The 55,708-nt window shown below is 65.2% G+C and carries 55 protein-coding genes (2 of these 55 cut by a window edge); 30 read left to right on the forward strand and 25 right to left on the reverse strand.

What is annotated here, in order from left to right; all coding sequences use genetic code 11:
• The 4 genes in view from FIU85_RS13820 to ccoS are tightly spaced (each overlapping or abutting the next) and all read left to right on the forward strand, a layout consistent with a single transcriptional unit that may run on beyond the window.
• Positions 1-1,124, forward strand: partial view of a cytochrome c oxidase accessory protein CcoG gene (locus FIU85_RS13820; RefSeq protein ID WP_152497307.1) — the 3' portion only. 445 nt of this gene lie to the left of the window's left edge; 1,124 of the gene's 1,569 nt are visible here — the last part of the coding sequence; its start codon lies off the left edge, out of view; its stop codon occupies positions 1,122-1,124.
• On the forward strand, positions 1,121-1,588 hold the full coding sequence (locus FIU85_RS13825; RefSeq protein ID WP_152493860.1) for a FixH family protein: 468 nt from the start codon (positions 1,121-1,123) through the stop codon (positions 1,586-1,588). Before FIU85_RS13820 ends, FIU85_RS13825 begins: the two co-directional genes overlap by 4 nt.
• Entirely contained in the window at positions 1,585-3,780 is a 2,196-nt protein-coding gene (locus FIU85_RS13830) for a heavy metal translocating P-type ATPase (RefSeq protein ID WP_254702903.1), read from the forward strand. Before FIU85_RS13825 ends, FIU85_RS13830 begins: the two co-directional genes overlap by 4 nt.
• Entirely contained in the window at positions 3,777-3,935 is a 159-nt protein-coding gene (ccoS, locus tag FIU85_RS13835; RefSeq protein WP_152493859.1) for a cbb3-type cytochrome oxidase assembly protein CcoS, read from the forward strand. Before FIU85_RS13830 ends, ccoS begins: the two co-directional genes overlap by 4 nt.
• A gap of 137 nt (positions 3,936-4,072) precedes the next feature.
• Here the strand turns inward: ccoS and FIU85_RS13840 are convergent, their stop codons facing one another.
• Positions 4,073-5,563, reverse strand: coding sequence for a D-alanyl-D-alanine carboxypeptidase family protein (locus FIU85_RS13840; RefSeq protein WP_152497308.1), 1,491 nt, complete (start codon positions 5,561-5,563; stop codon positions 4,073-4,075).
• 292 nt (positions 5,564-5,855) lie between these two features.
• Here FIU85_RS13840 and FIU85_RS13845 point away from each other — a divergent pair, with 292 nt between their 5' ends.
• Positions 5,856-6,512: a TrkA family potassium uptake protein gene (locus FIU85_RS13845; protein WP_152497309.1), complete on the forward strand. Its 657-nt coding sequence runs from the start codon at positions 5,856-5,858 to the stop codon at positions 6,510-6,512.
• A gap of 74 nt (positions 6,513-6,586) precedes the next feature.
• On the forward strand, positions 6,587-7,861 hold the full coding sequence (locus FIU85_RS13850; protein ID WP_152494584.1) for a TrkH family potassium uptake protein: 1,275 nt from the start codon (positions 6,587-6,589) through the stop codon (positions 7,859-7,861).
• Positions 7,862-7,898: 37 nt separating this feature from the next.
• Here FIU85_RS13850 and FIU85_RS13855 read toward each other — a convergent pair whose 3' ends face one another.
• The 10 genes from FIU85_RS13855 to FIU85_RS13900 form a co-directional block, all read right to left on the reverse strand.
• Entirely contained in the window at positions 7,899-10,331 is a 2,433-nt protein-coding gene (locus FIU85_RS13855) for a peroxidase family protein (RefSeq protein ID WP_152497310.1), read from the reverse strand.
• A 338-nt stretch (positions 10,332-10,669) separates the two neighbouring features.
• On the reverse strand, positions 10,670-11,662 hold the full coding sequence (locus tag FIU85_RS13860) for an ABC transporter substrate-binding protein (protein WP_368372966.1): 993 nt from the start codon (positions 11,660-11,662) through the stop codon (positions 10,670-10,672).
• A gap of 29 nt (positions 11,663-11,691) precedes the next feature.
• On the reverse strand, positions 11,692-12,537 hold the full coding sequence (locus tag FIU85_RS13865; RefSeq protein WP_152497311.1) for an ABC transporter permease: 846 nt from the start codon (positions 12,535-12,537) through the stop codon (positions 11,692-11,694).
• Positions 12,534-13,409 (reverse strand): ABC transporter permease, encoded by an 876-nt coding sequence (locus FIU85_RS13870; protein ID WP_172978886.1) that lies wholly within the window; start codon positions 13,407-13,409, stop codon positions 12,534-12,536. The genes FIU85_RS13865 and FIU85_RS13870 overlap by 4 nt, the downstream gene beginning before the upstream one ends.
• Before the next feature lie 117 nt (positions 13,410-13,526).
• A complete protein-coding gene (locus tag FIU85_RS13875; RefSeq protein WP_152497312.1) occupies positions 13,527-14,333 on the reverse strand; it encodes an ABC transporter ATP-binding protein in 807 nt (268 codons plus the stop codon).
• 154 nt (positions 14,334-14,487) lie between these two features.
• Positions 14,488-14,814, reverse strand: coding sequence for a hypothetical protein (locus FIU85_RS13880; RefSeq protein WP_152497313.1), 327 nt, complete (start codon positions 14,812-14,814; stop codon positions 14,488-14,490).
• Between the two features lie 112 nt (positions 14,815-14,926).
• Entirely contained in the window at positions 14,927-15,595 is a 669-nt protein-coding gene (locus FIU85_RS13885) for an HNH endonuclease (protein ID WP_152497314.1), read from the reverse strand.
• A 3-nt stretch (positions 15,596-15,598) separates the two neighbouring features.
• Positions 15,599-17,062 carry a dihydropyrimidinase gene (gene hydA / locus FIU85_RS13890; RefSeq protein ID WP_152497315.1) on the reverse strand — a complete coding sequence of 488 codons (1,464 nt, stop codon included), beginning with the start codon at positions 17,060-17,062 and terminating at the stop codon, positions 15,599-15,601.
• 55 nt (positions 17,063-17,117) lie between these two features.
• Positions 17,118-17,402, reverse strand: a complete 285-nt coding sequence (locus FIU85_RS13895) for a GIY-YIG nuclease family protein (RefSeq protein ID WP_152497316.1) — start codon at positions 17,400-17,402, stop codon at positions 17,118-17,120.
• Positions 17,403-17,525: 123 nt separating this feature from the next.
• A complete protein-coding gene (locus tag FIU85_RS13900; protein WP_152497317.1) occupies positions 17,526-18,776 on the reverse strand; it encodes a Zn-dependent hydrolase in 1,251 nt (416 codons plus the stop codon).
• 192 nt (positions 18,777-18,968) lie between these two features.
• Here FIU85_RS13900 and FIU85_RS13905 point away from each other — a divergent pair, with 192 nt between their 5' ends.
• The 3 genes from FIU85_RS13905 to FIU85_RS13915 all read left to right on the forward strand — a co-directional run bounded on the left by FIU85_RS13905 (position 18,969) and on the right by FIU85_RS13915 (position 20,627).
• Complete coding sequence (locus FIU85_RS13905) at positions 18,969-19,595, forward strand: TetR family transcriptional regulator C-terminal domain-containing protein (RefSeq protein WP_152497318.1); 627 nt, start codon at positions 18,969-18,971, stop codon at positions 19,593-19,595.
• A 130-nt stretch (positions 19,596-19,725) separates the two neighbouring features.
• Positions 19,726-20,193 carry a hypothetical protein gene (locus FIU85_RS13910; protein WP_152497319.1) on the forward strand — a complete coding sequence of 156 codons (468 nt, stop codon included), beginning with the start codon at positions 19,726-19,728 and terminating at the stop codon, positions 20,191-20,193.
• A 203-nt stretch (positions 20,194-20,396) separates the two neighbouring features.
• Positions 20,397-20,627, forward strand: coding sequence for an N-(5'-phosphoribosyl)anthranilate isomerase (locus FIU85_RS13915; RefSeq protein WP_152497320.1), 231 nt, complete (start codon positions 20,397-20,399; stop codon positions 20,625-20,627).
• A gap of 78 nt (positions 20,628-20,705) precedes the next feature.
• Here FIU85_RS13915 and preA read toward each other — a convergent pair whose 3' ends face one another.
• The 5 genes from preA to FIU85_RS13940 form a co-directional block, all read right to left on the reverse strand.
• Positions 20,706-22,010, reverse strand: a complete 1,305-nt coding sequence (gene preA, locus FIU85_RS13920) for an NAD-dependent dihydropyrimidine dehydrogenase subunit PreA (RefSeq protein WP_152497321.1) — start codon at positions 22,008-22,010, stop codon at positions 20,706-20,708.
• 11 nt (positions 22,011-22,021) lie between these two features.
• Positions 22,022-23,344: an NAD(P)-dependent oxidoreductase gene (locus FIU85_RS13925; RefSeq protein ID WP_152497322.1), complete on the reverse strand. Its 1,323-nt coding sequence runs from the start codon at positions 23,342-23,344 to the stop codon at positions 22,022-22,024.
• A gap of 206 nt (positions 23,345-23,550) precedes the next feature.
• Positions 23,551-24,318 (reverse strand): FCD domain-containing protein, encoded by a 768-nt coding sequence (locus tag FIU85_RS13930; protein WP_152493843.1) that lies wholly within the window; start codon positions 24,316-24,318, stop codon positions 23,551-23,553.
• A gap of 111 nt (positions 24,319-24,429) precedes the next feature.
• Entirely contained in the window at positions 24,430-24,792 is a 363-nt protein-coding gene (locus FIU85_RS13935) for a Lin0512 family protein (RefSeq protein WP_152493842.1), read from the reverse strand.
• A complete protein-coding gene (locus tag FIU85_RS13940) occupies positions 24,789-25,139 on the reverse strand; it encodes a Lin0512 family protein (RefSeq protein ID WP_152497323.1) in 351 nt (116 codons plus the stop codon). The genes FIU85_RS13935 and FIU85_RS13940 overlap by 4 nt, the downstream gene beginning before the upstream one ends.
• A gap of 135 nt (positions 25,140-25,274) precedes the next feature.
• On the opposite strand from FIU85_RS13940, the gene FIU85_RS22060 reads away from it, so the two are divergent.
• Entirely contained in the window at positions 25,275-25,415 is a 141-nt protein-coding gene (locus FIU85_RS22060) for a hypothetical protein (RefSeq protein ID WP_172978887.1), read from the forward strand.
• 167 nt (positions 25,416-25,582) lie between these two features.
• On the opposite strand, the gene FIU85_RS13945 is transcribed toward FIU85_RS22060, so the two are convergent.
• Positions 25,583-26,182: a PRC-barrel domain-containing protein gene (locus tag FIU85_RS13945; RefSeq protein ID WP_254701728.1), complete on the reverse strand. Its 600-nt coding sequence runs from the start codon at positions 26,180-26,182 to the stop codon at positions 25,583-25,585.
• A 185-nt stretch (positions 26,183-26,367) separates the two neighbouring features.
• On the opposite strand from FIU85_RS13945, the gene FIU85_RS13950 reads away from it, so the two are divergent.
• Positions 26,368-26,751, forward strand: coding sequence for a hypothetical protein (locus FIU85_RS13950; protein WP_152497324.1), 384 nt, complete (start codon positions 26,368-26,370; stop codon positions 26,749-26,751).
• Here FIU85_RS13950 and FIU85_RS13955 read toward each other — a convergent pair.
• Positions 26,739-27,212 (reverse strand): GNAT family N-acetyltransferase, encoded by a 474-nt coding sequence (locus FIU85_RS13955; protein ID WP_152497325.1) that lies wholly within the window; start codon positions 27,210-27,212, stop codon positions 26,739-26,741. The genes FIU85_RS13950 and FIU85_RS13955 overlap by 13 nt on opposite strands.
• Before the next feature lie 9 nt (positions 27,213-27,221).
• On the reverse strand, positions 27,222-27,725 hold the full coding sequence (locus FIU85_RS13960; RefSeq protein ID WP_152497326.1) for a hypothetical protein: 504 nt from the start codon (positions 27,723-27,725) through the stop codon (positions 27,222-27,224).
• 259 nt (positions 27,726-27,984) lie between these two features.
• Here FIU85_RS13960 and smc point away from each other — a divergent pair, with 259 nt between their 5' ends.
• The gene (gene smc, locus FIU85_RS13965) at positions 27,985-31,440 is read left to right on the forward strand and encodes a chromosome segregation protein SMC (RefSeq protein WP_152497327.1); all 3,456 of its coding nucleotides are present in this window, start codon (positions 27,985-27,987) and stop codon (positions 31,438-31,440) included.
• A gap of 322 nt (positions 31,441-31,762) precedes the next feature.
• On the opposite strand, the gene FIU85_RS13970 is transcribed toward smc, so the two are convergent.
• Positions 31,763-32,878 carry a class I SAM-dependent RNA methyltransferase gene (locus tag FIU85_RS13970; protein WP_152497328.1) on the reverse strand — a complete coding sequence of 372 codons (1,116 nt, stop codon included), beginning with the start codon at positions 32,876-32,878 and terminating at the stop codon, positions 31,763-31,765.
• Positions 32,875-34,044 (reverse strand): lytic murein transglycosylase, encoded by a 1,170-nt coding sequence (locus FIU85_RS13975; RefSeq protein WP_152497329.1) that lies wholly within the window; start codon positions 34,042-34,044, stop codon positions 32,875-32,877. The genes FIU85_RS13970 and FIU85_RS13975 overlap by 4 nt, the downstream gene beginning before the upstream one ends.
• 283 nt (positions 34,045-34,327) lie before the next feature.
• Here FIU85_RS13975 and FIU85_RS13980 point away from each other — a divergent pair, with 283 nt between their 5' ends.
• A complete protein-coding gene (locus FIU85_RS13980; protein ID WP_152497330.1) occupies positions 34,328-34,705 on the forward strand; it encodes a response regulator in 378 nt (125 codons plus the stop codon).
• Here FIU85_RS13980 and FIU85_RS13985 read toward each other — a convergent pair.
• Positions 34,687-35,931: a bifunctional alpha/beta hydrolase/OsmC family protein gene (locus FIU85_RS13985; protein WP_152497331.1), complete on the reverse strand. Its 1,245-nt coding sequence runs from the start codon at positions 35,929-35,931 to the stop codon at positions 34,687-34,689. The two genes, FIU85_RS13980 and FIU85_RS13985, sit on opposite strands and share 19 nt — an antisense overlap.
• 196 nt (positions 35,932-36,127) lie before the next feature.
• Here FIU85_RS13985 and FIU85_RS13990 point away from each other — a divergent pair, with 196 nt between their 5' ends.
• Both FIU85_RS13990 and FIU85_RS13995 read left to right on the forward strand, forming a co-directional pair.
• Positions 36,128-36,691: a hypothetical protein gene (locus tag FIU85_RS13990; RefSeq protein ID WP_152497332.1), complete on the forward strand. Its 564-nt coding sequence runs from the start codon at positions 36,128-36,130 to the stop codon at positions 36,689-36,691.
• A gap of 2 nt (positions 36,692-36,693) precedes the next feature.
• Complete coding sequence (locus tag FIU85_RS13995; protein WP_152497333.1) at positions 36,694-37,773, forward strand: FlgO family outer membrane protein; 1,080 nt, start codon at positions 36,694-36,696, stop codon at positions 37,771-37,773.
• Positions 37,774-37,779: 6 nt separating this feature from the next.
• On the opposite strand, the gene dddP is transcribed toward FIU85_RS13995, so the two are convergent.
• The gene (dddP, locus tag FIU85_RS14000; protein ID WP_152497334.1) at positions 37,780-39,123 is read right to left on the reverse strand and encodes a dimethylsulfonioproprionate lyase DddP; all 1,344 of its coding nucleotides are present in this window, start codon (positions 39,121-39,123) and stop codon (positions 37,780-37,782) included.
• A 184-nt stretch (positions 39,124-39,307) separates the two neighbouring features.
• On the opposite strand from dddP, the gene FIU85_RS14005 reads away from it, so the two are divergent.
• Positions 39,308-40,522 carry a glycerophosphodiester phosphodiesterase family protein gene (locus tag FIU85_RS14005; protein WP_152497335.1) on the forward strand — a complete coding sequence of 405 codons (1,215 nt, stop codon included), beginning with the start codon at positions 39,308-39,310 and terminating at the stop codon, positions 40,520-40,522.
• 76 nt (positions 40,523-40,598) lie between these two features.
• Here FIU85_RS14005 and hemE read toward each other — a convergent pair whose 3' ends face one another.
• Positions 40,599-41,633, reverse strand: a complete 1,035-nt coding sequence (hemE, locus tag FIU85_RS14010; RefSeq protein ID WP_152497336.1) for a uroporphyrinogen decarboxylase — start codon at positions 41,631-41,633, stop codon at positions 40,599-40,601.
• 93 nt (positions 41,634-41,726) lie between these two features.
• Between hemE and hemC the strand changes: the two genes are divergently transcribed.
• The 3 genes from hemC to FIU85_RS14025 all read left to right on the forward strand — a co-directional run bounded on the left by hemC (position 41,727) and on the right by FIU85_RS14025 (position 44,105).
• A complete protein-coding gene (gene hemC, locus FIU85_RS14015) occupies positions 41,727-42,674 on the forward strand; it encodes a hydroxymethylbilane synthase (protein WP_152493827.1) in 948 nt (315 codons plus the stop codon).
• Positions 42,675-42,729: 55 nt separating this feature from the next.
• Positions 42,730-43,449: a hypothetical protein gene (locus FIU85_RS14020; RefSeq protein WP_152497337.1), complete on the forward strand. Its 720-nt coding sequence runs from the start codon at positions 42,730-42,732 to the stop codon at positions 43,447-43,449.
• A 104-nt stretch (positions 43,450-43,553) separates the two neighbouring features.
• On the forward strand, positions 43,554-44,105 hold the full coding sequence (locus FIU85_RS14025) for a hypothetical protein (RefSeq protein WP_152497338.1): 552 nt from the start codon (positions 43,554-43,556) through the stop codon (positions 44,103-44,105).
• A 587-nt stretch (positions 44,106-44,692) separates the two neighbouring features.
• Here the strand turns inward: FIU85_RS14025 and FIU85_RS14030 are convergent.
• Positions 44,693-45,376, reverse strand: a complete 684-nt coding sequence (locus FIU85_RS14030; RefSeq protein ID WP_254702904.1) for a FadR/GntR family transcriptional regulator — start codon at positions 45,374-45,376, stop codon at positions 44,693-44,695.
• Between the two features lie 226 nt (positions 45,377-45,602).
• Here FIU85_RS14030 and FIU85_RS14035 point away from each other — a divergent pair, with 226 nt between their 5' ends.
• The 11 genes from FIU85_RS14035 to FIU85_RS14085 all read left to right on the forward strand — a co-directional run.
• Positions 45,603-47,072, forward strand: a complete 1,470-nt coding sequence (locus FIU85_RS14035) for a glutamine synthetase family protein (protein ID WP_172978945.1) — start codon at positions 45,603-45,605, stop codon at positions 47,070-47,072.
• Positions 47,073-47,152: 80 nt separating this feature from the next.
• Positions 47,153-48,088, forward strand: a complete 936-nt coding sequence (locus FIU85_RS14040) for a glutamine amidotransferase (protein WP_057791037.1) — start codon at positions 47,153-47,155, stop codon at positions 48,086-48,088.
• Positions 48,076-48,945 (forward strand): GXGXG motif-containing protein, encoded by an 870-nt coding sequence (locus FIU85_RS14045; protein WP_172977534.1) that lies wholly within the window; start codon positions 48,076-48,078, stop codon positions 48,943-48,945. The genes FIU85_RS14040 and FIU85_RS14045 overlap by 13 nt, the downstream gene beginning before the upstream one ends.
• Positions 48,946-49,018: 73 nt before the next feature.
• Positions 49,019-50,383, forward strand: coding sequence for an FMN-binding glutamate synthase family protein (locus FIU85_RS14050; protein WP_152497340.1), 1,365 nt, complete (start codon positions 49,019-49,021; stop codon positions 50,381-50,383).
• 78 nt (positions 50,384-50,461) lie between these two features.
• Positions 50,462-50,875: a hypothetical protein gene (locus tag FIU85_RS14055; protein WP_103764724.1), complete on the forward strand. Its 414-nt coding sequence runs from the start codon at positions 50,462-50,464 to the stop codon at positions 50,873-50,875.
• 22 nt (positions 50,876-50,897) lie between these two features.
• Positions 50,898-51,749, forward strand: a complete 852-nt coding sequence (locus tag FIU85_RS14060; RefSeq protein WP_152497341.1) for a carbon-nitrogen hydrolase family protein — start codon at positions 50,898-50,900, stop codon at positions 51,747-51,749.
• Complete coding sequence (locus FIU85_RS14065) at positions 51,746-52,345, forward strand: hypothetical protein (protein WP_152497342.1); 600 nt, start codon at positions 51,746-51,748, stop codon at positions 52,343-52,345. The genes FIU85_RS14060 and FIU85_RS14065 overlap by 4 nt, the downstream gene beginning before the upstream one ends.
• Before the next feature lie 243 nt (positions 52,346-52,588).
• Positions 52,589-53,293: a GntR family transcriptional regulator gene (locus FIU85_RS14070; protein WP_254702905.1), complete on the forward strand. Its 705-nt coding sequence runs from the start codon at positions 52,589-52,591 to the stop codon at positions 53,291-53,293.
• Positions 53,283-54,191: a dihydrodipicolinate synthase family protein gene (locus FIU85_RS14075; RefSeq protein ID WP_152497344.1), complete on the forward strand. Its 909-nt coding sequence runs from the start codon at positions 53,283-53,285 to the stop codon at positions 54,189-54,191. The genes FIU85_RS14070 and FIU85_RS14075 overlap by 11 nt, the downstream gene beginning before the upstream one ends.
• On the forward strand, positions 54,188-55,681 hold the full coding sequence (locus tag FIU85_RS14080) for an aldehyde dehydrogenase (RefSeq protein ID WP_152497345.1): 1,494 nt from the start codon (positions 54,188-54,190) through the stop codon (positions 55,679-55,681). The genes FIU85_RS14075 and FIU85_RS14080 overlap by 4 nt, the downstream gene beginning before the upstream one ends.
• Positions 55,678-55,708, forward strand: partial view of an NAD(P)-binding domain-containing protein gene (locus FIU85_RS14085; RefSeq protein ID WP_152497346.1) — the start only. It continues 734 nt past the right edge of the window; only the first 31 of its 765 coding nucleotides appear in the window; it begins with the start codon at positions 55,678-55,680; the stop codon falls past the right edge of the window. The genes FIU85_RS14080 and FIU85_RS14085 overlap by 4 nt, the downstream gene beginning before the upstream one ends.

Raw genomic sequence — 55,708 nt, forward strand, 5'->3', positions numbered from 1 at the left:
CGCGCAAGCTGCGCCTGCGGCTGACCAAGTGGGCGCTGTGGCTGCTGATCGCGGTGGCCACGGGGGGTGCCTGGGTGTTCTATTTCACCGATGCGCCGACGCTGTTGCGTGATCTCTTCACGCTGAACGCGCATCCCATCGCCTATACGACCATTGCGATCCTGACCGGCACGACGTTCTTTTTCGGCGGGTTCGCGCGGGAGCAGATCTGCATCTATGCCTGCCCGTGGCCGCGTATCCAGGCGGCGATGATGGACGAGGATACGCTGACCATCGGCTATCGCTATTGGCGGGGCGAGCCGCGTGGTAAGGGGAACGTGCGGCGGCGGCAGACGGAAGATGCGGTCAAGGCCGAGGCGGCATCGCACGCCGCCGGGGCAACCGCCGGGGGCAGTTACGCCCGGACGCCGGTGCCCAATGGCGAGAGCGACATGGTGCCCGATGCCACGGCGGCGGCGAAGGGGCCGGGGGACTGCATCGACTGCATGGCCTGCGTGAATGTCTGCCCCATGGGGATCGACATCCGCGACGGGCAGCAGATGGAATGCATCACCTGTGGCCTGTGCATCGACGCCTGCGACGACATCATGGCCAAGATCGGCAAGCCGCGCGGCCTGATCGACTACATGGCGCTGACCGACGAGGTGCGCGAGCGCGAGGGCAAGCCGCCGAAGCCGATCATGAAGCATATCCTGCGGCCCCGGACGATCATGTATACATCATTGTGGTCGCTGGTGGGCGCGGGGCTGCTCTTTGCGCTGTTCATCCGGGCGGATATCGACCTGACGGTGGCGCCGGTGCGCAACCCGACCTTCGTCACCCTGTCGGACGGGTCGATCCGCAACACCTACGAGGTGCGGCTGCGCAACAAGCATGGCGAGGCGCGCCCGATGCGGATTTCGGTCAAGGGGGACCCGTCGGTGCGCGTGCAGCTTGAAGGCACCCCCTATGAAACGGTAGATGTGCCGGCGAACGAGACCTATTTGCAGCGCGTCTACCTGATCGCGCCGCAGGGGTCGGAGGCCGCACGGAGTGACGCCACGGATGTACGTCTGTGGGTCGAGGACATCTCGAACGGGGACCGGGCCCACAAGGACACGGTGTTCAACGGGAGGGGCGAATGAAGACTGATTTCACGATCAAGGGATGGCACGTCTTCGCCGGGTTCGCCGGGGCGTTTTCGATCATCATCGCGGTGAACCTGGTGCTGGCGTTCTCGGCGGTGAAGACCTTTCCGGGGCTGGAGACGAAGAACTCCTATGTCGCCAGCCAGAGCTTCGACGACCGGCGCGACGCGCAGGAAGCGCTGGGCTGGAGCGTGGCGGCGACGCACAAGGCGGGTCTGCTGGAGTTGAAGATCACCGATGCGGACGGCCAGCCGGTGGAAGTGGCCGCGCTCGACGCCACGGTGGGGCGGGCGACCCATGTGAAGGATGACGTGACGCCCGCGTTCCGGTTCGACGGCGAGGCTTATTTCGCCACCGTGCCGCTGGGCGCGGGCAACTGGAACATCCGCATGGAGGCCCGGGCCGAGGACGGCACGGTGTTCCAGCAGCGCGTGGTGCTGATCAAGGAGGACGGCGCGTGACCGTGGCGATGCGGCATCAGGCGGCGATGGGCTGCCCGGCCTGTGCGGCGGCCCCCGGTGTGGACGATGTGGAGGTCGCGCCGGAGGCGGGGCAGATCGCGCTGTCGCTGCCGACGATCCATTGCGCCGCGTGTATTTCCAAGATCGAGGACGGGTTGAATGGGCATCCCGGCGTGCGCTCGGCGCGGGTGAACCTGACGCTGAAGCGGGCGAGCATCGACGCGGACGCAGACGTGACGCCCGCCGAGATGGTGGGGCTGGTCGAGGGGCTGGGATACGAGGCGCATGAGCTGGATCCCGGCACGCTGAACGCCACGACGACGGACCGGGCGGGGCGCGAGCTGTTGATGCGACTGGCGGTGGCGGGCTTTGCCGCGATGAACGTGATGTTGCTGTCGGTCGCAGTCTGGTCCGGGGCGGATGATGCGACGCGGGACATGTTTCACTGGATTTCGGCGGCGATTGCCCTGCCCGCCGTGGCGTTCTGTGGCGTGCCTTTCTACCGCAACGCCTGGGCGGCGCTGCGGCAGGGGCGGCTGAACATGGACGTGCCGATCACGCTGGCGGTGGGGCTGGCGGTGGTGACGTCGCTGTGGGAAACGGCCCTGTCGGGGCATCACGCCTATTTCGACGCGGCGATTGCGCTGGTGTTCTTCCTGTTGGCGGGGCGCTACCTGGATCACCGGACACGGGCCGTGGCGCGGTCGGCGGCCGAGGAACTGACGGCGCTGGAAGTGCCGCGCGCGTGGCGGGTCGAGGACGGTGGGGAGGTCGAACGCCCCATCGCGGAACTGGCGGTGGGCGACGTGCTGGTGGTGCGCGCGGGCGGGCGCGTGCCGGTGGATGGCGAGATCGTCGAGGGCACCTCGGAGCTGGACCGTTCGTTGTTGACCGGCGAAACGGTGCCGGTCTTTGCCGGGCCGGGGCAGGCGGTGTCGGCGGGCGAAGTGAACCTGACCGGGCCGCTGCGCATCCGCGCCAGCGCGGTGGGGGCCGAGACGTCCTTGCACCGGATGGCGGACCTGGTGGCCATCGCGGAGTCGGGGCGGTCGCGCTATACGTCGTTGGCGGATCGGGCGGCGAAGCTCTATGCGCCCGGCGTGCATATCCTGTCCGCCTTGGCCTTTGCGGGCTGGTTTCTTTACACGTTCGATATGCGCACCGCTTTGAACATCGCGGCGGCGGTGCTGATCATCACCTGCCCTTGTGCGCTGGGTCTGGCTGTTCCCGCGGTGACCACGGCGGCGTCGGGGCGGCTGTTCCGCAAGGGGATGCTGATCAAGCACGAGACCGCGCTGGAGCGGCTGGCGGAGGTCGACACGGTGGTGTTCGACAAGACCGGGACATTGACGGCGGGGGTGCCGGTGCTGACCAATGCGGAGGGTCTGGACGATGCCGCGCGGGGCGTTGCGCTGGCGCTGGCGCGGGGCTCGGCGCATCCGCTGGCGCGGGCGATTGCCAAGGCATTGGGCGAGGCGGAGGCGAAGGCGGCGGACGTGACAGGGATTGCCGAGGTGCCGGGCTATGGCGTGTCGGGGCGCGTGGGCGACCTGGAGGTGCGGCTGGGCCGCGCGGCCTGGGTCGGGGCGGAACCCTGCGACCGGACGGCGACCTACCTGAAGATCGGAGAGGCGGCGCCCGTGACGCTGACCTTCGAGGATGCGTTGCGGCCCGGCGCGGAGGAGGCCGTGGCGGAGCTGTTGCGCGCGGGCAAGGCGGTCTGGCTGGTGTCGGGCGACACCGAACCGGCGGTGAGGGCGCTGGCGGACCGGCTGGGGATCGCGGCGTGGCACGCGGGTGTGCTGCCCGAGGAGAAGGCGCGGATCGTGGCGGGGCTGTCCGATCAGGGCGCGCGTGTCCTGATGGTGGGCGACGGGCTGAACGACACGGCGGCGCTGGCGGCGGCGCATGTGTCGATCTCGCCCGCCTCGGCGCTGGATGCGGCCCGGGTGGCGAGTGACGTGGTTCTGCTGGGCACGGACCTGGCCCCGCTGGCCGAGGCGCTGGTGGTGGCGGGCAAGGCGCGGCGGCGGATCACCGAGAATTTCCGGCTGGCGACGCTCTACAACATCATCGCCGTGCCGCTGGCGGTGGCCGGTCTGGCGACGCCGCTGATCGCCGCATTGGCGATGTCGGCGAGTTCGATTACCGTGTCGCTGAACGCGCTGCGGCTGTCGGGGAGGCGCGCATGACGATCCTGGCCTATCTGATCCCGATCTCGCTGATCCTGGGCGGGCTGGGGCTGGCGTTCTTCGTCTGGACGGTGCGCAGCAACCAGTATGACGACCCGGAGGGGAATGCCGAGCGCATCCTGCGGGACACTTACGACGACAAGCCGAAGAGGTAGCGGGCCGGGTGGCCGGGTGGCGGCCGTCGGATTTCGAGTATTTTCAGCAAGAAAAAGCCGGGGGCGGGCCCGGAATGGAAAACGCCTGCGCGGTGGGGGCGCAGGCGTTTGTTTTTGCCGGATCGTGGCGGCGCGCGTTACGCGCCGGGATCGATCATGAAGCAGGTGATCTGCTTGGCCTGAAGCCGGCGGCAGGCGAGGTCCGCGCTTTCGCGGGTCATTCCCATGAAATTGGCGTCGAACCCGGTGGAGCGTTTGACCACCTTGCGCAGCGAGCCGTCGAGGGTCTCCATCTCGTTCAGGGCGGTTTTCAGCAGGACCTTCTGGGCCTTGTACTGGCTGGGATAGCGGCCCACGTTGATGCCCCAGTGGCGGCCGCCCGAGGTGGAAATGCGGGTGACAACCTTTTGCACCGGGTCGCCGGCGGGCTCCTGCGCCTTTGCCGTGGTGTCCGCAGACGGATCGACGCTCGCCAGGACCAGGTCCTCGGGGCGGGCCTTGGGGGTCGCCGTGGGCAGGGTGCTGCCCTGGGCGGCGGGCGGCGTGGCCTCTTCGGTGATGGTCTCGGCGGCGGCCAGAAGGGCCTTTTCGATGTCTTCCTTGTTGCCCACGTTCGGAGTGGCCTCGGCCACGATCGCCTCGCCGGGGCGGCGCTGCGGACGCAGGGATTTCTTGACCGCGGCGGCGGAGGCCAGGCGCACGGTCTTGCCGACGCCGCCGGGCACGGAATGGCCGTCGTCGGCCGGGCCGGGGCCGATCTTGCCCATGTAGACGGGCTTGGACGGGCGGTTCACGGCGACGCGGGTGGGGGCCTCGCGAAAGCCCAGATCCAGGAGTTCGGCCACCTTGGCGTTGCGCGAGGCGGTGGAGCGGCCGCCGAAGACGGTGGCGATGATGCGCTCGCCGCCGCGCTCGGCGCTGGCGGTCAGGTTGAAGCCGGCGGCGCGGGTGTAGCCGGTCTTGATGCCGTCGGCGCCGCGGTAATCGTTCAGCAGGCGGCGGTTGGTGTGATAGACCTTCTTGATGCCCGCATCGGCGGTGACCCGCGAGAAGAGGTTGTAGTACTCGGGGTAGTCATAGAACAGGTGCCGGCCCAGCAGGCTCATGTCGCGGGCGGTCGAGAGGTGGCCCTCTTCGGTCAGGCCGTGGGCGTTCTTGAAGGTGGTGCGGGTCATGCCGAGCGCCTTGGCGGTGCGGTTCATGCGCCGGGCGAAAGCGGCTTCGGAGCCTTCGATCGCCTCGCCGAGCGCCGTGGCGGCGTCGTTGGCCGATTTGACCGCCGCGGCGCGGATGAGATAGCGCAGCTTGATCGTCGAGCCCGACCGCAGGCCGAGTTTCGACGGCGGCTCGGACGCCGCGTGTTTGGAGATGCGCACGGGCGTGTCGAGCGTGATTTCGCCGTTCTCGACCGCCTCGAAGACCACGTAGAGGGTCATCATCTTGGTCAGGGATGCCGGGTGAAGGCGGGTGTCGGCGTTGCGCGCGTGAAGCACCTCGCCGGATCGTGCGTCCATCACCAGTGCTGCGTAAGGGGCCGCGACCGCGCTCAGCGGTACGATAACCATCATCCAGATAGTGGCCATAGCCACCAGACCCCAGCGGATGGGCTGCCTGCTTCGCGTTCTCATGGAACTGCTCTTTCTCTGCCTCGTTCACCGCCGGTTTTCCGGCTGGCTATTCATTATGGGAAAAAATGTAGCACAGGGGGGCATTTCGATAAAGTGTTTATTTTCAAAGATTTTGACGTCATCCTTCAAGGAATCGGGGCACATGTTGTGGTGGGTTGTGCCAAGACCGCTAAACCGGCAATTGTGGCGGGATTATGTCGGTCGGGACGGCAGGCGGCGGGCCGGGTTCCACGACGTCCGTGGAACTGGCGCATGACCCCGCGCGTTTGCGTGCGAAGAGGAAGGGGACCTCATGTCAAGTCGCAGTTTCGCCGTGATCGGCCTTGGGAATTTCGGCAGCACGGTGGCGACCGAGCTGGAACGGTTCGGCAACCACGTGATCGGCGTGGACATCGACGAAACCCGCGTCAGCCGCCACGCGGACAAGCTGGGCGAGGCCATTATCCTGGACGCACGCGACGACGAAGCCCTGAAGGAAGCGGGCATCGGCGAGGTCGACATGGCGCTGGTGGCGGTGGGCGACAACCTGGAATCGAGCATCCTCGCGGCGGTGAACCTGCGGCAGGTGGGCGCGGGCGCGGTCTGGGCCAAGGCCACCAGCCGGACCCATCACCGCATCCTGTCGCGGATCGGCGTGGACCGGGTGATTCACCCCGAGGTCGAGATCGGCCAGCGCATCGCGCAGGTCATGCACAATCCGCTGGTGCGCGACTATGTCGGCCTGGGCAACGGTTTCTTCGTGGTGAACCTGAAGGTGCCGGAAAAGCTGGAGGATACCACGTTGTCGAAGCTGAACCACGTGGACAAGTTCGACTTGCGCTGCCTGGGCGTGATGCGGGGGACCAAGTTCCTCGGGCAGGACGGGGACGATTGCACGCTGAAGGCCGGTGACCTGCTGTTGATGCTGGGTGAACGCAACAACCTGCGCGACTTTTCCGCGAGTCTCTGAGCGTGGCGCGAAGATCGTCGATCAAGCTGGGCTCGACACGTCTGAGCCTGTCGCCGCCGGCGGTTCTGGCGGTGATGTATTTCCTGACCGTGGCGCTGGGCGCGCTCCTGTTGTGGCTGCCGGTGTCGCATCACGACAAGGTGGGTCTGGGCGAGGCGATCTTTACCGCGACCTCGGCGGTGACGGTGACGGGCCTGGTGGTGGTCGATACCGGGTCGGATTTCACGCTGTTCGGGCAGATCATCATCGCCTGCCTGATGCAGTTCGGGGGCCTGGGCCTGATGGTGTTCGCGGTGCTGATCCTGACGGCCTTCGGCATTCCCATCGGGATGCCGCACAAGGTGATGCTGCGCGAGGACCTGAACCAGGCGACGATCAGCAACCTGGGCCGGCTGGTGCGGATCATCCTTTACGTGGCGCTGGGCTGCGAGGCGGTGGGCGCGGTGCTGCTGGCCTTGGTCTTCGTGCCGGAGCTCGGCTGGGGGCAAGGGCTGTGGTACGCGGTGTTTCACAGCATCTCGGCCTTCAACAACGCGGGTTTCGCACTGGAGCCGGACAGCCTGTCGAAGTGGGTGGGCAACCCGGTGGTCAACCTGACGGTCACCACGATGTTCATCCTCGGCGGGCTGGGGTTCATCGTGGTGGGCGATGTCTATCAGCATCGCAAGTGGCGCAAGCTGTCGCTGCATTCCAAGCTGATGATCGCGGGGACGCTGTGGCTGATCGTGATCGGGGTGGTCTGTTTCGCGCTGCTGGAATGGAACAACCCCCGCACGCTGGCCGGGCTGGAGAGCACGGGCGACAAGCTGTGGGCCAGCTGGTTCCAGGGCGTGACGCCGCGCACGGCGGGGTTCAACACGATCGACACCGCGGCGATGAAGGATTCCACCTCGCTGCTGACGATCATGCTGATGATCGTGGGGGGCGGGTCGACCTCGACCGCGGGCGGGATCAAGGTGACGTCGCTGATCGTGATGCTGCTGGCGACGGTCGCGTTCTTCCAGAGGCGGCCGGCGCTGCATGTCTTCGGGCGGAGCCTGCCGCTGGACCAAGTGTTGAAGGTGATGGCGCTGGCGACGATCAGCGGGCTGTTGATGTTCGCGAGCCTGTTCGTGCTGACGGCGACGCAGAACATCGCGTTCCGGGACCTGGCGTTCGAGGTGGCCTCGGCCTTTGGCACGGTGGGGCTGTCGCACGGGGCGACCGGCGAATTGAACTGGCTGGGGCGGGCCGTGATCATCGCGGTGATGTTCCTGGGCCGGGTGGGGCCGCTGACGCTGGGGTTCTTCCTGGCGGTGAAGAGCCGGCCGCGGGTACGCTACCCGAGCGACAAGGTGTTCCTGGGGTGAGGCGATGGTGGGTTGGAAACCCACCCTACCCGGGATGTCAGAGGAAATAATCCTCCAGTGTCAGGCTCCAGTCGTCGCCTGCGTGATACACGAGGTCGTCCTCGATGATCTGAGAGGTGAGGGTCTTGGGTGAGTCCTCGTGGATCCTGAGAATGTCTATGCCGATTTCGAAATCCGTGATCGTAGCGTGGCCCGCCTCCGCGGTCCGGAACACGAAGCGATCGCTGCCGGCCCCGCCGGTCACGACATCGTTGCCTGCGCCGCCCATCAGCAAGTCGTTGCCGTCGCCGCCGGTGAGGGTATCGTGGCCGTTGCCGCCAAAGAGCCGGTCGTGTCCTGCGCCGCCGGTCAGCGAGTCCCGGCCTTCGCCGCCAGACAGGCGGTCGTTTCCATCGCCGCCGGTCAGGGTATCGTGGCCGTTGCCGCCAGAGAGGCGGTCGTTTCGGTCGCCGCCGATCAGGGTATCGTGGCCGTTGCCGCCAGAGAGGCGGTCATTGCCGTTGCCGCCGATCAGGGTATCGTGGCCGTTGCCGCCGGAGAGGCGGTCGTTTCCGTCGCCGCCGATCAGGGTATCGTGGCCGTTGCCGCCGGAGAGGCGGTCGTTTCCGTCGCCGCCGATCAGGGTATCGTGGCCGTTGCCGCCGGAGAGGCGGTCGTTTCCGTCGCCGCCGATCAGGGTATCGTGGCCGTTGCCGCCCGAGAGGCGGTCATTGCCGTTGCCGCCGGTCAGGGTATCCTGACCATTGCCGCCGGAAAGACGGTCGTTGCCATTGCCGCCGGTCAGGATATCGTCGTCCTCGCCGCCAAAGAGCCGGTCATTGCCGTCGCCGCCCGTCAGGGTGTCTTCGCCGTCGCCGCCAAAGAGCCGGTCGGCGCCCGCGCCGCCCTGCAGGTCGTCGCGGTTGTCGCGCCCCCGGAGAATGTCGTTGCCGTCCCCGCCGAACATGAAGTCGGCGCGGGCGCTGCCTTTCAGCACGTCCGCGTCCGCCGTGCCGATGCTGCGCTCCATGGCGGCGAAAACGTCGTGTTGCAGCGCCCCCACATCGGTGTTGCGCAGGATGATGTCGCTGAGGGTCGTGTCCCAGAGCGCCGCGCGCGCCGCGTCGGTGAGCCCGTCGCGGGCCTCGCTCCAGAACGGATCGCCGTCGCGCAGGCGCGAGAACTGGTCGACCACCATGATGTGGAAGGTTTCGCCCAGGAGCCCGGTTTCGAGAGGATCCTCGGCCAGGCCGCCGATCCAGGCATCGACCAGGTCGACGGAGCCGTAGACCGCGGCAAGCTTGGCCGCCAGCGTGGTGTCGGACGTGATTTCCTGAAAGGTCGTGGCCCGTGCAAGGCCCAGCGCCTCGCGCAGGTCGTTGTAGCTGGCGATGCCGAGGTCGCGGCCGCGCTGGATGTTGAGCGCGGCGAGATCGAACCCGCCCGCGCCCGGCGGGCCGAACAGGAAGGAGCGCACGTCTTCGACCACTTCGGTGTCGAGCGCCTGGGCCGCCTGGGTGGCCGCGCCGCGCAACACTTTCTCGATCAGGTCAGGCTGATCGAGCAGTGCCGGCTGGAAGAAGGCGTCGCGCAGGGCCAGCGACGGGCCGACCGTGCCGTCCTCGGCCACGCTTTGAAGGTTCGAGGACAGGAGCGTGTGCCCGAGCCGGAACACGGCGGTGGAAAACTCGACCGAGATGCCGGGGTTCACCGTCGGGTCATAGCCGTCATAGGCGGCAATGGCGTCCGGGCCGACGAGGATCGGCAGGAATTCGTTGAAGGTGACGGCCTGAACGAGGGCCTCGACATGAGCACGGGCCGTGTTGAAGAGTTCGTCATCGGTCAGCGTCGGGTCGGCTGCGGCCAGTTCATCGACGATGCGGTTATGCTCGCGGGTGAAAATCGTGTGCATCGAGGACAGCATCACGTTTTCCGCGGCACGCACGTCGCCGGTCATCAGCGAGTCACCGTCCAGCACGAGCCGCTGGTTCTCGTCCAGCAGCAGCTTGCCCCCGTCCACGCGCAGCACGGCCAGCGTGCCGGCGTCGGAGCCATAGATCATGGAGGCGTCGATGAAACTGGTGATCTCGTTCGCGTAGACGCCGTCATGCTGATCGACACGGAAGAACGGGATCTGGGCGGAGCCGGTGTGGTACGGGTCGAAATAGGGGTCGCCCGCGGGGACGTCGATTGGCTCGTACTTGGTCGAGCCGGCCTCGGTCAGCGAGATGTCGTGGTCGATGAACTGGCCCCAGACCCACAGGAAATCCGAAGCGCCTGCCGCGTTCTCGGTATCGGCGGATTGCGCCGCCACCGCGTTGGAGACCTCGCGGGCGCCGAGCCTGTCCGCGCCGGACATTTCGCCATTCGGGCCAAGGTCCTTCGGAGCGATGCGCAACAGATGCGTGCCCGTCGACCCCCAGTCCGGATTCCCGGTATTCGACCCGGTCCCGTCTGCGGGCCGAGGCAGTATGCTGGCAAATTGTGACACGTGGCTTCCCCTCACCTTGTGTCGCGCTTACGACGCGCAAAACATATTCAGTGGGCGTTCAGAGCCCTAATTCATCAAAAAATGCGCAGCGAAATGGGTGCGACTCATCTGTGATAGCTCACACAGTATATCACGAAACCGTGAGCGATGTTTTTCATTAACCAAGAAACTTACTGTTTACGGCGCCAGCGGTCGCGACGCCTCGCGCAACAGCTTCTGTCGGGTCTGGCAGCAGGCCCCCCGACGACCATTGCCCGCAAGCAAAGCCTCTGGGCGTTTCGCCTGTTGCCCGGTGGGACGGCGACAGGCGAAACGCGGTCGTTTCGGAGCGAAAGGCCTCAGTTCAGGGCTTCGTCCGTGATCTGGTGGGTCCAGGCGGCCTCGCCCGGGTCCTTGGTGATCACCGGGTCGGAGCCGCCCGACAGGAGCGAGTCCACCGTGCGCTGGAAATCGGCCGGGTCGAGCGCGCCATTGGAGCCGGCGGTCAGCTGGGCCACCTCGCCCATCATCCGCTTCTGGTGCTCTTCGGTCTGGGCGCCGGTGGCGTCGTTGTCGAGCACGATCATCGCGGCCTCGTCGGGGTTTTCCTCGGCCCATTTCCAGCCTTTCATCGAGGCACGGACGAAGCGGGTCATCTTGTCGGCGAAGGCGGGGTCCTCGAGGTTTTCTTCCAGTACGTACATGCCGTCTTCAAGCGTGGCGACGCCCTGGTCCTCGTACTTGAACACCACGAGGTCCTCGGGCGTGAGGCCGGCGTCGATGACCTGCCAGTATTCATTGTAGGTCATGGTCGAGACGCAGGCGGCCTGGTTCTGGAGCAGGGGATCGACGTTGAAGCCCTGTTTCAGCACGGTGACGCCGTCCTCGCCGCCCTCGGTCGGGATCTCCAGCTGACTCATCCACGACAGGAACGGGTATTCGTTGCCGAAGAACCAGACGCCGAGGGTCTTGCCACGGAAATCCTCGGGGCCTTCGATGCCGGTATCCTTGCGGCAGGTCAGCATCATGCCGGAGCTTTTGAACGGCTGGGCGATGTTGACGAGGGGCAAGCCTTTCTCGCGGCTGGCCAGGGCCGAGGGCATCCAGTCGATGATCACGTCCGCGCCGCCGCCGGCGATAACTTGGGCGGGGGCGATATCGGGCCCGCCGGGCTTGATGGTGACGTTCAGGTCTTCCTCTTCGTAGAAGCCCTGGTCTTGCGCGACGTAGTAGCCCGCGAATTGCGATTGCGTCACCCATTTGAGTTGCAGCGTGACGTCGTCGGCGGCCTGGGCCATGCCACCCCAGAGGGTGGCGGCGGCGAGGCCGAGTGTGGTGGTGAGATGTTTCATTGTCTTCTCCCTGTTCTGGTTTGCTTTGGTTATGTCCGGCCCCGTTGTGACGGGTGCCAGAAGGTGACGGCGCGCTCGATCAAGGCGACCGCGCCGTAAAATCCCGAGCCGGCGAGGGCGGCGACGACGATCTCGGCCCAGACGAGATCCATCGCGAGGCGGCCCACGGAGGTGGAAATGCGAAAGCCCATGCCCTGGATCGGCGAGCCGAAGAACTCCGCCACGATGGCGCCGATGAGCGCGAGCGTGGTGCCGATCTTGAGCCCGTTGAAGATAAATGGCATGGCGGCGGGCAGGCGGAGTTTCAGAAGCGTGGTCCAGTAGCCGGCGGCGTAGGTGCGCATCAGGTCGCGCTGCATGGCGTCGGCCTCCGCGAGGCCCTGCACGGTGTTCACCAGCATCGGGAAGAACACCATGACGACGACCACGGCGGCCTTGGACTGCCAGTCGAAGCCGAACCACATCACGAGGATGGGGGCGAGGCCGATGATGGGAAGGGCAGCGGCGAAGTTGCCTACCGGAAGCAGCCCGCGTTTCAGGAAATCGGAGCGGTCGACGGCGATGGCCGTCAGGAACGCGGCGCCGCAGCCGAGGATGTAGCCGGTCAGCGCGCCCTTGATGGCGGTCTGGAGGAAATCGCCCCAGAGGATGTTGAGGGAATTGGCGAAGGTCACGGCGATGACGCTGGGGGCGGGCAGGAGGGCGAGCTTGATGCCCAAACCCCAGACGAGGCATTCCCAGACGGCGATGAGCGTGGCCCCGAAGACGATTGGGGCGGCCAGTTGTGCGGCGGTGTTCTGCGGGTGGCGGGCCAGCTGCGTGTTGATCCACCAGCCCACGGCCCAGATCAGCGCCCCTGCGATCAGCCAGCTCATGTTGCCATTCCCATGCGCTTGAGCGTGATGCGCTGGATGAGGCCGATGAGGCCAACGAGTATGGCGGCCAGCGTGGCGGCCATGATCAGCGCGCTCCAGATCTGGATGGTCTGGCCGTAATAGCTGCCGGCCAGAAGGCGCGCGCCGAGGCCCGCGACGGCGCCGGTGGGCAGTTCGCCGACGATGGCGCCCACGAGGCTGGCGGCCATGGCGATCTTCAGCGAGGTGAAGAAATAGGGCATGGAGGACGGCAGGCGCAGCTTCCAGAAGGTCTGGGAGCGGCTGGCGTTCCAGGTGCGCATCTGGTCGAGCTGCATCTGGCTGGGGCTGCGCAGGCCCTTCACCATGCCGACGACGACCGGGAAGAACGACAGGTACATCGAGATCATGGCTTTCGGCAGCAACCCGGAGATGCCGACTGCGTTCAGCACCACGATGATCATCGGCGCGATGGCGAGGATCGGGATGGTCTGGGACGCGATGACCCAGGGCATGACGCTCATGTCCATGGTGCGGTTGTAGACGATCCCGATGGCCAGAAGCGTGCCGAGAGCGGTGCCCAGCAGGAAGCCGAGCGCAGTGGAACTGAAGGTGATCCAGCTGTGGTAGATCAGCGAGCGCTTGGAAAAGGGCCGCCCGCTGGCGATCATCGCGCCGGTGGTGTTCCACATCTCGGTCGCCACTTGGTGCGGGGCGGGAAGCTTGGGCTTTTCCTGGGACCAGGTGTCGGCCACCAGTTCGGGGAAGGTCAGCGTGACTTCGGCCCGCGCGGCCTTGTCATAGGCCCAGGGCGCGTTGAGGGCGACCGCGCCCGCGTACCAGAGGGCGATGAGGGTCGCGACGACCGTGAGGACGGGAATGATGTTGCGCATCAGAGAACGCCCCGCCCCGGCCACCGAGCCGGGGCCTCTGAGCCGGCGGCGAGGAGGAGGCCCCGGATCAAGTCCGGGGCAGGCTGCCGGATCAGGGCCGGAGCGTGGAGTGAGGTCTCACTCCTCATAGCTGTGCCCCGCGCGTAGCCCGTCGCGGACGCGGTGGGCGATGTCGAGGAATTCCGGCGTGTCTCGGATGTCGAGCGGGCGCTCGCGGGGCAGGGAGCTTTCGATCACGTCGGCGATCCGGCCCGGGCGTGGGGACATGACGACGATTTTCGTGCTCAGGTACACCGCTTCGGGGATCGAGTGGGTGACGAAGCAGATGGTTTTGTTCGTCCGGTCCCAAAGGTGAAGCAGTTGTTCGTTGAGGTGGTCACGGACGATCTCGTCGAGTGCGCCGAAGGGTTCGTCCATCAAAAGTATGTCCGCGTCGAAGGCCAGCGCCCGGGCGATGGAGGCGCGTTGCTGCATTCCACCCGAAAGTTGCCAGGGGAATTTCTTTTCGAACCCGGCGAGGTCCACCAACTCCAGCACGCGGGCGATGCGGCTTTGCTGGTCGGTCTTGGAATAGCCCATGATCTCCAGCGGCAGGCGGATATTGCCGCCTATGGTGCGCCACGGGTAAAGGCCTGCGGCCTGGAAGACATAGCCATAGGCGCGGCGTTGGCGGGCCTCGGCGGGGGTCATGCCGTTGACCGAGATGTTGCCGCCGGTGGGGTGTTCGAGATCGGCCATGCAGCGCAGGAAGGTCGTCTTGCCACAGCCCGAAGGCCCGATGAAGGAGACGAAATCGCCCTTTTCGACGTCCAGCGTCACATCCTTGAGCGCATGCACGGGCCCGTCATTGGTCTGGAAGGTCAGGGACAGGTCGCGGGCGGCAATCACGGGGATGGGGGTCGATGTGGCTTGAACGTCTTGCATTACGGTGTCGTGTCTCCGGGCCGGGTTATGCGGCGGCTGCAGGGAACAATCCCACCCCGCCCGGCAGTGTCAAGGCGGGTCCCAGCGTCAGTTGCCTGTGATGCGGGCACATGATGAATTTGCGGGCAATGGCGCGGGCGCATGTGGGCGTGGCTCATTCGCAAGGCGCCAGGTTTTCAAGCGAGCCGTCGGGCAAGGTCAGGGTGACACCGGTGCCATCGGCGCTGCGGGCGATGCCGAGCACCTTTTTGCGGCTGTCGGCGTCGCCGGGGCAGGTGGCCATGAGCGTGCCGGTCTGCACGGCGGTGATCTGGCAGATCGCGCCCTGCAGGTTGAGGTGGCCCGCGACGATGGCAACCTCGTTTTTCTTGGTGCCGTCCTCGCCCAGGATGCGGGCACAGCCGTCGGGATTGCCGAGCGGGGCGGCCAGCTGGGCCGTGGCGGGGCTGGCCAGCAGGAGGAGGGCGAGGGTGAGGGGCATGGGGTTGAATGCCCGCTGGGATGTTGAGCGTGTGGCTTTATTGGATCTTTGAGATGGTTCGCGAGTGGAGTGCTCAACAGGCGATGAGTTGTGAAAAGAATAGAAAGCCATTTTAGTAAGGAGCCTCGATGAGTTCGGACAAACCGGACCAGCTTGACGCTATTGGTGCGCGTTCAAACGGATTGGACAGGTTCAGGTCCTCAAGTCCCCAAAAAGCTTTCCCAAAGTTGCAGCCAGCACAACATACCACGATATTGTCAGAATCGTTGCTGCCTCCGTTTGAAAACGGCGTCACATGATCGAACTGCAACCACAGCGCTTGAAATGCGGCGTGCTGCTCGATTTCCTTTCGTCCCCATGGCAATGCTTCCGGGTACAGACGGTGCAAAAGCTCTCGCACTCGCTTGGGGATTACCGGTATCCCGCAGTATCGACATGTGTAGCCGTCTCTGCGTATCACTTCGATGCATATTGCCTTAGGCGGCATCCGTTCTTTGAGTCCGCTGTCGATCACGGGGCGCTTTGCCTGCCGGCGTTGTACTGCGGCGGGGGTTGGCGAGTTGTACTGATTGTATGCTCCCCATAAGGATTTGATGTACTCTCTGATCGTCTGGGTGTTGGTCTGCGAGATCAGCTCGGACGCGACCTCATAATCTCCGATCAGGTGTGCTTGGGCTGCTTGATCCAAGAGGAAACTCGCCCAGAATAAGTCGTGGATCGGCTCGCGCAGACAAGTGCGTAGCGCCCCGGTCCCAAGCACGACTTCGTGTCCGGTCTCCAAAGTCTATATCCCCGCCGGAATATTCAGCGGATCGCGCTCGATCATCTTGGGCGCGGTCAGGGCCTTCCATTTCGACAGCGCCTCATGCGCCGAGGGGAAGGCGGGGCGGGGGACGAAGCGGCCTCGGCCGGGCTGGGGCTGGGAGTTCTGGCCCCAGGCCCAGATGACCTCGCCGCGCGAGAGGGTGTAGCGGGAATTGGCCGTGACTTCGAAGCCCTCGAACACGTTGTAGTCGAGGATCGAATGGTGGTTGGAGGCCGAGATCGTCTTGGTGATCTTGGGGTCCCAGACCACGATATCGGCGTCGGCCCCTTCGACGATCGCGCCTTTCTTGGGGTAGATGTTGAGGATCTTGGCGACGTTGGTGGAGGTGACCGCGACGAATTCGTTGGGCGTGAGGCGGCCTGTTTCGACGCCACGGGTCCAGAGCACCGGCATGCGTTCTTCCAGCCCGTTGGAGCCGTTGGGGATCTTGGTGAAATCGTCGACGCCCATGCGCTTTTGCTCGGTGGAGAAGGCGGCGTGGTCGGTTGCGACGACCTGGAGCGAGCCCGCCTGAAGGCCCGCCCAGAGGCTGTCCTGGTGTTCCTTGTTGCGGAAGGGGGGCGACATGACGCGGCGGGCGGCATGGTCCCAATCGGTGTTGAAATACTCGCCCTCGTCGAGAGTCAGGAACTGCGCCAGCGGCTCGCCATAGACGCGCATTCCCTTCTGGCGGGCGCGGCGGATGGCCTCGTGCGCCTGTTCGCAGGAGACGTGCACGATGTAGAGCGGCACGCCGGCGGCATCGGCGATGGTGATGGCGCGGTTGGCGGCTTCGCCCTCGAACTCGGGCGGGCGGGAATAGGCGTGGCCCTCGGGGCCGGTGATGCCCTTGGACAGCATCTCCTGCTGCATGTCGGCCACCAGATCGCCGTTCTCGGCATGGACCATGGGCAGCGCGCCCAACTCGCGGCAGCGCTTGAAGGAGGCGAACATCTCGTCATCCTCGATCATCAAGGCACCCTTGTAGGCCATGAAATGCTTGAAGGAGTTGACGCCCATGTCGACGGCATCCTTCATCTCGTTGAAGATGGTCTCGTTCCAGCCGGTGACCGCCATGTGGTAGCCGATATCGGAACAGATCTGCGGGGCGGATTTGCGGTGCCATTCCTCGATGGCGTTCTTGATGGAGCCGTCCGCGCCGGGCAGGCAGAAATCCACAAGCATCGTGGTGCCGCCACAGGCCGCGGCCCAGGTGCCGGTTTCGAAGGTTTCGGCCGCCGTGGTGCCCATGAAGGGCATTTCCAGATGGGTGTGCGGGTCGATGCCGCCGGGGATCACATAGGCGCCTTCCGCATCGATGGTCTCATCACCTTTCAGGTCCTCGCCGATCTGCTTGATCTTCTCGTCCTCGATCAGGACATCGGCCTTCCACGTGCGGTCTGCGGTGCAGACGGTGCCGTTCTTGATGACTTTGGTGGTCATTTTGTGTCTCCCTCTCGTTGCCCGTCCCGGCCTTGAGCCGGAACCTTTGCCGGACTCAGGAGGGGATCTGGGCGGTGATATCGTGCCAGTTCGGATTGGACTGCGTGATGAGCGCTATTTTCCAGTCGCGATTCCAGCGTTTGAGGCTGCGTTCGCGTTGCAAAGAGGTTGCGAAGTCCTCGTGCTCTTCGAACCAGACGAGGCGGTCGATCTTGTATCTCGACGTGTGTTTCGAAAACCCGGCTCGGTGTGCCGCAACCCGGTTGCGCAGGTCGCAAGTGCGACCGGTGTAGAGCGCACCGCCCGGACGGGAGGCTAAGATGTAGACGAAATGCGCCATGCGTCAGGAGTGGCGCGATATGGTTTCCAAAGCGTGAATCCCGCCCCGGACTTGATCCGGGGCCTCTTGCCCTGAGGTAGAGGTCCCGGGTCAAGCCCGGGACGGGGTGAGTGTGGGAGGATGTCACTCCACAATCTCCGCCGTCTCCACCACCGCGTGCATCAGGACGTCCGTGCCTGCGGTGGCCCAGTCCTTGGAGATCTCCTCGGCCTCGTTATGCGACAACCCGTCGACGCAGGGGCACATGACCATGGCGGTCGGGGCGACGCGGTTGATCCAGCAGGCGTCGTGGCCGGCACCCGAGACGATGTTCATGTGCGAATATCCAAGACGCTCTGCCGCGTTGCGCACGGCGGTGACGCAGCCCTCGTCGAACTCCACCGGGTCGAAGCCGCCGGCGACTTCGAACGCCACCTCCAGCCCCATGTCGTCGCAGATCTCCGTTGCGGCGGCTTTCATCCTTGTGACCATGTCCTCGATCACCGCCTTGTCGGGCGACCGGAAATCGACCGTGAAGACGGCCTTGCCGGGGATCACGTTGCGCGAGTTGGGATAGATGTCGATATGCCCGGCGGCCCCGACGGCATGCGGGGCGTGGGACAAGGCGATCTCCTCGACCTTTTCGAGCACGCGGGCCATGCCGAGGCCGGCATTCTTGCGCATCGGCATCGGAGTGGAGCCGGTGTGGCTGTCCTTGCCGGTGATGGTGACCTGCGTCCAGTTGAGCCCCTGGCCGTGGGTGACGACGCCGATATCCTTGCCTTCGGCCTCCAATATCGGGCCCTGTTCGATATGCAGCTCGAAGAAGGCGTGCATCTTGCGATCCCCCACCGGCTCGTCGCCTTTCCAGCCGATGCGGTCAAGCTCGTCGCCAAATGCCTTGCCGTCGGCATCGACGCGGTCATAGGCCCATTGCTGGTCGTGGATGCCGGCGAAGACGCCCGAGGCGAGCATGGCGGGGGCGTAGCGCGTGCCTTCCTCGTTGGTCCAGTTGGTGACGACGATGGGGTGTTTTGTCTTGATGCCGAGGTCGTTGAGGGTGCGGATGATTTCCAGCCCGCCCAGAACGCCAAGGACGCCGTCATACTTGCCGCCCGTGGGCTGCGTGTCGAGGTGGGAGCCGACGTAAACGGGGAGCGCGTCGGGGTCGTTGCCGTCGCGCCGGGCGAACATGTTGCCCATGGTGTCGAGGCCCATGCTCAGGCCCGCCGCCTCGCACCACGACTGAAACAGCGCGCGGCCCTCGGCATCCTCGTCGGTCAGGGTCTGACGGTTGTTGCCGCCCGCGACGCCCGGGCCGATCTTGGCCATTTCCATCAGGCTGTCCCAGAGCCGGTCGCCGTTGATCTTAAGATTTTGGCCCGGTGCGGTCATCGCTGTCCCCCTGTGTGTCGTATCATAGCACGGGTGGACGCGATATTGGCTGCCATCCCGGTTGCCACTTTTTTACCAAATGGTAAAAGCACGATTGCGAAGCGGGGCGGGTCTGTCAAGCATTGCACCTGTAACTGGCCAATTCGGGCCGGGTGATGCTAAATCTTCGGGCAGTGAAACGTGAGAGGCGCGATGGAAGACGGGACGCAGGCGGCGGGTGGCGTCAAGCCGAGCCGGATACAATTGCGCAACCGCAAGCGCATTTTAGACGCGGCGCTGGACGTGTTCTCGATGCATGGATTCCGGGGCGCGACGCTGGACCAGATCGCCGAGGCGTCGGGGCTGTCGAAACCCAACATCCTGTATTACTTTGCCGGCAAGGAGGAGATCCATGTCACGCTGCTGAACGGGCTGATGGACACGTGGCTGGACCCGATGCGCGAGATCGATCCGGAAGGTGAGCCGCTGGAAGAGATCCTGCGCTACGTGCATCGCAAGCTGGAGATGAGCCGGGCGTTTCCGCGCGAGAGCCGGCTTTTCGCCAACGAGATCCTGCAAGGCGCGCCGATGATCGGGGCGGGTCTTGGGACCGATCTGAAACCGCTGGTGGATGATACCGCGGCGCTGATCGAATCCTGGACGGCGGCAGGACGGTTGAAGCCGGTAGACGGGCGGCACCTGATCTTTTCGATCTGGGCCACAACGCAGCATTACGCGGATTTCGACGCGCAGGTTCAGGCGCTGATGGACGGGCGGGACGTGCATGGCGAGGCGTCGGTATTTCTGGATGCACTTTATCGCCGGACGCTGGCAGTCTGACGCACGCGCGTGGCACGAGACGCATAAAATGCTGCCTAAATTGCCGTCGCGGGATGCGCCCGGGCCGTGCTATGGTGCTCGTTGGGTGCGGGTGCCGGATCTAGCGATCCCCCGTGTTTGGAGTGGACACATGAACATCACAGGACCAGCCCCTGTGACCTTCCTGCCTTCGGTGCCGGCCGGCGCCGGGCAGAACCTTCAGAAACTTGCCGTCAAGAGCGCCTCGGGGTCGGCGGAAAGCAGTGCGAGCGGCAACAATTCCGATAACGCCACGGGCGGGGACGGGCCGCGCGCGGAGGCAAGCCTGCGGCCCGGGCGGGATGCGATATCGCGATTGCCGGCCAGGGCGTCGGGCGAAAGCGTGCTCGACGCGCGGATCAAGAGCCAAGAGACGCCGCGCGATCAACTGGTCGCGGCGCAGTATGAACTGGTCGGACGGCAGCAGGACCTGCTGCGGGCCAGCACGCGGCTGGAGCAGTCGCGCGCGGCGCGCGACATCACCGACCTGCGCGAGATGATCGCGGTTCTGAAGATCGAGATGGGTGGCGAGGACGCGTTGAACGGGGCAGAACCTTCTGCCGTCAAAGCCGGGGATTGATGCGTTATCCGACACGCCCGAATCGCGGCTGACCCGTGAGATGCCACGCACCATTCGGTCGGTGCACGCGTTTCGCATTTGGCCGATGCCGCCGGCCACAGGCGCAACGCTTCGGGTGGCCCGGGGAAGCGTGGGGCGCTGCGGTGCCTGCGGGCGCAGAAGCCTTAACCTGATTTTTACCAGGATGGCGGCAGGGTCGCGGCATGACGCAGATCATTCGTTCCGTTCCCGCCGCGCCCTGGGTGGCGCAACTTTTCTCGAGCCAGTCCGCGCGCAAGGGTGCTGTCGTGCGCCGCTCGCGTCGGTGGGTGGAGCGCGAGGTCGGCCGCGACGCGTTCGAGCGCGAAGTGCGCAGGCGGGGGTTTCACCTGATTGAAACCGGCGACCAGATGATCGTCGTTTGCCATGCGGGGCCCATCCGGATCGTGTTTTGATTCCGTGCGGGTGACCCCCAGAAAATTCGTACGAATTTTCTGGGGGTTCAGATTCTTCGTACGAAGAATCTGGGGTGGTTATTCTGCGGCGCAGGTTCCCGGGTTGTTTGGGTGGGTGGTCCAGTTGGCGTAGTCGTTCTGCACCGTCTTGCCGGTCCGGGGATCGGTCGTGCCGGGGGCCAGCTCTTCCATCGTGATGCAGTTCTCGACCGGGCAGACATTGACGCACAGGTTGCAGGCGACGCATTCGGCGTCGATCACCTCGAACGTGCGGTCCGGGGACATCGAGATGGCCTGGTGCGAGGTGTCCTCGCAGGCGGCATAGCAGCGGCCGCACTTGATGCAGAGGTCCTGGTCGATCCGGGCCTTGGTGACGTAGTTGAGGTTGAGGTGCTGCCAGTCCGAAAGGTTCGGCACGGCGCGGCCGACAAGCTGATCGGTCGAGGTGAAGCCCTTCTCGTCCATGAACTGCGACAGGCCGGAGATCATCTCCTGCACGATCTTGAAGCCATAGGTCATGGCCGCCGTGCAGACCTGCACATTGCCGGCCCCCAGCGACATGAATTCGGCCGCGTCGCGCCAGGTGGTGATCCCGCCGATGCCTGAAATGGGCAGACCGGCGAGCGAGGGCGTGCGGGCGATCTCGGCCACCATGTTGAGGGCGATGGGTTTCACCGCGGGGCCGCAATAGCCGCCATGGGCGCCCTTGCCGTCGATGGTGGGCTCAGGCGCGAAGCTGTCGAGGTTGACGGAGGTGATCGAGTTGATCGTGTTGATCAGCGAGACCGCGTCGGCGCCGCCGTCCCTGGCCGCCTGGGCGGGTTTGCGGACGTCGGTGATGTTGGGCGTGAGCTTGACGATGACGGGCAGATCGGAGTGTTTCTTGCACCATTCGGTGACCTGGCCCACATATTCCGGCACCTGGCCCACAGCGGAGCCCATCCCGCGTTCGGACATCCCGTGCGGGCAGCCGAAGTTCAGTTCCACCCCGTCGCAGCCGGTTTCCAGAACGCGGTCGAGGATGGACTTCCAGCTGTCCTCGTCCACCGGGACCATGAGTGAGGCGATAAGGGCGCGGTCGGGGTAGTCCTTTTTCACCCGCGTCATCTCGTCGAGGTTGGTTTGCAGAGGGCGGTCGGTGATCAGTTCGATATTGTTGAGTCCCAGCAGGCGGCGGTCGGCGCCCCAGATCGCGCCATAGCGCGGTCCGTTGACGTTGACGACGGGCGGGCCTTCCTCGCCGAGTGTCTTCCAGACCACGCCGCCCCAGCCGGCCTCGAAGGCGCGGCGGACGTTGTATTCCTTGTCCGTGGGCGGGGCGGAGGCCAGCCAGAAGGGGTTGGGCGAGGTGATGCCGATGAAGTTCGTGGTCAGGTCAGCCATGTCTCGCTCCTTCAGGCGCTGAGGGTCGCGTGGATGTCTTCGGCGGCGTCGCGGCCTTGGGCCACCGCCGTCACGGTCAGGTCGTCGCCGCCCGCGGCGCAGTCGCCCCCCGCCCAGACGCCGGCAACCGAGGTGCGGCCCGGGCCGGTGACGGCGATCTTGCGGCCGTCGAGATCGGGCAGGGCGTCGCCGGCGAGCGCCTGACCGATGGCCTTGAACACCTGGTCGGCGGGGATGCGGATGGTGTCGCCCGTGGGGACGAGCGCGTCGTCGGTGTACTCGAACTCGATCTCGCGGACGGTGCCGTTGCCGTGGAGGGCGCGGGGCGTGGCGTTCGTGATGATGCGCACGCCCCTGGAGGCGGCGAGGTCCTGCTCGAAGACGCTGGCGTTCATGCGGTCGCGGCCACGGCGATAGACCAGCGTGACGTTGAGCGCGCCCAGCAGTTTAGCCTGCACGGCGGCGTCGATGGCGGTCATGCCGCCGCCGATCACGACCACGTCGCGGCCCACCTGAAGCTGGCGCAGGTCGCTGGCCTGGCGCAGATCGGAGATGAAATCGACCGCGTCGAGCACGCCGGTCTTGTCCTCGCCGTCGAGGCCGAGCGAGTTGACGTCGCCCAGGCCGATGCCGAGGAAGACCGCGTCGAAGCGCTCGCGCAGGGTGTCGAGGGAAAGGTCGGAGCCGAGGGCCTTGCCGTTTTCAAGGGTGATCCCGCCGATCTGCATCAGCCAGTCGACCTCGCGCTCGGCAAAACCGTCGACCGTCTTGTAGGCGGCGATGCCATATTCGTTGAGGCCACCGGGCTTGGGCCGGGCGTCATAGAGCGTGACGGCATGGCCGTGCATCGCCAGACGATGGGCGCAGGCCAGACCGGCCGGTCCCGCGCCCACCACGGCGACCGACTTGCCCGTTTCCGGCGCGCAGGCGAAGGGATGCGTGCCCGCGGCCTGAAGGGTGTCGGTGGCGTAGCGTTGGAGTTGCCCGATTAGGACGGGCTTGCCTTCGGCGGCTTCGCGCACGCAGGCCTGTTCGCAGAGCGTCTCGGTCGGGCAGACGCGGGCGCACATGCCGCCGAGGATGTTCTGGCTCAGGATCGTCTTCGCGGCGGCCTCGGGCGTGCCGGTGGCGATCTGGCGGATGAAGAGCGGGATGTCGATATCGGTGGGACAGGCCGTAATGCAGGGCGCGTCGTGGCAGAAATAGCAACGATCGGCGGCCACCAGCGCCTCGTGCGGGTCAAGCGGTGGATGCAGATCGGAGAAATTGCGGGCGAGGTCGTCCTCTGACAGGCGGCCGGAGGTGATGCCGGGGGTCAGGGCGGAATGGCTCATGGAGGGCTCCAGTGGCTGTACGCTTTGGAGAAAGTATTGCACAGTTCAAAATTTTATCAATTGGTAAAATTTAGGCGGTTTGTGAACACCCTTGAAAGGAAGCTCGGCAGGGCGCGACAGGCCCTGATGTGCTTGGCGCCCGGCGCAGCGGTGGGTGAACCTGCGCATTGCGCAGAACCACCCACCCTACGATGTTCGGGAAGGGTTCACCGGCGGTTCTCGTGTTCCAGGCGCTGGCGGGCGATGTGTTCGTGGGCCTCGGCCTTGCGCTGGTCGGTCAGCGCCCGTTCGACGAAATCGAGATGTGTCTCGACCGCCGCGCGGGCCGCTTTGGGATCGCGGGCAAGGATCGCGTCGCGGATGGCACGGTGCTGGTCCAGCAGGCTGGAGCGCCTGGTGGACTGGTTGAATATGACCTTGCGGTTGTAGAACACGCCGTCCTGCATGAGCTGGAACATCGAGCGCATCATGTGCAGCATCACCACGTTGTGGCTGGCCTCCAGTATGGCCATGTGGAACTCGGCATCGAGCCGCGCCTCGCGTTCGGGATTGGCGCGGCCCTTGGCCTGCTCCATGCGGGCGAAGGTGGCGGCGATGACCTCGAGGTCGGTGTCGGAGGCGAGCCGGGCGGCGCGTTCGGCGGCGAGGCCTTCCATGTCGCGGCGGAAGGCGATGACGTCGAAGACGGCCTCGTCATCGCTGGCGAAAAGCTCGATGAGGGCGGGAGAGAAGGCGCTGCCCAGCACGTCGGCCACGAAGATGCCGGCGCCGGCGCGTGTGGTCAGCAGGCCTTTCTGCTGAAGCTCGGCCACGGCCTCGCGCAGGGACGGACGGGAGACGCCGAAGCGGTCGGCAAGTTCGCGTTCCGAGGGCAGGCGTTCGCCGGGGCGCAGGATGCCGCGCAGGATCAGCTTCTCGATCTGGCGGGTGACCGCGAGCGAGAGTTTTTCGGGCGTGACTTTCTGGAACGGCATGAGGCGCCTCGGGATTGAATTGGTCAAATCATATGACCGGAGGCGATAGGGGGCAAGCGTACCGCAAGGGGCGGGAGATCCTCGGATCACGTCCAAGGATGACGCGGCACCTTAACCGGCGGTGTAGTTGCCGGACTGGTCGGGCAGGAACGCCTCGACCGCCGCGGTGGCGATGACGATGGTGTCGCCGGTGTCGGGGTTCACCACATTGTGCCCGCCGAACGTGGCCGTGACGGTGGCGTTTCCGCGCGGAAGGCAAGTGGCGAGCGCATCCGTGTCGAGCTTGTCCGGCTCCTGCACGCCGATGGTGACCTGCACGCGCATCTGCGAGGGGTCGAGCGCGGTGGTCGCGTACATCGGGATCGCCGAGCGGCGGATGGCGGATTCGATCGCGCGGGCGGCGGCCTTTTGATAATCCATGCCGTACTGGTCGTTGCCCATGCCCATTTCGATGATGAAGCGGTGATCGGTCACTTCGCGGGCTCCAGGTTCAGGCTGACATTGATGGCGGCGTTGACGATGACCGTGGGCGTGCCGCCGTCCGGGCGGGGCACGTCGAGGCCGCCCTTGTGGGCGGTGACGGTGACCTGGCCGTAGGGGAAGACGTCCGACAAAGCGGCGGTGTCGACGGCGTCGGGGTCCGGCGCGGCGATTTCCACGTCGATGATCATCGCCTCTTTCGGTTGGCCGAAAAGCTCCGCGAGGTTGATGGAGTTGCGCCAGAGCGCGTCCTGCAACGCGCGGCGGGCGGCGGCGGTGTAATCGCGGTGGCGCAGGGACGAGCCGATGCCGAATTCGGTGAGAAGGCGCGTTTTGGGCATGTGGAGGCTCCCCTGTGTGGCGTTGGGATTTGAGTATTTTTGGAACGGTTAAATTGCAAGGCGTCAGTGGATGGGCGGACGCGCTGCGGGAAAGGTGCAGGGCGGTGCACCGTCGCGCCGCCTGCGATATCGAGCTTGGACCGTGCGCGTTTCACGCTGCCGCGGCGGAACGCGGCGCGAGGCGACAGCCATGGCGGGGCAGAGCCCGGCATATCCCTGTGGGACGATTCGGCCGAGGAGCCGGAGAGCGACGGGCCGATGCGGGCGACGTGGTGACGGACGTGGCCATCGTGGGCGGCGGCCATACCGGCCTGGCGACACCGGCCTGGCGACCGCGCTTTGTTGTGCACCAGCTGTGGAAGAGCCTCCAGGCCCAGCGGTTGCGCAAACGCAAACCGCCGCCCGGCAAGGGGCGGCGGCAAAAACACGATACGTGTCCCGGCTTAGTTCCAGAAGCCTTCGTCGACGCTGTTCATGGCCTCGATGTCTTCTTCGTTGAAGCGGGTGACGAACGTGTAGCTCATGTCGTCGACGGGGACGAGCTTGGCGTCCTTCACCGACAGCATGACGTGCTTGTCACCGATGTCGAGGAAACCGCCGACTTCGACGATGATGCCGGTCAGCTTGCCGTCCTTGGACATCACGAGATCTTCGATCTCGCCGATCTGGTTCCATTCCGAGTTGACTTCGTCATACTCGGCCATGTCCCAGCTTTCGCCTTCGTCGTTGGCTTCGTTGGTGGTGTAGACCGCGCCGCCGGTGATGTCGCGGCTGCGGATCAACTCGCCTTGCATCTGGCTCATTTCTTCGCTGGACTTGTCCCAGTCCAGGCCGCTGTCATTCATGGCGGTCTTGTCGGAATCGCCTTCGGTCTGCATGTTGCCGCTGGCGTCGGCGCTGTTGTCCGAGCTGTTCATCCCGGTGCTGGACTCAACCTGCGTGTTGCCGGTGTCGGTGTCCATTTCCTCGTTCGAGTCGCTTTGCGCGAACGCGGTGGTTGCGGCCAGGGCCATTGCGATGGCTGTGCTGCCGATCAGTTTCATGATGTTCCTCCTTCGTCATATGGTATCTGCATGATCAACGCGGGGGACCCCCGGACACGTTCCTGTGAAGGCGAGAAAAAGAATGCGCCTTTCGCATGAAACAAATCGCGGTCCCTCGCGTTAGGGCGGGCGCGAAAAAGCCATTGGTTACTGTTTCTTAACCATGGATCGGCGATGATCGCGCGATGCGTCCGTTGCTCTTGATACCGCTGTCGGCCCTGGCGGCCTGCGACACGGCCAGCCCGGAAATTTCCGGTGTCGCGCCGGTCCGTATCGAGGCAGGCGCGTCGGTGTTCGATATCCGGGTGGAGGGCCGCAGGGCCGAGGCGGTCCGGCTGAACGCGCAGCCTGCGTTCCGGCTGTCCAGCGTGGGCGTGCCCGCGGTGCTGGCCATCGAGGCGGTCAGCGGCTGCCGGGTGGACCGTCTGACCGGAGACCAGGCGATGATGCGGGCGACGCTGGATTGCGGCGGCGGCGCCCCGGCGCCGCGGCGGCCCGAGACGTATCTTGAATGCGACGCCTTCGAACTGGACGCGGAGGGCGGCGAGCTGATCTGTTACCCGTTCTGATCCGTGGGCGCGGTCAGGGCCTTTTCCATGTAGACGCTCGTGGCGTTCGGGCGGTAGTCGCCGAAGATGCCGCACCGGGTGAAGCCGTGCCGTTCGTAAAGACGGATCGCGGCGTCGAGGACCTCGCCCGTTTCGAGCCGCAGAACGGGCACGTCGTCGCCGCGGGCCTCGTCCTCGAGCGCGCGCAGGATCGCGGCGCCGACGCCGCGGCCGCGGGCGGCGGGAGAGGTGAACATCGACTTGATCTCGGCATAGCCGCGCTTGAAGGCAAGCGCCCCGGTGCCCAGCGTTTCGGCCCCGTCCCGGGCGGCGAAAAAGCAGATGCCGGGCCCGCGCAGCTCTTCCAGGTCGAGGAAATAATTGTCTTCGGGCGGAAAAAGCGCGCGCATCATGGCGTGGCTTTGCTCCAGCAGGGCGCGGGGGCCGGGGGCCTTGGGGTTGGCCTGTTCGATGATGAGCATGGCGGGGACCTATTCGATGGTCACGGTGGTCACGGCTTCGATCGGGGTGCCGTTCGTGGCAAGGTGGCCGTGATCGTTGGCATTCAGCGTCACGCGGATTTCGTGCGTTCCCATGGGGAGCGCGTCAAGCTGGACCCAGGGGCTGTAGGCGCGCGGCTGTTTCACGCCGTTGATGTAGACATGGGCGTGGCCGTGGCCGGGACGGTTGTCGCCGTTCACGCCTTCGGGGTCGAAGGTGAAGTTCGTGGTGACGATGTGCAGATTGCGGCTTTGCGCGCCGTCGGGATGGATTTCGATGGCCAGCGTCGGCGCGGGGTCGCCGGCCTCGATCATCTGGTGATCGTGCATCGCCTGACCCTCGCCGTGGTCATGGGCGGAATGGTCATGGGCGATCCCGTCGGACATCGCCGCCTTGGACATGGCCGGGCGGTCGATCACCGTGGCGGTGACCAGGGCCCCCAGGCCGGTGCCGGCGGCGAGACCGGCCAAGAGCAAGGCAATCGGGTTGGACATTGCGCGGCGTTCCGGGACAACGGCGTGAAGATTTCTGCAGCATATGGGCTTGGCGCGTGCGCTGCAATATCGTGGGCCAGGACAGGGCGGTAGCGCAAGTCTGAGCTATGAGAACGCAATATCTTGTGGATAAGTGGCGTGTCCGCGCCATATGCAGGGGTTTTGCGTTGACAGGGGGCAAGGTCCTGCGCTTGCATATCCTCCCAAGGCCGGAATCACGTCCAAAATCCAGACCGGCCCGAGCAGAGGGACACGCACCGTGCAGTTCACCAAGCTGAGATTGACCGGGTTCAAGAGCTTCGTCGACCCCACCGACCTTTTCATCCAGGACGGTCTGACCGGGGTGGTTGGGCCGAACGGATGCGGCAAGTCGAACCTGCTGGAGGCGTTGCGCTGGGTGATGGGCGAGAACCGCCCGACCTCGATGCGGGGCTCGGGCATGGAGGACGTGATCTTTGCCGGGGCGGCGACGCGGCCCGCGCGCAACTTTGCCGAGGTGAGCATCCATCTGGACAATTCAGACCGGCTGGCGCCGGCGGGGTTCAACGACGCCGATCACCTGGAGATCATTCGGCGGATCACGCGGGATGTGGGCAGCGCCTACAAGGTGAACGGCAAGGATGTGCGGGCGCGGGACGTGCAGATGCTGTTTGCCGATGCCTCGACGGGTGCGCATTCGCCGGCGCTGGTGCGGCAGGGGCAGATCTCGGAGCTGATCAACGCCAAGCCCACGGCGCGACGGCGAATCCTGGAGGAGGCGGCGGGGATTTCCGGGCTTTATCAGCGGCGGCACGAGGCGGAGCTGAAGCTGAAAGGGGCCGAGAGCAACCTTGCGCGGGTCGATGACGTGATCGAACAATTGGCGACGCAGCTGGCGCAGCTGGCGCGGCAGGCCAAGCAGGCGGCGCGGTACCGGCAGATCGGCGAGGAATTGCGGCAGGCCGAAGGGCTGTTGTTGTACCGGCGCTGGAAGGAAGCGGACCTGGCGCGGGCCAATGCGCAGAAGGACCTGACCGAGCGGACGAGCGATGCGGCCCGGGCCGAGGCGGCGGCGCGCGAGGCGGCAAGGCTGCGGGCGCGGGCCGACGAGGCGCTGCCGCCGCTGCGCGAGGAAGAGGCCATCGCGGCGGCGGTGCTGCAGCGGTTGCAGGTAAGCCGGGACACGCTGGCCGAGCAGGAGGCTGCCGCCAGGGACCGGATCGAGACGCTTCAATCGCGGATCGAGCAGTTGGCCCGCGACATGGAGCGCGAGGAGAGCCTGAACCGCGACGCGGGCGAGACGATCGAGCGGCTGGAATGGGAAGCGCAGGAGCTGGCCAAGGCCGCCGAAGGCCACGAGGGCAAGCTGGAATCGGCGAGCGGTGAGGCGGCGGATGCCAGCCAGGTGTTGCAGGCGCGGGAGACCGAGCTGTCGGAGTTGACCGAGGATGTTGCGCGGCTGGCCGCGCGGCACCAGTCGGCGCAGCGGCTGGTCGAGGACAGCCGTAAGACCCGCGACCGGGCCGATGCCGAGGCGGCGCGGGCCAAGGACGCGGTGGAAGCGGCGCAATACACAGTGAGCCGTGCAGGCGAGGAATTCGAGGCCGCCGAGAAAGCCGAGAAAGAGGCGACCGAGGCGGCGCAGGCGGCGGAGGTCGCGCTGACTGAAGCCGACGAGGCGCGGGCCGATGCGCAGGGGCGCGAGGCCGACGCCCGGGCCGGACGCTCGGAAGCCGAGGGCGAGGTGAGTGCCCTGTCGGCGGAAGTGTCGGCGTTGGCGCGCCTGCTGGAGCGGGACACCGCCGAGGGCGGACAGATCCTTGACGCGGTGCAGGTGGCCTCGGGCTATGAAAAGGCGCTGGGCGCGGCTTTGGCAGACGACCTGCGCGCGCCGGAGGTGGAGGCGGACGGGCCCTCGGGCTGGGTTGCGCTGGACGGGTATGCCCAGGCGCAGACCTTGCCCGAGGGTGTCGTGGCGCTGGGCACGCATGTGAACGTACCGGGTGTGCTGGCGCGGCGGATGGCGCAGATCGGGCTGGTGGATTCGGATGACGGGCCACGGTTGCAGGCGCTTCTGAAACCGGGGCAGCGGCTGGTCAGCGTCGAGGGTGACCTGTGGCGTTGGGACGGGTACCGCGCCTGGGCCGAGGATGCGCCGTCTGCCGCCGCGCTGCGGCTGGAACAGCTGAACCGTCTGGAAGAGTTGAAGCAGCAATTGTCGCACGCCACGGCGCGGGCCGAGGGCGCGCAGCGGGCGCACGAGACGCTGAAGGCGCGGCTGGTGGAGTTGACCGAGGCCGACAAGGCGGCGCGCGAGGCGCGGCGGGCGGCGGACGGCAGGGTCGCCGAGGCGAACCGGGCGCTGAGCCGGGCCGAGGCGGAACGCAGCTTGGCGGGCTCCAAGTTGGAAAGCCTCGGGCTGGCGGTGAAACGCCACGAGGAAGAGGCGCTGGCCGCGCGCAAGACGCTGGCCGAGGCCGAGAAGGCGATGGGCGACCTGGCCGATCTGGATACCGCGCGCGCCGAGGTGGAAGACGTCAAGATGACGGTCGAGGCGGCGCGGATGACGATGATGTCCAAGCGCTCGGCCCATGACGAGCTGCGCCGCGAGGGCGAGGCACGGCTGACGCGCAGCCAGGAAGTGACCAAGGAATTGTCCGGCTGGCGGCACCGGTTGGAAACGGCGAAGACGCGCAGCGCGGAGCTGGCCGAGCGCAAGGAGGCGAGCGAAGCGGAGCTGGCCGAGGCCGGGGCGAAGCCCGGCGAACTGGCGGCGAAGCGCGAGGCGTTGAACGCCGACATTTCGAAGGCCGAGGCGCGGCGGGCCGAGGCGGCTGACACGCTGTCGAACGCCGAAGGCGTCGCGCGTGAGGCTGTGGCCAACGAGCGCGACGCCGAGCGCCTGGCCGGCGAGGCGCGCGAGGCGCGGGCGCGGTCTGAGGCGCGCGCGGACGCCGCGCGCGAGACCCAGGCACAAGCGGCGGGACGGATCGAGGAGGAACTGGACTGTTCGCCCGAGGACCTGCTGGAGACGTTGCAGGTCGACCCCGAGACCATGCCCGCCTCGGAGGCGATCGAGGCCGATGTGAACCGCCTGAAACGCCAGCGCGACGCGCTGGGTGCGGTGAACCTGCGGGCCGAGGAAGACGCGCGCGAGGTGCAGGAAGAGCATGACACGCTGGTCAACGAAAAGTCCGATCTTGAGGGAGCGATCCGCACCCTTCGCAATGGTATCGCGTCGCTGAACCGCGAAGGGCGCGAACGGCTGCTGACGGCGTTCGAGCAGGTGAACTCGAACTTCTCGATGCTGTTCAAACACCTCTTCGGGGGCGGCGAGGCGAACTTGGTAATGGTCGAGAGCGACGATCCGCTGGAGGCGGGGCTGGAGATCATGTGCCAGCCGCCGGGCAAGAAGCTGGCGACGCTGAGCCTGCTGTCGGGGGGCGAACAGACTCTGACCGCGCTGGCGCTGATCTTTGCGGTGTTCCTGGCCAACCCGGCGCCGATCTGCGTGCTGGACGAGGTCGACGCGCCGCTGGACGATGCCAACGTTGGCCGGTTCTGTGACCTGCTGGACGAGATGTGCCGCCGGACCGAGACGCGGTTTTTGATCATCACGCACCACGCGGTGACGATGAGCCGGATGGACCGCCTGTTCGGGGTGACGATGGGCGAGCAGGGGGTGAGCCAGCTGGTGTCGGTCGACCTGAAGAAGGCGGAGCAGATGGTGGCGTGAGCCATCCGTCGTTAAGATTTTACTGACATTGAGTCGGTTTTTCTGGTCTCGCTGCAACCTTTTGCAGTGAGAGGAGGTGGTTCAACTGAAGGAAAACACCTTCTGCAAATGGATGGTCGTTCTGGCAGCGGGAACGCTGGTTGTGACGATCATTCGACTTTGGATAGGGCTTTGATGTCCTGACAAAGAAAGACCCCGCGAAGCAGCAACTTCGCGGGGTCACGTCTTTGGTGGTTCACCTGAAAGACAACTTCCGCATTCCCAATATGATGCGCTTTTCTTGCCAAAAAGTAAAGCCGAGCGCGCGACCTTGGTTAACGCCTCAGGGCAGCGGCCCGGTTTGCCAGAGGGTGATGCGCAGGCCGCCATGTGCGACGGGTGGGCCGGGTTGGGTAAAAGGCAGGCCGGTGGCGTTGGCGAGGCTGGCATCGGTGGTCACGAGGCCAACGCGCCAGCCGGAAAACCGCTCCGCGAGGGTCTTGCCGAGCGCGCCGTAGAGGCCGAAAAGCTGTTTGCGCTCGCCGATGCGGGTGCCGTAGGGCGGGTTCACCATGATCAGGCCGGGCGGGCCGTCCGGGCGTTTCAGATCGCTGAAGGCGTGGTGCGAGATCGTGATGAGGTCGCCGAGGCCGGCGGTCTGTGCGTTGGAGCGCGCGCCGGTGACGGCACCGGCGTCACGGTCGCTGCCGTGGAAGCGGAGGCTGGTTTCGGTGTCGAGTTGGTCAGCCGCCAGATCCTTCCATGCGCCTGCATCGAAATTGGCGAAGCGCTCGAATGCGAAACTCCGGTCGCGGCCCGGGGCGCGGCCGAGCGCGATCTCGGCAGCCTCGAGCAGGAAAGTGCCGGAGCCGCACATCGGGTCGAGCACGGGCTCGGTGCCGGTATAGCCGCATTGGCGCAGGAAGAGCGCGGCAAGGGTTTCGCGCATGGGGGCCTTGCCGACGAAAGGTTTCTGGCCGCGGCGGTGGAGCGGCGCGCCCGAGGTGTCGAGGCTGAGCAGGCACTGGTTGTCTTCGATCCTGAGCTGGACGCGGACGGGATCGTCGCCTTCCAGGGGCGCGCCGGTGACGTGGTGGATGGTGCGGGCGACACGTTCGGCGGCGGCGCCCTGGTGGTAGATTTTGGATTTCCGGGTTGTCGCCTCGACCGTGATCGGCACGTCGGGGCGCAAGAAGCCCGCCCAATCCACCTCGCGCGTGAGAGATTCAAGCTGGTCGAGATGCATCGCCTGGAAGCGGGCGACGCGGGCCAGGACGCGGCCGGCGCCGCGCAGCGCGAGGTTGGCGCGCCAGACGTCCGGCCAGTGACCGCGAAACCGGACACCGCCGGGGGTGGCCTTGGGCTTGGCGAACCCCGCCGCCTGTGCCTCGTCCTTCAACGCGAGTTCGAGGCCGGGCGGGGCGGTGAGAAAGATTTCGAAAGCGCGGCGTTGCGTCATAGGGCGTTCAGAAGCGCGGGCGTGGGCCACGCGTCGGCGGGCTTGCCCAGTTCCTGCTGGACGTCCTGCACGGCGGCGCGGGTGCCGGAGCCGAGGATGCCGTCGATCTTGCCCACGTCATAGCCACGCGCGGCCAGTTTTTCCTGAAGTTGTTTCATCTGGCCGTCCGACAGGCCCGGATCGGGGTTGCCCGCGTCGAAGACAGGAGCGCCTTCCAGACGATTGGCGAAATAGGCGGCGGTCAGGACGTAGACGTAGCTTTGGTTCCATTCGAAGTAGACGTTGAAATTCGGGTAGGCGAGGAAAGCGGGGCCTTTGCGCCCTTCGGGCAGAAGGATGTTGGCCGGCAGGTCGCCACGGATCTGGCCGAGGCGCGGGGTGACGCCCATCGCCGCCCATTCGGAGGCGGGCAGGGTGGTGCGCAGACCCGTCTTGGACCAGTCGAGGGTGTCGGGCACATCGACTTCCTGCAGCCAGGGCTCGCCCGCGCGCCAGCCCAGATGTTGCAGCATCTTGCCGCCCGACATCAGCGCGTCGGGCGCGGAGGTCTTGAGATCGACGTGACCGTCGCCGTCGCCATCGACGCCGTTGTCGATGATGTCCTGCGGCAGCATCTGGACCATGCCGATTTCACCAGCCCAGGCGCCGGTGGTGCGCGCGGGGTCGAAATCGCCCATCTGGTAGAGGTCGAGGGCGGCAAAGACCTGCGGGCGGAAAAGCTCGGGCCGGCGGCAGTCATGCGACAGGGTGACGAGCGCGTTGAGCGTGTTGTAGTCGCCCTGGAAGCCGCCGAAATCGGTTTCGAACGCCCAGAAGGCCAGGAGCACCCCGCGCGGCACGCCGTATTCGGCCTCGATGCGCTCGAACACGGCATCGTATTGCTGTGACTTGGCAAGGCCGGTGTTGAGGCGGCCCGAGCTGATCAGACGGCGGGCGAATTCGGTGAAGGGTTTCTGAAAGACGCCCTGGCGGCGGTCGGCCTGAAGCACGCTCTGATCCTGGCGCACGGAGGCGAAGAAGCTGTTCACCCGGTCCGGTGCGTGGCCGCGGGAAATCGCCTCTTGTCGGAGCGCGTCGACGAAGCCGGAAAAGGAGCCGCCGCAGCTTTGACCATAGGCGGTCGTGGCGGTGCAGAGCGACAAGGCGAAGGCGAGGCAGCGGATCATCAGTACTTCCTTTTTTGGGTGACAGTGCAGCAGCCGGCCGGTCAAGGCCAGTCCGGAAAACCTGTATTCGGCCGGTGTGTTATTCAATATCGCCTGACCCGAGCGCACGCAGCGGGCGGAGCGTTTCATCGAGTTGTACCGGCAGAGCACGACAGGCGGTGAGAGGCAGGCGCGTGGGGCCGCACGGGTGTCCGATCGGCCAGAATTAACCATTGATTAACCTTTTGTCCCGAAGACTCCGATCATTCTAAGCGCGAACACTAGTACCGAAGAAGATCAGAAGGTGAAAAAGCGACCATCGCGTGTGCTGATCGTGGAAAGCGACGCAGCACTTGGCCGGGTGTGGCAGCGCCACCTGGAGCGTCATGGCATCTGGGTGCGGCTGGAGCATGACCAGCAGGGCGCATTGGACGCGCTTGGCGCGATGCGCTGCGACCTGATCATCCTGAACCTCGTCCTGACGCGCAGCAGCGCCTTTGCCATCGCGGATGAGGCGGAGCGGCGGTTTCCCGGTGTGCCGATCCTGTTCGTGTCGAAGACCTCGTTCTTTTCGGACGGTTCGGTGTTCGGGCTATGCGCGAACGCGCGGGCCTTCGTGAGCGCCGATACGCCGCCCGACGACCTGACCGCGATGGTGGAGCATTACGCGCGTTCGGGCTGAGGCGTGTTGTCGGGCTCGGCCAGCCGGGTCTCGATCCTGGAGGTCTGTTCCAGCGTCCGGTGAACCGGGCACTTGTCGGCGATTTCCAGGAGACGCTGACGCTGATCGTCGCCGAGATTGCCCCTGAGGCGGATCGTGCGGACGAAACTGTCGATCTTGGCCGGGCTGCTGCCATCGGCATCCTGGGCGTGGACCTTGTCATGGATGACGTCGACCGAGACGTGATCGAGCGGCCATCCCTTGCGGCGGGCATACATGCGGATGGTCATCGACGTGCAGGCGCCCAGGCCGGAGGCGAGAAAGCCGTAGGGGCTCATGCCGCGATCGGTGCCGCCATAGGCCTCGGGCTCGTCGGCGCGGACATAGTGATGCGGCCCGGCGTGCACATCCTGCAGGAACCCGTCGGGGTCCACTTCGCAGACCCGCACGACGCCTTCGGGCGCGCCGGGGGGCGGCGCGGGGTGCTTGAGGTCGAGATAGCGCTGCGCCCAGGCGGCGATCACGCCGGCGGCGTATTCGGCATCGCCGGGGTCGGTGACCAGGTGGTCGGCGCTGTCGAGGGTGACGAAGCTCTTGGGATGTTTCGCGGCCTTGAAGATCTCGGTGGCGTTGTCGATCCCCACGGTGTCGTCGCGCGGGGCATGCAGCACCAGGAGCGCGCGTTTCAGACCGGAAATCTTCGGGGCGAGGTTTTCGGCGCGGACATCCTCGACGAATTTGCGGCCGATGCGGATGGGGCGGCCGCCCAGCTCGACCTCGGCTGACCCATCGGTCGCGATCCGCTCGAGCGCGCCGTCGAAATTGTGCGTGACGTGGCCCGGATCGAAGGGCGCGGCTATGGTGGCGACGGCGCGGGCGCTGTCGATGCGCGAGGCGGCGGCCAGCACGGCGGCCCCGCCGAGGGAGTGGCCGACCAGCAGGCTGGGGGGCATGTCGCGGGCGGCCAGCGCATCGGCGGCGCGCAGGAGATCCTCGACATTCGAGGTGAAGGAGGTGTTTTCGAACTCGCCCCCGGAATGGCCCAGCCCGGTGAAATCGAAGCGCAGCACGGCGATGCCCGCGCCCGCCAGCCGCGCGGAGATGCGGCGCGCGGCGGGAATGTCCTTGGAACAGGTGAAGCAATGCGCAAAGAGCGCGGTCGCCAGGTGCGGCCCCTTTGGCAGGTCGAGCCGTGCGGCAAGCTCGTGCCCGTCATGGCCCGTGAAAGTGAAGCGTTCGGTCGGCATGGGTGGTCCTTTCGGTTGCCCTCAAAATGGCGGTTCCGGGCGGATGCGTAAGGTGTGTTTCAGGCCCGTCTCGGGAATGTGAGGCCGTGATGTTGCACAGGGTCGCCTTGGGTCGGACCACCCCCCATGCGTTGTTGCCCGACACCGCCGGGCTGTGCCATGGTGGCCGTATATTTGCAAAGTGATAGATGCAGGCATGTCCAGCAACTCCCTTATCGCCAAGTCGGTTATCCTGGTCTCCGCCCTTGTGGGCGGCGTGGTCGGGGTGCTCGAACTGGGTGATCGGTTCATGACGTCGAAACCGTCCGGGGACGTGGTGGTGACCAAGTCGGCGGCAAGCGGATCGTCCGACCCGGCGGAGCGTGGGGCCGACGGGGCGGAGGGCCCGGACGACGCGACCGCCGCGCTGTCAGAGACCGTCACAGAGGCCGATGGAACCGCAGGCACGGCGCTGGAGCGCGAGGTGGCGCAAAGGGTCTCGGAGCATCTGACGCGGATGGAGTGCCGGAACGTCACGGTGGGCCGGGTGTCTGCGACGGCGACGACCGTGCCGGAAGAGGAAACCAGCCACGGGTTCGAGGGGCACTTGCTGGACGGGGCCGTGACCCTGACAGGCAAGAGCGGCCCCGAGCGGATCCGGTTGGCGGGTTCGGGCAAGGGGCCGACGGGTGCGGTGAGTGCCGTGGACATGGCGCTGCGCGGGTTCGGGGATCATCTGAAGTTGACGGAAATTTTCGAAGAGAATTGCAGAGGGGACTGAGAATGCGGTGGACAAATCTTGTGGCGGCCTGCGGTTTCATGGCGCTGGCCGGGGGCGTCAATGCCGCCTCTTCGGTGGATGAGAGCCTTGAGGAGATCGCGGGTCAGATCGTGGAGCGGACCCGCACCGACGGAACGGCCACCATCGGGATTTCGACGTTCACCCACAGCGACGGCACGTGTTCGGACCTGTCGAACTATATCAGCGAGTTCATCGTGGACAGCCTGTTCAACGCGGGCGCGGGCACGATAGACATCATCGAACGGTCGCAACTGAGCGCCATTTTCCGCGAGATGGAGCTGGTCTTTGACGGCACGATCGCGCCGGATGCCGCCAAACGGCTGGGCGAGATCGAGGGGGTCGATGCGCTGGTCACGGGATCGCTGATCCAGTTCGGCGAACAGGTGAAGGTGCAGGCGCGGATGATCAGCACCCAGGATGGCCGGCTGTTCGCCACCGCGCGGTCGGAATTTCCCAGCGTGGGCAGCGTGGCGCAGATGATGGCGACGCGCAGCCGGGGCGCCTGCGGCTTTGCCGAGGCGGCGGGCGGCGGTGAGGACACGCCGACGACGCAGGTCGTGGTGGTCGAAGGCGGGGCCGGAGGACAGACCACGGCAACGCAGGGCCGGGCGCTGGTCGAACCGTCCCGCCGCTATGCCGCGGATGTCTACGATGCCGAGGTCTCGACCCTGATCTATTCGAAATCGGCGGGCGACGCGACCTTTGCCATGCGGTTCAAGAACACCTCGGAGAACACGATTGCGCTGGCGTACATGCCGGAGTCCCTGTCTGTCGCGGACGGGCAGGGCGGGTTCATGGAATACAAGGGCAATTGGTCGGGCCTGCGCAGCTGTTATAGCGAGAACTACCTTCATTATTGCAATTCGAGCGACCCGAAATACGCCACCGTGCTGCCGCCGGGGAAGGCCGCGCAGCTGAATTTCCAGATGACGGGCGACAAGGATGTCGATGACCCGCGCTTTACGCTGGCGCTGGAACTGGTGGTGACGCCGAACGTGGAGGACAAGGAGACCTACGCGGTTCAGTCGCTGGGGTTCTACGACATGCCGCCGGACAGCTGAGCGCGATCAGGCAAGACCCATCAAGGCCGCATCGAAGGGATACTTGGTCAGGTTCTCGTAGCCCGTGTCGGTGATCAGCACCTGGTCCTCGAGCTTGATCGAGAAATCGCCGCCGACCTCGCCCACCAGCGCCTCGACGCAGAGGGTCATGCCGGGTTCCAGCGGGTAGTCGAACGAGCCGGGCACGGCCTGGTCGGGGTACGCGACGAGGGGCCATTCGTCGCAAAGGCCGACGCCGTGCATCAGGCAGCCGTATTTCTGGGCCTGGTAGCGGTCGTCGAGCACATGGGTTCCGGCGCTGAGTTCGGGGATGGTGACGCCGGGTTTGAGCATTTCCATGTTGGTCATGATGTGTTCGTGCGCGTGCTGCATGGCGTCGATCATGTCGGCGCGGGGCTTGCGGTCGCCGATCCACCAGCTGCGCGAGATATCCACGCAGATGCCGTAGCTGCCGACAAGGTCGGTATCGAACGAGATGATTTCGTTCATCTGGGTGATGCGCGGGCCGCATTCCTGGAACCACGGGTTCGAGCGGGGGCCGGAGGCGAGCAGACGGGTTTCGATCCATTCGCCGCCGCGGCGGATGTTCTCGGCGTGCAGAACGGCCCAGATATCGTCCTCGCTGGTCTGGCCAAGCGGCACGTTCTGCCGTGCGAAACGCTCCATTTCGGCGACGGCGGTCTCGCAGGCGTGCGAGGCGCAGCGCATGGCGAGGATCTCGTCGGGGCCTTTGACCGCGCGGCATTTTTCCGTCAGTTCCTCGCCTTCCATGATCTGCAAGCCCTGCGTTTCCAAAGCGCGGAGGCCGTGGAGCATGATCTTGTCCACTGCGAGGCGCGTATTGCCGGGGGCGTGTTCGGCCAAGAGCCTGCGCACCTCGTTCGAGAAGGTGTCGGCGGCCACGTCCACCTTGTCGCCCCGGTCGAAATAGAACAGATCGGCGCCGGAGCGTTGTTCGCGCACCAGCGGGTTGAAGGTGCTGAGGAAGGGCGAGTTCTTGTAGTCCCACATCACCATGTAGCCGTCTGCACAGACCAGCAGGGCGCGGAACGGGTTGTGGGTGTTCCAGAGCTGCATGTTGGTCGAGTCGGTGGCGTAGCGGATGTTGAGCGGGTCAAAGACCAGCAGCCCGGCATAATCGCGGTCCTGGATGAACCGGGTCAGGCGCTCCCACCGATAGCGGCGCATCGCTTGCAGGTCTGGCAATTGAAGACCTGCGGCTTCCCATTCGCGGAAAGCCAACTGGGTGGGTCCGATCTCGATCCGGTCGGCATCGTTGGGGGTGTTGTCGCCCAGCACGGGCCCGCGGGTGGGGTCGATCTTGCGTATGTCGCGGAAATGGGTGTTCATGGTCGGGCGCTCCGGGTCTGGTCCAAGATTGAGCGCCCGACGCATGTGTTGCGCGACGGAATGCGACATCGGAAATGTCGGAACTGCGACGCGGCGCGTTACAAAGGTTTCGCGAAATCGTCACAGTGCTTTGGAAGAGCGGCGATAATTCCGGGCGATGAAAACACGTCATGGGAGATCGAGAATGATCCGTTTCACATTCGCCGCGGTGCCGTTTGCCATTGCCGGGCTGGCCACGCCGCTGGCCGCCGAAGAGGTCGGGTACGGGCCGCGCCCGGGCTACCTGATCGACCGGATGGAAGAGGGGCCGTTGAAGGAGAAGCTGGCCGGGTGCATGGGCCAGACACCGGCGCGATCGGATTTTTCGATAGGGCACCGGGGGGCGCCGCTGCTCTTTCCGGAGCATACAGTTGAATCCAACAAGGCGGCGGCGCGGATGGGCGCGGGCATTCTGGAATGCGACGTGACCTTTACCAAGGATCACGAACTGGTCTGCCGGCACGCGCAGAACGATCTGCACACGACGACCGATATTCTGGCGTCCGATCTGGCCGGGACCTGCGTGACGCCGTTCAGCCCTGCCGAGGGCGAGACGGAGGCCACGGCGGAATGCCGGACCTCGGAAATCACGCTGGCCGAGTTCCGCACGCTGACCGGTAAAATGGATGCGGCGAACACCTCGGCGACGACGGTCGAGGAGTACATGGACGGCACCGCGAACTGGCGCACCGATCTCTACGCGGTCGAGGGCGGGACGTTGATGACCCATGCCGAGTCGATAAAGCTCTTCCGCGACCTGGGTGCGAAGTTCACGCCTGAGCTGAAGAGCCCGGCGGTGGAAATGCCGCATGACGGGTTCAGCCAGGAAGACTATGCCCAGAAGATGATCGACGAGTACAAGGCGGCGGGCGTTCCGGCCTCGGACGTGTGGCCGCAGAGTTTCAACCTGGATGACGTGCTCTACTGGATCGAGAACGAGCCGGAGTTCGGCGCGCAGGCGGTGTACCTGGACGACCGGTACGATGTCGAAGGGTTCGATTACATGGACCCGGCCACGTTCGAGCCGTCGATGCAGGAGCTGGCCGACCAGGGCGTGAACTATATCGCGCCGCCGATGTGGATGCTGGTGACGCTGGAGGGCGACGAGATCGTGCCGTCGCCCTATGCCACGGCGGCCAGCGAGGCCGGGCTGAACATCATCACCTGGACGCTGGAACGCTCGGGCCCGCTGACTGGTGGTGGCGGCTGGTATTTCCAGTCGGTGGCGGACACGATCGACACCGATGCGGATTATTTCACCATGCTGCACGCGCTGCATGACAAGGTCGGCGTGGTCGGCGTGTTCAGCGACTGGCCCGCGACGGTGACCTATTACGCCAATTGCATGGGGCTGGACTGAGCCAGATCAAAGCCGCCCGGTGCCTGTGCGTCGGGCGGATTTACATTGAGTATTTTGGGAACGATGAAAGGCGCGGTCAGGCGCTGCGCACCGTGTCGATCATCAGTTGCACGTTGTCGGGATCGGCGTCGGGCGTGATGCCGTGCCCGAGGTTGAAGATGTGCGGGCCGCCGCGGAACGCCTCGACCACGGCCTTGGTTTCGCGCACCAGGGCGTCGCCGCCGGTGACCATGTGCGAGGAGGCGAGGTTGCCTTGCACGCAGCCGTCTTTCTGGACATGTTCGGCGGCCCATTCGGGGCTGACGGAGTTGTCGATCGCGACGCAATCGGCGCCGGTTTTTGCATGGAAGCCGATATAGCCGTCGCCGGCTTCGCGCGGGAAGGCGATGACGGGAATGCTGGGGTGTTTCTCCTTGAGCGCCGAGATGATGCGCTTGGTCGGCGCGACAGCGAAATCCTCGAAATCCTGACCCTTGAGGGAGCCGGCCCAGCTGTCGAAGACCTTGACCGCCTCGGCGCCGGCGTCGATCTGGGCTGAGAGGTAGTGGATGGTTGCTTCGGTGATGCGTTCCATCAGCGCCTCGAAGAGCGGGCGGTTCTCGGACTTGAGCGCGTGTGCGGGGCCCTGATCGGGCGTGCCGCGACCGGCGATCATGTAGGTGGCGACGGTCCAGGGGGCGCCGGCAAAGCCGATGAGCGTGGTCTCGGACGGCAGGGCGCCGGAGAGGTTGCGGACGGTCTGGTAGATCGGGTTGAGCGTCTCGTGCACCTCGTCGGCCGGGCCGAGCTTGTCGAAATCGGACTGATCGGTGATGGTCGACAGGCGCGGACCCTCGCCGGTGACGAACCACAGATCGGCGCCGAGCGCCTGCGGGACCAGCAGGATGTCGGCAAAGAGGATTGCCCCGTCAAAGCCGTAGCGGCGGATCGGTTGTAGCGTGACCTCGGTGGCGAGGTCCGGATTGTAGCACAGCGACAGGAAATCCCCGGCCTTTTCGCGCGTGGCGCGATACTCGGGCAGATACCGCCCGGCCTGGCGCATCATCCAGATCGGCGGTGTCGCCTGCGTCTCGCCGGCGAGGGCCTTGAGGATGGTTTTCTGTGACGCCATGTCCGGTCTCCCTTTTGCTGGTTTGGTCCTCTTTGAGCCTTGGAAAGTCAACCAAAACTTGTCAGCCCAGATTTACACGTCTAGACCGTCTGCATGACAGTGACCATGCCCACCCCCGCCGCGCCGCTGAAGATCGGGACACGAGGATCGCCGCTTGCCCTGGCGCAGGCGAACGAGACTCGCGACCGTCTTGCCGACGCCTTTGACCTGCCGCACGAGGCGTTCCAGATCGTCGTCATCAAGACCACGGGCGACCGGGTGATCGACCGGCCTTTGAAGGAGATCGGCGGCAAGGGGCTGTTCACGCGCGAGATCGAGGAGGCGATGCTGTCGGGCGAGATCGACATTGCCGTGCACTCGATGAAGGACATGCCGGTGTTGCAGCCCGAGGGGCTGATGCTGGACACCTATCTGCCGCGCGAGGACGTGCGCGATGCATTCGTGTCACCGCGCTACGAGGGGCTGGCCGGGCTGCCCGAGGGCGCCAAGGTGGGCACGTCGAGCCTGCGGCGCAAGGCGCAGGTGCTGGTGAAATTTCCGCACCTTCAGGTGGTGGAGTTTCGCGGTAACGTGCAGACAAGATTGAAGAAACTGGATGACGGCGTGGCCGAATGCACGTTCCTGGCGATGGCCGGGCTGAACCGACTGGGACAGCCCGAGGTGGCGGTGGGTGCGGTGGACACGGACGACATGCTGCCCGCTGTGGCGCAGGGGGCCATCGGGATTGAGCGGCGGGCAGATGACAGCCGCGCGGCCGAGATGCTGGCGGCGATCCATGACGTCGAGACGGGCAAGCGGCTGGCCGCGGAGCGCAGCTTTCTTGCGACTTTGGACGGGTCCTGCGAGACGCCGATTGCCGGGCTGGCGGAGTTGCAGGGCGACACGATCCGGCTGCGCGGCGAGGTGCTGCGGCCTGATGGCAGCGAGAGCCTCAGCGACGAAGGCGAGGCGCCGGTCGAGGACGGGGCCAAGCTGGGCGACGCGCTGGCGCGCGGGTTGCTGGAGCGCGCGGGGCCGGGATTTTTCGACTGGCGGGAATAGCAGGTAGGTTGACGAGTTTCCTGTCCAGTGGGGGCGGGTTATTGGGTTGCGCGCGATGAACAAGAGAACGATCGAGATTTTTTCCGTCATCGGGGCGATTGCGACGGTGATCGGCGTCGCGGTGGCGGTCTACTTCGGGTATCGTTCGTTGTCGCAACCGGGGATCGAGGTTCAGGGCATTTCCGAGCTGGTGGACGAGGCGCGCAAGGGCAACGAGATCAGCGGCGATATTCTGGACGCGGTAGCGGCCAAGGACCCGATAGAGGCGCTGTCACGGCGCGGCTATGACTGGACACGAGTGGATTTCTTTCGTGCGCTGCGGATGCAGGACGAAACCTCGGTCACGCTCTACTGCGATGCGGGTCCGGTGAACGTGTTCAATGGTGACCTTGGACTGCTTTGGACGACCAGGGATATCCCGCCGGACCGGATTGCGACGCTTGGCGATTGCGCCGCTTTCGACAGCCGGTCGGTGTGCGAGAACGACGATTACCTGACGGCGTCGGCACGTGAATTCGATTGGGACTCGTATGTCGAACTTTGCGGCGCCGCGCCCGCGGAGGTGCTGCGGCAGCATGTGGCCGCGGGACTTGAGGCCGAGGCCAGCGAGGCACGGGACTATTGCGCGGATTTCAACGCCGCGTCCGACAGCATGAAAGACGCACTGTCCCGGAATTTCATGCTGCATTGGACGCGGTACAAGACCTGGCACAGGTTTGGCGGGGCGCATTCGGCGGTGGAGTTCTGTGACGGGGTCGCGCGCCTCGCCAAGTGAGGTGACGGCGGTGGGGCGCGTGGGTTCTCACCCCACAGAGGTGGGTTCTCACCCACCCTACGTGCAGGATTGACGGAACCCGGGGCGCGGGGCATCGTCGATGGATGCGGATCGAGGACAAGACCGACACCACCCTGACCTTGGTCGACGAGCAGGCGGACAAGACGCTGGGGCTGACGCTGGCCGGCGTGTTCGTGGCCGGCATGTGTCTCTTCATGGCGTGGGAGGGGTTTCCCGAATTGCTTTTGCCGGGAGCGGTGCTGATCGTCGTGATGGTGGTCTACTGGAAGCGCAGCAAGATGCGGTCGGTGCTGGTCTTTGACCGGGCGGCGGACCGGGTGCATCTGACGGTGACGGACCGCAAGGGGGCCGAGGAATGGGAGTGGCGGTTGAGCGACGTCGAAACCGCCGTGATCGGCACGGTGGGCGCCCAGGGCACGGATAGCGGGATCGACCGGCCGCATTTGCGCCTGACGGATGGGACCTATGTGCCGATGCGACCCTATCACGCGGCGGGCAGCCAGAGCTGGCACGCGGTGGCGGCGGTGAAGCTGTTCCTGGGGCAGAAGCTGGAAGATGCGCCGGTGGGGTGGTTGCCGCCCGAAGCGTTCGACCGGCATTTCGCGGAAGAGATGGCGCGGCTTTACCGGAAGTGACGGGTGGTGGCGCGCGTGGGGTTTCATTCACCATGGGTGGGTTGTCATCCACCAAAGGTGGGTTGTCACCCACCCTACGGGGTGTCGGGCGAGGGGAATGCGCGCGCGGGATCAATGCGCGGCTTGCCGCGCCGCGGCGCGCTCTTGCCGTCGCCGAAAGGGAGGCCGCCCGTCACGCGGGAGGCGTGCCGACCATGTAGGGCGCATCTCTGGTGCGTCGGGCTGGCGATCGGTGCCGACGGCGAGTCGCGTGGAGCTTTTGCGCGTCTGGCGGCCATGAAGTGCCCGGAACCTCACTTGGTTCGCCCTTCCGCAGTCCGGCGGTAACGCGGCCGCGAAAGACTGCTATTGCCGCGAGAGGTCCAGGGTCAGGCCCGGGACGGGTGCGCTTGGGTGAGCGCTGCGCGCGGGATCAAGGCGCGGCGAGTTGGTTCGGCTCGGCGCCTTGCTCGAATGTCTTGCGGATTTGGCGTGGATAAAGTGCTGTAGACCCACCGTTGGCTCGCCGCACCGCGGCCCGTCGATGCGCGGCCTTCTGGTCCAGAACCACCGCGTCCCGGACTTGATCCGGGACCTCTCAGGAGATGTCAGGTTTCGGAGGCCCGCGTGAGCGACAGGCGGGCGGTTTCCAGGTGTTCCTTCATGATGGTCGCGGCGCGCTCGGGTTCGCGGGCGCGGAGCGCATCGAGGATCTGGCGGTGTTGCCGGTTGTAGGTGGTGATCGTCGGCTCGTCCAGCGTCAGGCGGCGCATGCGGGTCCAGTCGTCCTGTCCGCGGACGCTGCCGATCTGGGTGAGGATCCAGACCAGCAGGCCGTTGCGGGTGCTGTCGGCGATGGCGCGGTGAAACTGCGTGTCGGCCTCGGAAAACGCGGCGGGGTCGTCGAGGCTGGCCTCCATCAGTTCGCAAAGTTCTTCCATCCGGTCGAAATCGGCGTGGCGGCCATGCAGGACCGACAGGCGGCAGCTGTGCGGCTCGAGCGCGAATCGGGCATCCATCAGTTCCAGCGGTGTGGCGTTGTCGATGGCGCTGGCCGCCGCCGTCTCGGTCTTGTGCAGGACATAGGTGCCGCTGCCCGGGCGGATCTCGACAAAACCTTCGGATTCCAATTGCATGAGCGCCTTGCGCACGGTGCCGCGCGCGGCACCGTAGGTCTCGGACAGGATCCGTTCGGGCGGCAGGCGGTCGTGCTGTTGCAGCGTTCCCTTCGATATTTCGCGCCGGATGAGGCCGGCAATGTCCGCCGAGCCCATTCTTTGTGCGTCACCCACTGTGATTCCTCCATTATTTGGACCAATTATATACCGTATAGCGGTCATTTCCAGCAAAAACTGCATGTTTGGATCAAATTCGGTTGACTTTTGGATTGCGTCTCGGAATCGTGAGGGTACTGGGCGGCATCGCGATGCCTGCCCATGCCACCTAAAATACCGGCCGTCATTCGATCCTCGATCTGACAAAGCCGGCGCAACATCAGGGAGCTAAACCGTGGCTGAAATGGATCTTGAGAAATTTGTCGAGGCCCCCGGGCGCGACGAGAAAATCAAAGAAGTCCGCAAGATGATCGATGCGAAGGGCATCGAGTACCTTTACCTGCAATTCGTGTCGGTGACCGGCAAGATCATGGGCAAGGGCATTCCTGCCGATCACTGGGAAACCGTCGCGAAGAAGGGCTTTCAGCTGGTCTATGGCGCCACGGTGAACCTGTTCACCAACCGTGCGGGCGAGTACCTGGGTTATGGACCCGAAGCGGCCGAGCTGGTGGGGATCCCGGAACCGGAAACCTTCATGCAGCTGCCCTGGGCGCCGACCATCGGGCGCTTTTACTGCACGTTGTTCCGCAACCGCGAGGAAAAGGAAAATCCGGGTGGGTTCCTGACCTCGGACTGCCGGGGCAACCTGCGCCGGATGCACGAGGACTTCAAGAAGAAGCACGGCCGGAGCCTGCGGATCGGGACCGAGCCCGAGATGATGTGGCTGAAGTTCGACGAGAACGGCAAGCCGCGCGACGGCTATTCCAAGCCCTATTGCTATCACATCGACCAGTTCGAAAGCCTGCGTCCGGTGTCGATGCAGGTGATCCGGTATGCCCGCATGATGGGTCTGGACATGATCCAGGGCGACCACGAGGACGCGCCCGGGCAACTGGAGCTGAACTGGATGTTCGATGACGTGCTGCGCAACGCGGACCGTCTGACCACGTACCGCCAGATCTGTGCGCAGGTGGCGCGCGAGAACGGCATTTTCGCCTGCTTCATGACCAAGCCGTTCATGGGCGTGTCGGCCTCGGGCTGTCACCACAACATGAGCCTGTGGCGCGGCGGCGAGGACGAGTTCGTCAAATGCGGCAATGATCCCAAGGATCTGCCGGGGATGAAAGACAACTACATGTACGTCAAGGGCGGTGAGAACACGTTCATGCCTGATGACGACGACCCGCAGATGCCCGGCAAGGAGGGCCTGGAGGCGATCGGCGGCGTAGTGCATCACCTGCAGGCGCTGACCGCGGTGGGCTGTTCGACGGTGAACTCCTATCGCCGGCTGTGGGACACGGGGTTCTGGGCGCCGGTCTTTGCCGACTGGGGTTTCCAGAACCGGACCACGGGCCTGCGCGTCTCGGCGCCGGGGCGGTTCGAGTACCGCTCGGTCGACAGCATGGTGAACCCGTACCTGATGGGCTCGACCCTGCTGGCGGCGATGGATGACGGCATCGACAACAAGCTGGATCCGGGCAAGCCCGAGGAGCGCAACATCTACGAGGCGATCAAGGACGGCAAGGACGTCAAGAAGCTGCCGATGAGCCTGGGCGAGGCGCTGGAGTTCCTGAAGAAGGACGAGGTGGTGCAGCGCGGGATGCCCGGCGAGATGTACCGGCTTTACGACGAGTACAAGCACGACGAATACGCCCGGTTCATGTCCACCGTGACGGATTGGGACAAGGACACGTACATGGAATGCCTGCCCTGAGGCATCCCATGCGTTCGGCGGCGGGTTGAGGAGCCCGCCGCCGCTCTAAGACATTCGCAACCCAGAGGAGGCGTTTCCAGATGTGTGGAATTGCTGGACTAATCTACAAGGGCAAGAGCAGCGACGTGGGGTCGGAGATGACCTCGATGCTGCTGGCGCTCAAGCACCGGGGGCCGGACAGCACCGGCTACGCGGTATACGGTGAACCGACCGAGGGCGATTACATCATGCGCCTGAAGGTGGCCGAGGCCGAGGACATGGAAAAGGGCCGCGGCGTTCACAAGGTGATCGAGGACCGCATCGCCTATGTCGAACAGGTGATGGAAGAGCATGGCGCCAAGATCAAGTCCAAGGACGCGCCCTTGGAATACGCGCTGCGCTATGTGTTCAGCGGCGCCGACAACCTGGGCGAGATGGCCGAGCATATCGAGGAACAGGACGGTATCGAGATCCTGTCGATGGGCAACGGTCTGGAGCTGATCAAGGACCTGGGCGACGCGTCGGTGGTGTCGAAGGCGTACGGCCTGAATGATTTCAAGGGCACGCACGCCATCGGGCACACGCGGATGGCCACGGAATCGGATGTCGACATCAAATCGGCCCACCCCTACTGGGCGTTTCCCTATAACGACGTGAGCGTCGTGCATAACGGCCAGATCACCAATTACTGGATCATGCGCCGCGAGATGGAGCGCAAGGGCCACCGGTTCATGTCGAACTGCGATTCCGAGCTGCTGGCGGTCTATACCGCGCACAATCTGGCCAACGGCATCACGCTGGAAGAGTCCCTGCGCAAGTCGATCGACGAGATCGACGGGGTGTTCACCTATCTTGTGGCCACCAAGGACCAGCTGGGCATGGCGAAGGACACGATGGCGGCGAAACCGCTGGTTCTTTACGAATCCGACGACCTGATTGCCATGGCGAGCGAAGAGGTGGCGATCCGCGCGATCCTGCCGCAGGAAATCGACACGACAGATCCCTACGATGAGGAGGTCCGGGTATGGCAAGCGTGAGCGACGCAGAACTGAAGAAGATGACCCAGGAGGAGCGGGTGACCGCCTTGGGCATGCGGACCGAACAGCTGACGGGCAAGTCGCTTTACGTCGAGTTCGACCCGGATGCCGAGGAGCGCTTTACCTATCCCTGGGCGCCCGACGTGGACTTCAACAAGCGGACCGAGATCGACTGTGACGGCAAGACCGTGACGGAAGTGAACTCGAACATCCGCGAGTTGATGAAGGAAGGGTATGGCACGATCGTGCTGCAGAACCCGCGGGGCATGCACAGCCTTGGCGTGGGGATCCTGAGCAAGCTGAACCTGATCATCGAAGGTTCGACCGGGTACTTTTCCGTCGGCCTGATCGACGGGCCGAACGTGCGCATCAGCGGGCGTGTGGGCTGGTCCTGCGGCGAGAACATGATGTCCGGGACGATCATGATCGAGAAAAACGCAGGCTCGACCTTTGGCGCGGCTATCCGGGGCGGTGACCTTGTGTGCCGCGGCTCGGTGGGCTCGCGCACGGGAATCGACCAGAAGGGTGGCACGATCATCGTCGGTGGCGATACCGGCGCGCTGAGTGGCTTCATGATGCAGCGGGGCCGGATGGTGGTCTGCGGTAACGCGGGGAAGAACCTGGGCGACTCGATGTATGACGGCACGATCTATGTCGGTGGCGAGATCAAGAGCCTGGGCGTGGATGCTGTCGAGGCCGAGTTGACCGATCTGGACAAGAAGTGGCTGACACGGAAGCTGACGCAATACGGCCTGATGCCCGAGAAGGGGGTGGATCACTTCACCAAGGTCGTCGCCGGCAAAATGCTGTGGAACTACGACAACCTCGAGCCGTCCGAGAAGAAACTGATCCTGTGATGGCGGGGTGAACCCCGCCCTACAACCCGTAGGCCGGGGTTGACCCCGGCACCTGACAAAGGAGTTACAAATCATGGCTGATGGTGATCTGCCGCAGAAAAAACAGCTGGAGCGCGATGTAAACCGCATCGGTGACAGCTTCATCTTCCCGCCGCGTGTGATGGATGACATCCACATCAAGTCCGAGCTTGGCCGCTACCGGATGCGGGGCTTCTCGCTATTCAAGAAGATCCCGCACTGGGATGACCTGACCTTCTTGCCCGGGACGCTGACGCGCTTCGTGATCGAAGGCTATCGCGAGAAATGTGAGACCAAGACCGTGATCGGGCCGCGCGCCAAGGTGCCGCTGGAGCTGGATATCCCGGTCTATATCACCGGCATGTCGTTCGGCGCGCTGTCCTACGAGGCGAAGACCGCGCTGGCGCGGGGCGCCACGATGGCGGGCACGGCGACCTGTTCGGGCGAGGGGGGGATGATCCCCGACGAGCGGCGCTATAGCTCCAAGTGGTTCTACCAGTGCATCCAGTCCCGCTATGGCTTCAACCCCAACCACCTTGTTCTGGCCGATGGCTGTGAATTCTTCATCGGGCAGGGCTGCAAGGTGGGCCTTGGCGGGCACCTGATGGGTCAGAAAGTGACCGACCAGGTGGCCGAGATGCGCAGCTTGCCCGCGGGGATCGACCAACGTTCGCCGGCGCGTCACCCCGACTGGCTGGGCCCGGACGACCTGGCGCTGAAGATCCAGGAGATCCGCGAGGCGACCGACTGGCAGATCCCGATCCAGCTGAAGCTGGGTGCCTCCCGCGTGTTCGACGACGTGCGGATGGCGGTGAAGTGTGACCCGGATTCCATTTATATCGACGGGATGGAAGGTGGCACGGGCGCGGGCCCGCACCTGGCGACGGAAGATACCGGTGTGCCGGGCATGGCGGCGATCCGTCAGGCGCGGAAGGCCATCGACAGCCTTGGCAAGCGCGGCGAGATCAGCCTGGTCTACGCGGGCGGGATCCGAAACGGCGCGGACGTGGCCAAGGCCATCGCGCTGGGCGCGGATGCCATCGCGATCGGGCATTCGGCCATGATGGCGCTGAACTGCAACAAGGATATCCCCGAGGCCAACTATCCCGAGGAGATCGGGGCCGAGCCGGGCTATTGCTATCACTGTCACACGGGCCGCTGCCCGGTGGGCGTGGCGACGCAGGACCCCAAGCTGCGCGAGCGGCTGGACCCGGACGAGGCGGCGGAGCGCGTGTACAACTTCCTGCACACGCTGACCATCGAGGCGCAGTTGTTCGCACGGGCGTGCGGCAAGACCTATCTGCACTCGCTGGAGCCGGAGGACCTGGCCGCGTTGACGATGGAGGCCTCGGCCATGGCGGGGGTTCCGCTGGCGGGCACCGGCCATACGGTTGGCGTCGAGGATTATCACCATTTCTAAACGGTGGGTTGGAAACCCACCCTACGTTTACGGCGTAGGGTGGGGTTTCACCCCACCTCCCGACAAGGAGGGAAAACAATGGCTGGAACACAATATCGCGGCTCGGAGATTACCGATGTCGACCAGTTCCTGAAGGACAAGGACGGGCTTGGCTCGGAACGTGAAAAGGAAATCGGCCAGCATATCGGCTATCGCTATGACGTGAACCTTGTGCCGGATTATGACCGGATCACGCCGTTCCTGGAAAAGTACATCGAGACCATGGGCTGGGACGATCTTAACTGGCTGGAAGACGTGCACATGGGCTATGAAGAAGGCTCGCCGGCGGTGTTCGATCGCAACAACAACGGCTGGGTGCGGGTGCCCGACACGATCGAGCTGCCCGACAACCAGCAGGATCGGGACATGATCGCGCGGGAACTGCTGATCAAGTTCCAGATGTCGGACCGGCACCCTTTGGTGAACCTGCGCAAGGCCTATATGAAGTTCTGAAGGAACTTTGAAAGGACCAGACATGACGCGCCCGATCAACATTGCCTGCCTGCAGACACGGCCCATGCCCAATTTCGCATCGGCCTGGGAAGAGGCGCGGCCCCTGGCCGAAAAAGCGGTGTCGGACGGGGCGCAGGTTCTTTTCCTGCCGGAATATTGCGGCGGGTTGAAAACGGAGGGTGCGGCTGTGGCGGCGCCTTCTGCCCCCGAGGCGGATCATCCGTTTTTGAGAGATACGCAGGCGTTTGCGCGGGAGGCGGGGGTGTGGATCAACCTAGGCTCCATCGCCGTCGATGGGCCTGACGGGCGGATCATCAATCGCGGGATCATGCTGGACGAACAGGGCAGGGTCACGGGGCGGTATGACAAGATCCACATGTTCGACATCCAGTTGAGCGAGACGGAAGTGTACCGCGAGAGCGAGCGGGTGGCGCCGGGCAACCGGGCCGTCATACACGACACGCCGTTCGGGCGGATCGGGCATACGATCTGTTACGACCTGCGGTTTCCGATGCTGTGGCGCGAGCTGGCGCAGGCGGGGGCGGAGATGCTGATTTGTCCTGCGGCATTTACGAAGAAGACGGGCGAGGCGCATTGGCATGTGCTGAACCGCGCGCGGGCAATCGAGACCACGCGGTTTGTTGTGTCGCCCTGTGCGATTGGTCCCGTGCCGGGCGGGGGCGAATGTTTCGGTCATTCGCTGATCGTCGGGCCGTGGGGCGAGGTGCTTGCCGAGGGCGGCACGGAACCCGGCGTGGTGCAGGCGGAGATCGACCTGGATGACGTCGAGAAGGCCGCGGGCCGGGTGCCGAGCCTGACCAGCGACCGGGACTTCGACATGGAAACGCCAGACCCCGAGAGGAGCGTGGCATGACATCTTTGGCGACCCAACTGGGGCAGAGCTATTCCGACAACCCGCTGCGGCTGGGGTTCCTGAAATGGCAGTGCCATGTGCGGCAGCTGGCGATGCGCAACAATGACGGGCGCCCCGATGATGCGATCATGCCGGAGGTGACGCCGGAAGGGCATGAGGCGCCCATGGGCGTGGTGATCACGCTGTTGAACAAGGCGCCGGGGTATTCGGTGACGCCGGAATTGCAGCACATGGCGGCCAAGACCAACGACCCGGCGCAGCGGCGGCAGACGGCGCTGCAATTCCTGTCGGCGACGTATTACCAGAAGGCCAAGGAGTTCTCGGACATCCTGACCGCGACCTTCCCGCCGGGCAGCGAAGGCGCCAGGGCGCTGCACGAGGCGGGGCACGCGACGTTGCGGTTTGCGGCCTATGGACAGGCGTTCGAGCTTTATTGCAAGGTCTGGCGGCTGGCGCCGCACAACCTGCTGCACCAAGCGACGATGGCGCATAACGTGCTCTTCAACCCGGCCCTGCCGCCGGCGACGGAAGTGCTGGGCTTCGAGCCCGACTGGGATGCGAGCCGGGCCGATCCGCCAGTGGGCGGGCGGCGGTAGGCTTCCAGTTCGATCGAGCGCGTTTCACGCGCGCAGGTTTGCCTCGGGCTTGTGGCCTCGAGGGCGTGAGGGTGGCGTGACGCGCTCGGCCTGAGGTCTTGCCCGTGGCGGGCGGGGGCCTGCGGCGCGAGTATTTTTGGCAAGAAAAAGCGGGGATTGAGCGTGGTCCGGCGGGGGCGCGAAATTTGAATCGACGCGGCAATACAAAATGTATACATTATGTATTCAGCAAGGAGAGTCGATTTGACCGCCGACAAGAAAACCCAGTGCCTGGAAGACATGCGGATGCGTATCCTGACGCAGGAGATCGCGCCCGGCAGCGACCTCGACGAGGCGACGCTGTGCGAGCGTTACGCCATGTCGCGCACGCCGATGCGCGAGATCCTGCAGCGGCTGGGCGGCGAGGGGTATGTGGACCTGACGCAGAACCGCGGCGCCAAGGTGGCGTCGATGGACCTGCCGGTATTGCGGACGTTCTTTCAGACCGCGCCGATGATCTATGCGAACGTGGCGCGGCTGGCCGCCGAGAACCGCAAGGCAGGCGAGATCGGGCCTTTGAAGGCCATCCAGGAGCGGTTCCGCGCGGCGACGGAGGCGGGCGATGCGGCGGAGGCAGCGTTGCAGAACCACCGCTTTCACCTGTGCATGGGGGAGATGGCGCACAATCCCTACCTGCTGCCCAGCCTGAAGCGGATGCTGATCGACCATACGCGATTGAGCCAGACATTCTATCGTCCGGCCTCGGAGGATGAGGCGGCGCGGGTGGTGAAGGCGTGCGACCACCATGACGCGATGATCGTGGCCATCGAGCGGCAAGAGCCGGGCCTGATGGTCGATCTGACGATAGAGCACTGGAACCTGTCGCGGGATCGGCTGGAGCGCTTCGTGAGCCCCGACCCGTTGCCGATTGACGTTTTGCCGATGAAGGATCGTGAAAATGCAGTTTGAGGGGATCTGGACGCCCATCGTGACGCCCTACCGGGAGGATATCACGGTGGACGAGGGCGCGCTGGGCGACGTGGTGGAACAGTTGATCGCGGGCGGTGTGGCCGGGATTATCAGTGCCGGGACCACGGGGGAGTATTACGCGCAGAGCTTCGAGGAGCGCGAATGGCTGGCCCGCAAGACGCATGAGTTGATCAAGGGACGCGTGCCGCTGGTCGTGGGCACAGGTGCGCTGCGCACCGAGGACAGCATCGAATTTGCCAGAATGGCGAAGGGCGTGGGCGCCGATGCGATCCTGGTGGCGACGCCGCCCTATTCGGTGCCGACGGGGCGCGAGATTGCGCTGCACGCTTTGGCGATCGACCGGGCGGTGGATATGCCGGTGATGCTGTACAACTACCCGGGCCGGATGGGTGTGAACATGGACGAGGAGACCCTGGATCGCCTGGGCCGCTCGCCGAATTTCTGCGGCATCAAGGAAAGTTCGGGTGATATCAACCGGCTGCACTTGATCGCACGGGACTATCCGCATCTGGGGCTTCTGTGCGGGATGGATGACCAGGCGCTGGAGTTCTTTGCCTGGGGGGCGAAGGGCTGGGTCTGTGCCGGGTCGAATTTCGCGCCCGAGGCGCATGTGGCGCTGTACCGGGCCTGCGTGGTGGAGGGGGATTTCACCAAGGGCCGGGCGATCATGTCGGCGATGATGCCGCTGATGCGGGTGCTGGAGCAGGGCGGCAAGTTCATCCAGTGCATCAAGCATGGGGTGACGATGCGGGGGATACCGGCGGGGCCGCCGAGGAAGCCGCTGTTGCCGCTGAACAAGGATGACAAGCGGGGGCTGGAAGAAGTGATCCGCACGATGAACACGGCGATTGCCGCGATCGAAGGGGGCAAGAAATGAGCGAGCTTCTGACACGGGACGAATACGGCGCGATTGCCGCCGAGATCGATCTGCCCAAGGCGCCTTTCGTGGATGGCAAGTTCCGCAAGGGATCGGGGCCGGTGATGGAGACGGTGAACCCGGCGACGGGGGACGTGCTGGCGAAGATCTCGACCGCGAACGCGAAGGATGTGGATTTCGCCGTGGAAAAGGCGCGGGAAGCTTTTGAGCGCGGGGAGTGGGCGAAAGCGCATCCCAGTGAGCGGAAGGATGTGCTGATCCGGCTGTGCAAGCTGATCACGCGACGGCGGCACGAATTCGCGGTGATGGAGAGCCTGGATAGCGGCAAGCCCATCCGCGACTGCGAGACGGTGGACATTCCCGAGGTCATTTACACGATCAAGTGGCATGCTGAGCTGATCGACAAGATCTATGACCAGGTGGGGCCGTCGGGCGACGATGCGCTGAGCCTGATCGTGCGCGAGCCTTTGGGCGTGGTGGCCTGCGTGCTGCCGTGGAACTTTCCGCTGTTGATGATGGCGTGGAAGATCGGGCCGGCGCTGGCGGCGGGCAATTCGGTGATCGTGAAGCCCGCCGAGCAGACCTCGCTGACCGCGTTGCGGCTGGCGGAGGTGGGGCATATGGCGGGCGTTCCGCGCGGCGTGTTGCAGGTGTTGCCGGGGGATGGGCCGTCGGTAGGTGAACCGCTGGGCCTGCATATGGGCGTGGATATGGTGAGCTTTACCGGTTCGACCGAGACCGGCAAACGGTTCCTGCGCTATGCGGCTGATTCCAATATGAAAAAGGTGACTTTGGAATGCGGGGGGAAAAACCCGGCTGTGGTTCTGGAGGATGCCGAAAACCTCGATCATGTGGCCGAGCATGTGGTGAACGCGGCCTTCTGGAACATGGGCGAGAACTGTTCGGCGGCCAGCCGGGTGATCGTGCACAAGGCCGTCAAGGCGCCTCTGATGCAGCGGATCGTGGCGCGGATGCGCGACTGGAAGACCGGCGATCCGCTGGACCCGGCCAATCATCTGGGCGCGCTGGTGGATGCCGAGCATTGCAAGAAGGTGGCAGGCTACCTGAAAGGCAAGGCGGTGGCCGGGGGCGGCAAGCCCAAGGGTAATTTCATCGAGCCGACGGTTTACGAGGTCAAGAAGGACGACAAGCGGGCGCGTGAAGAGATTTTCGGGCCGGTCCTGAGCGTGATCGAGGTGGCGAGCGAGGCCGAGGCGATCGAGCTGGCCAATGACACGGCCTATGGGCTGGCGGCGTCGGTCTTTACCTCGAACGTTCGGCAGGCGATCCGGGCGGCGCGGGAGATCCGGGCCGGGACGGTGACGGTGAACTGCTATGGCGAGGGCGATATTGCGACGCCCTTTGGTGGCTACAAGCAGTCCGGCTTTGGCGGGCGGGACAATGGCATGCATGCGCATGACCAGTTCACCGAGGTCAAGACGATCTGGGTCGATCTGAGTGATCCCAAGGACGGAGATCTGGTGGGATGAGCCGGGTCGGGTTCCTTGGGACCGGGC

The sequence above is a fragment of the Roseovarius sp. THAF8 genome (assembly GCF_009363735.1).
Taxonomy (GTDB): domain Bacteria; phylum Pseudomonadota; class Alphaproteobacteria; order Rhodobacterales; family Rhodobacteraceae; genus Roseovarius.

What these genes read in the sequence shown, in the direction of transcription:
- FIU85_RS13825 (WP_152493860.1), top strand. Translation starts at nt 1,121, where the DNA reads ATGAAGACTGATTTCACGATCAAGGGATGGCACGTCTTCGCCGGGTTC.
- FIU85_RS14055 (WP_103764724.1), top strand. Translation starts at nt 50,462, where the DNA reads ATGGCTGGAACACAATATCGCGGCTCGGAGATTACCGATGTCGACCAG.
- FIU85_RS13910 (WP_152497319.1), top strand. Translation starts at nt 19,726, where the DNA reads ATGAACATCACAGGACCAGCCCCTGTGACCTTCCTGCCTTCGGTGCCG.
- hemE (WP_152497336.1), bottom strand. Translation starts at nt 41,633, where the DNA reads ATGGCGTCACAGAAAACCATCCTCAAGGCCCTCGCCGGCGAGACGCAG.
- FIU85_RS13875 (WP_152497312.1), bottom strand. Translation starts at nt 14,333, where the DNA reads ATGCAAGACGTTCAAGCCACATCGACCCCCATCCCCGTGATTGCCGCC.
- FIU85_RS13915 (WP_152497320.1), top strand. Translation starts at nt 20,397, where the DNA reads ATGACGCAGATCATTCGTTCCGTTCCCGCCGCGCCCTGGGTGGCGCAA.
- hemC (WP_152493827.1), top strand. Translation starts at nt 41,727, where the DNA reads ATGACAGTGACCATGCCCACCCCCGCCGCGCCGCTGAAGATCGGGACA.
- FIU85_RS13970 (WP_152497328.1), bottom strand. Translation starts at nt 32,878, where the DNA reads ATGACGCAACGCCGCGCTTTCGAAATCTTTCTCACCGCCCCGCCCGGC.
- FIU85_RS13845 (WP_152497309.1), top strand. Translation starts at nt 5,856, where the DNA reads ATGTCAAGTCGCAGTTTCGCCGTGATCGGCCTTGGGAATTTCGGCAGC.
- FIU85_RS13850 (WP_152494584.1), top strand. Translation starts at nt 6,587, where the DNA reads ATGTATTTCCTGACCGTGGCGCTGGGCGCGCTCCTGTTGTGGCTGCCG.
- FIU85_RS13950 (WP_152497324.1), top strand. Translation starts at nt 26,368, where the DNA reads ATGCGTCCGTTGCTCTTGATACCGCTGTCGGCCCTGGCGGCCTGCGAC.
- FIU85_RS14020 (WP_152497337.1), top strand. Translation starts at nt 42,730, where the DNA reads ATGAACAAGAGAACGATCGAGATTTTTTCCGTCATCGGGGCGATTGCG.
- FIU85_RS13865 (WP_152497311.1), bottom strand. Translation starts at nt 12,537, where the DNA reads ATGAGCTGGCTGATCGCAGGGGCGCTGATCTGGGCCGTGGGCTGGTGG.
- FIU85_RS14060 (WP_152497341.1), top strand. Translation starts at nt 50,898, where the DNA reads ATGACGCGCCCGATCAACATTGCCTGCCTGCAGACACGGCCCATGCCC.
- FIU85_RS14040 (WP_057791037.1), top strand. Translation starts at nt 47,153, where the DNA reads ATGTGTGGAATTGCTGGACTAATCTACAAGGGCAAGAGCAGCGACGTG.
- FIU85_RS13990 (WP_152497332.1), top strand. Translation starts at nt 36,128, where the DNA reads ATGTCCAGCAACTCCCTTATCGCCAAGTCGGTTATCCTGGTCTCCGCC.
- FIU85_RS13895 (WP_152497316.1), bottom strand. Translation starts at nt 17,402, where the DNA reads ATGGCGCATTTCGTCTACATCTTAGCCTCCCGTCCGGGCGGTGCGCTC.
- FIU85_RS14075 (WP_152497344.1), top strand. Translation starts at nt 53,283, where the DNA reads ATGCAGTTTGAGGGGATCTGGACGCCCATCGTGACGCCCTACCGGGAG.
- FIU85_RS13930 (WP_152493843.1), bottom strand. Translation starts at nt 24,318, where the DNA reads ATGCCGTTCCAGAAAGTCACGCCCGAAAAACTCTCGCTCGCGGTCACC.
- FIU85_RS14065 (WP_152497342.1), top strand. Translation starts at nt 51,746, where the DNA reads ATGACATCTTTGGCGACCCAACTGGGGCAGAGCTATTCCGACAACCCG.
- FIU85_RS13880 (WP_152497313.1), bottom strand. Translation starts at nt 14,814, where the DNA reads ATGCCCCTCACCCTCGCCCTCCTCCTGCTGGCCAGCCCCGCCACGGCC.
- FIU85_RS13905 (WP_152497318.1), top strand. Translation starts at nt 18,969, where the DNA reads ATGGAAGACGGGACGCAGGCGGCGGGTGGCGTCAAGCCGAGCCGGATA.
- FIU85_RS13945 (WP_254701728.1), bottom strand. Translation starts at nt 26,182, where the DNA reads ATGAAACTGATCGGCAGCACAGCCATCGCAATGGCCCTGGCCGCAACC.
- FIU85_RS13940 (WP_152497323.1), bottom strand. Translation starts at nt 25,139, where the DNA reads ATGCCCAAAACGCGCCTTCTCACCGAATTCGGCATCGGCTCGTCCCTG.
- dddP (WP_152497334.1), bottom strand. Translation starts at nt 39,123, where the DNA reads ATGAACACCCATTTCCGCGACATACGCAAGATCGACCCCACCCGCGGG.
- FIU85_RS13995 (WP_152497333.1), top strand. Translation starts at nt 36,694, where the DNA reads ATGCGGTGGACAAATCTTGTGGCGGCCTGCGGTTTCATGGCGCTGGCC.
- ccoS (WP_152493859.1), top strand. Translation starts at nt 3,777, where the DNA reads ATGACGATCCTGGCCTATCTGATCCCGATCTCGCTGATCCTGGGCGGG.
- FIU85_RS13985 (WP_152497331.1), bottom strand. Translation starts at nt 35,931, where the DNA reads ATGCCGACCGAACGCTTCACTTTCACGGGCCATGACGGGCACGAGCTT.
- FIU85_RS13955 (WP_152497325.1), bottom strand. Translation starts at nt 27,212, where the DNA reads ATGCTCATCATCGAACAGGCCAACCCCAAGGCCCCCGGCCCCCGCGCC.
- FIU85_RS13840 (WP_152497308.1), bottom strand. Translation starts at nt 5,563, where the DNA reads ATGAGAACGCGAAGCAGGCAGCCCATCCGCTGGGGTCTGGTGGCTATG.
- hydA (WP_152497315.1), bottom strand. Translation starts at nt 17,062, where the DNA reads ATGACCACCAAAGTCATCAAGAACGGCACCGTCTGCACCGCAGACCGC.
- preA (WP_152497321.1), bottom strand. Translation starts at nt 22,010, where the DNA reads ATGGCTGACCTGACCACGAACTTCATCGGCATCACCTCGCCCAACCCC.
- FIU85_RS14035 (WP_172978945.1), top strand. Translation starts at nt 45,603, where the DNA reads ATGGATCTTGAGAAATTTGTCGAGGCCCCCGGGCGCGACGAGAAAATC.
- FIU85_RS14025 (WP_152497338.1), top strand. Translation starts at nt 43,554, where the DNA reads ATGCGGATCGAGGACAAGACCGACACCACCCTGACCTTGGTCGACGAG.
- FIU85_RS14005 (WP_152497335.1), top strand. Translation starts at nt 39,308, where the DNA reads ATGATCCGTTTCACATTCGCCGCGGTGCCGTTTGCCATTGCCGGGCTG.
- FIU85_RS13860 (WP_368372966.1), bottom strand. Translation starts at nt 11,662, where the DNA reads ATGAAACATCTCACCACCACACTCGGCCTCGCCGCCGCCACCCTCTGG.
- FIU85_RS14045 (WP_172977534.1), top strand. Translation starts at nt 48,076, where the DNA reads ATGGCAAGCGTGAGCGACGCAGAACTGAAGAAGATGACCCAGGAGGAG.
- FIU85_RS14050 (WP_152497340.1), top strand. Translation starts at nt 49,019, where the DNA reads ATGGCTGATGGTGATCTGCCGCAGAAAAAACAGCTGGAGCGCGATGTA.
- FIU85_RS13900 (WP_152497317.1), bottom strand. Translation starts at nt 18,776, where the DNA reads ATGACCGCACCGGGCCAAAATCTTAAGATCAACGGCGACCGGCTCTGG.
- FIU85_RS13975 (WP_152497329.1), bottom strand. Translation starts at nt 34,044, where the DNA reads ATGATCCGCTGCCTCGCCTTCGCCTTGTCGCTCTGCACCGCCACGACC.
- FIU85_RS13960 (WP_152497326.1), bottom strand. Translation starts at nt 27,725, where the DNA reads ATGTCCAACCCGATTGCCTTGCTCTTGGCCGGTCTCGCCGCCGGCACC.
- FIU85_RS13870 (WP_172978886.1), bottom strand. Translation starts at nt 13,409, where the DNA reads ATGCGCAACATCATTCCCGTCCTCACGGTCGTCGCGACCCTCATCGCC.
- FIU85_RS14080 (WP_152497345.1), top strand. Translation starts at nt 54,188, where the DNA reads ATGAGCGAGCTTCTGACACGGGACGAATACGGCGCGATTGCCGCCGAG.
- FIU85_RS13925 (WP_152497322.1), bottom strand. Translation starts at nt 23,344, where the DNA reads ATGAGCCATTCCGCCCTGACCCCCGGCATCACCTCCGGCCGCCTGTCA.